A 55,883-nucleotide genomic window follows, 5' to 3' on the forward strand; every position below is an offset into this window, starting at 1 on the left:
TGGAAGGGCAGCCGTGGACGTCTGTAGTGCGTGGTCATGGGGGTGTTCCTTCGTTCAGTGGAAACACCCGGTCTGATAGTGCTGGTCAGACCGGGTGTTGCACTAGAACCTAGAAACCGCCACACCCAAATGGGCAATCTGCGCACACTTATCTTTTGGGGAAGCAGGTTCTGCTGTCCGATCGGTCTGAGGAAGCTGGGGTCGGCCGACCCGCTCGCCCGAGGAGGCCCCCGCCACTCAGCCCTGCTCAGATCTGAGGGTACGGCGCCAGGGCCTGAACGGTGACGAGAGCGGCGGTCATCGCCTCATGTCCCTTGTCCTCGACCGAGCCCTCGAGCCCGGCACGGTCGAGTCCCTGCTGTTCGGTGTCGCAGGTCAGGACGCCGAAGCCGACCGGCTTGCCGGAGTCGATGGCGACCCGGTTGAGGCCGTCGGTGGCGGCTTGGCAGACGTAGTCGAAGTGCGGGGTGCCGCCGCGGATGACGACTCCGAGAGCGACGACCGCGTCGAAGTGCGGTGCCAGGCGGGCCGCGGCGACGGGCAGTTCGAAGCTGCCGGGCACGCGGATGAGTGTGGCTTCGGCTCCGGCCTCGGCGGCGGCGCGCTGGGCCCCGTCGACGAGCCCGTCCATGATCTGGGTGTGCCAGGAGGCGGCGACGATGGCGACGCGCAGGTCAGCGGCGTCGACGGTGAGTTCTGGTGCTCCGGAATGAGCCATGATCGTGTCCTTTGTTCGAAGGCTAGGAAGAGCCTGGTTCGTGTCTCTGTGTGGGGCCGAGGTTCAGCTGGCGACGGCCCCGGCTGTGCCCGCGCTCGTACCGGATGTGCCCGTGACCTCCGGCAGCGAGAGCACATGGTGCATGCGTTCGCGCTTCGTGGCCAGGTAGTGCGTGTTCTCCGGCCGCGCCGCGACCTCGAGCGGAACCACAGCTTCGACCGTGATGCCCAGCTCTTCGAGAGCCGAGGTCTTCGCCGGGTTGTTCGTGAGCAGGCGGATGCGAGTCAACCCGAGCGAGCGCAGGATCGTCGCCGCGGCACGGTAGTCGCGGGCGTCGTCGGTGAACCCGAGGTCCCGGTTCGCATCCACGGTGTCCCGCCCCTGATCCTGCAGGGCGTACGCGCGCAGCTTGTTGCTCAGCCCGATTCCGCGACCCTCGTGCCCGGTCAGGTAGAGCACCGCCCCGCCGTGTTCGGCGATGAGGCCGAGCGCCAGGTCGAGCTGCTCACCGCAGTCACACCGGTGCGAACCGAAGACGTCCCCGGTCAGGCACTCCGAATGCAGCCGCACGAGAGGTGCCGGACCCGCTGAGTCGGAATCCGGGGACCCCGCAAACACGCCGAGGTGGTCATGCCCGTTGATCGTGAACGCGCGGGCCCGCAGGCTGCCGTGCTCCGACGGCAGAGCCACCTCCGCGGTCGCCTCAACCGATTCGTCCCCACCAGGGGCACCGGCGATGTTCACCGAGGCGGCCGCCTCAGTGCGGGAATCGTCCGAAGGCGAAGACACGGACGCCGCGGAGTCGTTGGACTCATCCGCGTCACGCAGCTCGAGGTAGGCGATGAGCTGTTCGATCGAGACCATGACGAGGTCGTGGGCGTCGGCGAAGTCGCGCACCGCGTCGAAGCGCATCATCGAACCGTCGTCGTGGACCACCTCGGCGATCATCGCCACCGGCTGAGCACCGGCCAGGCGCGCGAACTCGACTCCGGCCTCGGTGTGACCTGGACGTTCGCGGACCCCGCCGTCCTTGGCGATGAGCGGGAAGATGTGGCCGGGCCGCGAGATCGCAGTCGGATCCGGACCGGCGGCGGCGAGGACTCGACCGGTCTCGGCGCGTTCGGCGGCGCTGATGCCCGTGGTCACCCCGACCGCGTCGCAGCTGACCGTGTAGGCGGTGCCCTTCGGATCCTCGTTGTCGGTGACCATCGGCGGCAGACGCAAGGACGCGGCTCGGTCGGCGGTCATCGGTGCGCAGATGACGCCCGAGGTGTGCCGGACGAAGAAGCCCATCGTCGTGGGGTCGGCGAACTCGGCGGCCATGATGAGGTCGCCCTCGTTCTCCCGGTCCTCATCATCGACGACGAGGATGGGTCGGCCGGCGGCGACGGCTGCGATGGCCGCGTCTATGGGATCGAGGCGGCTGGCGTGGGCGATGGGATCAGTCATGATCGACTCCTTGCTGGGTGCTGTTCGAAGGTGATGAGCCCGCCGAGGCGGGGCTCGAGTGAGTGGGGACCGCGTCGGCGGCGCCGCCATCGGTGCGGAAGGACAGGAGGCGTGCGGTGTACTTCGCGAGCACGTCGACCTCGACGTTCACGGCCGCGCCTACCGGCAGCTCGCCGAACGTCGTGTGTGCCAGGGTGGCTGGAATGAGGCCGACCTCCACCCACGCCGAGGGTGCGCTCGGTTCGGACACGGCCGTCAGCGTCAGCGACACACCATTGAGCGCGATCGACCCCTTGATCGCGGTCAGCGGTGCGAGGTCGTTCGGGATCCCGATGCGCAGGGTCGACCAGTCGGGTCGGTCGATGCGGTTGAGGAGTTCGCCGCGTCCGTCGACGTGTCCTTGGACGACATGCCCGTCGAAGCGCCCCGAGGCGGGCGTGCAGCGTTCCAGGTTGACGCGGTCGCCCGTGACCAAGGAGCCGAGCCCGGTCAGGCGCAGGGTCTCGCCCATGACCTCGGCGGTGAATAGGCCGGGACGCTGCTCGGTGGGCTGCCTCGTCGAAGTCAGGCAGACTCCGTTGACGGACAGCGAGCCGCCGAGGTCGAGGTCGGCGACGAGGGGGCCGGCGTCGATGGTGATCGCTGCCGAATCGTTCGTGTGCTCGATGGACTCGACGGTGCCGAGTTCTTCGATGATTCCGGTGAACATGTGACTCCAGATTCTTCAGGCGGTGGTCGGTGGTGGTTGGGGGAGTGCGGCGGCTACGTACCTGGTTCGGGGGAGCCGGTTTCGGTAGGTTCCGGATCCGCAGTTGTGAAGTGCAGCAGGAAGTCCGGGCCGAGCCGTGACACCGCCTGTGTCTCCGTGTCGTCGGGGATCAGCTGCAGCGCCTCGGACAGGGTGCCGATGTCCAAGCCGTCGACGCTGCTGCGGCCGGGGCCGATGAGCAGCGGAGCCTGATAGCAGAAGACCTCGTCGACGACACCCGCGGAGAAGAACGCGCCGAGCACCGTCGGCCCGCCTTCGACGAGGAGGTGGCGCACTCCGGCGGCGTACAGTTCGTCCAAGGCCGCACGGACATCGTGGGTGCGCAGCTGCAGAGTGTTCGGATTGAGGGCGAGAAACGATGTGACCGGCAGTTCCGAGGTGCCGAGCACGACGGGCCGCGGCTGGTCGTCGAGTGAGATTCCGTCCGGGCCGCGGGCATTGAGACGCGGATCGTCGGCCACGGCGGTGCCGGTGCCGACGAGGATGGCGTCGACTCGGGCCCGGACCTCGTGAGCGTGTGCGCGAGACTCCGCGGAGGTGATCCACTGACTGGTTCCATCGGCGGCGGCGACGGCCCCGTCGAGGCTCTGTGCGATCTTCGCCGAGACGAACGGGCGGGCCTCGGCCGTCGACCGGACCCAGCGGGCATTGAGTGCGCGGGAGTCCTCTTCGTGCAGTCCCGAACGGACCGTCAACCCCGCCTCGGCGAGGGTCTTTCCGCCGCCCGCGGCCAGGGGATTCGAGTCGGGGGAGGCGAAGACGACGGAGGGGATCGCAGCGTTGATGATCGCCTCGGTGCAGGGGCCGGTCCGGCCGTGATGGGCGCAGGGCTCGAGCGTGACGAACAGTGTCGAGGTGGTCAGATCGATGTCGAGGTCGTGGGCGGTGGTGATCGCGTCCACCTCGGCGTGGGGAGTGCCCGCACCTCCGTGGTGACCGGTGACGATCTGGCCGTCGGCTGTCAGGATTGCCGCGCCCACCAGCGGATTCGCTCCGCGAACACCTTCGCGGGCCGCACCCAGGGCAGCGGTCATCGCCGCGGATTCGAGGTCCGTGAATTCCGCTGCGTCGCCTGGCTGCGCGCCCATGAAAAAAACCTCCCGAGCCTTCGCCGGGAGGGAGGATATTGCGGGTGCAACCATCAGGGCGTCTCAGTCGCGTGCGACGGTGCGGTCGATTGCACCAGACACAGCGGCCGAGGCCACCATGCTCCTCCCATCCAGACTCTGACTGTCGGTTTCGGAATTTCACCGAATCAACCGCCTGCACGAATGCGAGCGGCTCGCGGACTATGACCGCCGGTACGGAATTTCACCGTCCCCGGAACATGTGAGGCCAGAGTAGCATGACCATCACCGAGGCGGCCGCGAGGTCCGTCACATGGTGACATCTGGGCGGGGTGGGAGCGGTTTTGCGTGCGGATGGGGTGGAGTGTCTCCGTGGTCCGGGCGGGCCGGCGTTCGCGAGCGACGCGAAGGCGCTCGCGGTGACCATGATTTGCCGAAATGCATAACCTGGGTATATAAATAAGTTATGGATGATGTGGATTCGGCTGAACTCGTGTCGCGGCTCGTTGTCGTCTCGTCGCGCCTGACCAGAGCGTTTCGACGAGTGATCGGCAATGAGAACTCGCTGGCGGCGCTGCGTGCGCTCGCAGTCGTCGAGCAGTATCAGCCCGTACGGGTGGGCCATTTCGCGCAAGGATATCTGAGCTCTCAGCCCGCGGCGACGAAACTCCTCGCCAAACTCGAAGAAGCCGGACTCGTCGTGCGCGAACCCAGTCCCACGGACGGCCGGGCGTCGCAGTTCTCTCTCACCGAAGCCGGACGGGCGAGGCTGGCGGAGAACCGGTCGATCATGATCGAGCAGATGCAGCCCTACTTCGAGTCGCTGAGCGTCGAGGAGAGGCAGAGCGTCGATCGTGCGCTCGGACTGGTCTCGGACTTCCTCAAGGACCGCCACCCGGTCGACGGCGTCGACGAACCCGCCGACGAATCGGACTCCGACTCGGCCGCGGGCTAGCCGCAGCACACACCTCAGTTTTTCAACCACGCTTCCGAATCGGACTTCGCAAGCGGAACGCACCATAGGAAAGGAGACGCGACCAGCAGATGAGAGCGTCAGCAGACAACGAAACAACAGGGGACGAAACACCCGGCGATTCCGGGGCGGGAGCGTCGATCCTTCGCCAGCCGCGTGCCGTCTGGGCGGTCGCGTTCGCCGCGGTCATCGCCTTCATGGGCATCGGCCTGGTCGATCCGATCCTGCCGGCCATCTCGGCCGAGCTCGACGCCACCCCCGCCCAATCGATGCTGCTGTTCACCAGCTACCTGTTCATCACCGGCGGAATGATGTTCTTCACGAGCTTCCTGTCTTCGCGCATCGGTGCGAAGACCACGCTGCTCATCGGTCTCGTGCTCATCGTCGCGTTCGCGGCTCTGGCTGGATTCTCCGGTTCCGTCGACCAGATCATCGGTTTCCGTGCCGGTTGGGGGCTGGGCAACGCGCTGTTCATCTCCACCGCTCTGTCGACGATCGTCGGTGCCGCGTCCGGTGGTGCTGAGAAGGCTATCATCCTCTACGAGGCGGCTCTCGGCGTCGGCATCGCCACCGGCCCGCTGCTCGGCGGACTGCTCGGCGGCATCTCCTGGCGCGGACCGTTCTTCGGCACCGCAGTCCTCATGGCCATCGGCTTCATCGCCATCGTTGTGCTGCTGCCGGGAGGAACGAGCTCGAATGGGGCCTCGGCGGAGCCGATCAAGCTCAGCGCTACGTTCCGTGCGCTCGCCCGTCCGGGTGTCGCCATCCTCGGCGTCTCCGCTCTGCTCTACAACTTCGGCTTCTTCATCCTGCTGGCCTACAGCCCGTTCCCTGTCGAGGCTGCCGCCGCGAAGCTGGGCATGGAGGACTTCGGCGCCATGGGCCTCGGCTACGTCTTCTTCGGTTGGGGCATCTGCGTGGCGATCACCTCGGTGTTCGGTGCTCCCGTGCTGACCAAGCGGATCGGACGTCGTCGCAGCCTCATCGTCACCCTGGTCGCACTGGCCGTGCTACTGGGCGTGATGTCCTTTCTCGTCGAATCGCTGGCCGGGATCATCGTCTGCATCATCGTGGCGGGCATGCTTCTGGGCGTGCTCAACACGGTGTTCACGGAATCGGCGATGGAGGTCAGCGACCTGCCTCGTCCGGTCGCCTCGGGGACCTATTCGGGTGTGCGTTTCATCGGCGGTGCCGTTGCGCCGATCGTCGCCGGTGCGGTGTCGGAATCGATCAGTGCGGGTTCTCCGTACCTCTTCGGTGCGGGGGCCGTGCTGCTGTCGGTCGTCGTCATCTCGCTCGGCTGGAAGAAGCTGCGTCGCGTCGACGGGCATATCGATGAGTCGTCGGTCGACGAGGCTTATGCCCTCACCGGAGGCGACGCCTGAGGCGAACTCGCCTGCAGGCAGTGCTGATCGTCGACGAGGTCGAGCCTTTTCGAAGCGGCAGCGGCTCGCGGATCACGGCGTCCGAGGAATCATTCCTCGGGCGCCGTTTCCGTGTCCGGACCATGACAAATGAGTGAATCATGCGCTGTGTTGCAGATCTGAAACCGGTTCGACACATGATCGATGGAATGCCTGGTGCAGAATAGAGTGCGCGCTTCCTGAAGATCGGCTGAGCATTTTCGGCCCATCGACGTCGGAGCGCGATCGGAAACGTCACCTACAAATGAAGGTCATCATGTCCTACGACGCGAATGCAGCATACAACTCCGGCGCACCCGGTCAAGGAGCTCCCGGTGCCGCCGGCCAGGGCTATGGAGGGCAGGGCTTCGGTGGAGCGCCACGCGGTGCCGCCAGCCCCGATGACCTCTCACTGCCGCTCTACGGCGCTTCCTTCGGCCAGGCCGTCAAGCGCTTCTTCAAGAACTACGCGAAGTTCAGCGGGCGGGCCTCGCGCAGCGAGTTCTGGTGGGCGACGCTGTTCTGCGTTCTCGTTGCGCTGGTGCCCTACATTCTTGTCATCATCGGAGCGGTGATGATGGCGGCGTCTGCTTCTGCCGATCCCTACGGGGGCGGGGCGCCCTCGGGCGGTGGCATTGCACTGATGGGCATCGGAGGGGTCCTTCTCGGCGTGTTTGTCCTGGCCACGATCGTGCCGTCGATCGCTGTCTCCTGGCGCCGCCTCCACGATGCAGGCTTCTCCGGCCTCTTCTACCTGCTTACCCTGACCTCTATCGGCGGAATCGTTGTGCTCGTTATGGAGATCATGCCGCCCAAGCCCGAGGGTCAGCGCTTCGACGTCTGATTTCGAGGTCTGACTGCGGCGCCTGTGCTCGGGCGGAGCATCACGTCTAGTTGCTGACACGTAACACAGCTGCGCAACCATAACGCCCCGTCAGTGTCATCTCGCACCATTGCAATGGTGCGAGAAGCCACTGGCGGGGCGTTGTGCTGTTGGGAGGGCGCATTGCGAAGACCCCGCCGAGGAGGTCCGAGCGGTCAGCGACTGCGGAGGGTTCTGACGAATGACGTGACCATGGTGACGAAGACGATCGCCCAGACGGTCAGTGCGATCCAGTACCAGTGGAGCCCGATCCATTCGATCGCCGGCACATGATCCGACCGGCCCAGGTAGATGCTCGCCACGGCGTACATGCCGACTGGGAACACCATGCTCCACAGCCCGGCCGAATAGGTCATCGGCACCCGGTGGACGGCATGCCTCCAGGCTCCTGCGGCGACGAGCGCCGGGACGAGCCACGTGGCGATCGCCCACAGCAGCGCCGAGGAGGCGCCGACCAGTACACGTGTCGCTTCGAGCAGGGGAGCGTCGCCGAGATCGAGAATCCGGGAACCCGCAACGATCGTGATTGCCAGTGCCCCCATCGTCACCCAATACGGAGCATCGAGGTCCTTGGGCCCGAACCGATGCCGAAGCACGCGCACGCCGATCGCAATCACGCAGACGACGTAGAGCGCCAGTCCAACCGCCCACATGACCACCGCCGCGAGCGCGAGGAATGCGACCAGACCGGGCTCGAGATATGCGGTGTTCGGAAGCTCGATCCCCAGGCTCGCGGCGACCACCGCCACTGACTGAGCGGCCACCGCCCACACAAGCCACGTGCCGTTCACCCCTGCAGATACCGGCCGTGTGCTCGACCCGAGGATCGCGGTGAAGGGAATCCCGTACCCGAGCACCAGCCAGAGCAGACCGCCGAGAGCGAAGAAGGCGAGGGCCAGCGGGATCAAGCCGAAACCGACGAGCCCCGTCGCCAGGACATTCGTGCCTGCCACAGCGGTGAAGAACCCGAACGCCCGGGAGGGATCATGCAGGTCGGCGCGAACAGCTTCTGGATATCGGAGGATCCGCACCACGGTGAGTACGGTGAAGAACACATACAGAGCGACGGCGATCCAGAACAGACCCACTGACAGCGAGTGCAGCTCTTTGAGCTCGGCACCGATCGACACGATGCCGGTCGCCATCACCGAGGCGAAACATCCGGGAGCCAGCGTCGAAGGGCTCAGCCCCCACCGTCTGTGCAGTCCGGTGAGGTTGCGATCGGCCGTGCTCATCCGCTCCTCATTCTCGTCGTCGTGTGTCGAGGGACATCGACGTCTTCGATAGTACGACCCCACCCCTGAAACCGCGTTGCAGTCCCGCCCTCCTGAACCGTTCCGCGGTCCCCACCGAGAGGCCACCCGAGAGTCCGCCCGATGGCCTCTGTCCAGCGAATCGATGTGCAATTCGTGACATCTGGGTCTTCTCGAGTCACTCTCGCGTCATTTTCATGAGAGAATTCACTGGTGTTACCAATGGGTAACTTCGCGTGGAATCGCCCGCTCCACAACCTCACGTGCCGGTGGTGGCGTAGTCTGCAGTCACCTGCGCGCAGCAGAATTATCCGGCACTGACCGGATCGACGAGGGCACAGACGATTGGGAGCGATGGCTATGGAGAGCACAACGGACACTCTCGCCGAGGACACCGACATCGACGCGCCAGCGGTCGCGCTGCACGGTTGGTCGCTGTCCGGCAAACAGGGCGATGTGTTCACCGATATCGACCTCGAGGTGCCGACCGGTGCCATCGCTGTCGTCCGTGGTCCCGCCGGCAGCGGGAAGACCTCTCTCCTCCTGTCCTTGGCTGGAAGGATGCGGGTCTCCGCGGGGGAGGGCCGCCTCGGCGATACCGATATCCGCAAGCAGGCCCGCAACGTGCGCGGGCAGGTTGCGGTCGGACATATCGGCGGGCTGACGGACCTTGAGGACGATTTCACGGTTGCGCAGCACGTCGCCGAACGACAGATCATGCTCCAGCCCTGGTACAAGCCGTGGGCGTCGAAATCGACCCTGCGTGAGGTCATCGGTCTCATCCGGGACACCTTCACCACGGCTACGGAGATCATTGACGAACTCCCGCCGGGGACGTTCTCGAAGCAGGACGCCCAGCGCGCGGACTTCCTCATCGACGATGACGGAGAGGTATTCGTCTCCGAGCTGAGTGAGCTGCAGAAATTCTTCCTCGAATTCGGGCTGGCGAGCCTCAGCCGCCCACCCGTCGTCGTCATCGACAACATCGACTACCTGCGCGAATCCGCCGACCGAGCCCGTGCTTGGGCCGGGATCCTCATCTACCAGCAGCTGCGCAGATCACGGGATCCCGAGAACCCGCTCACGGTCATCGTCTCCTGCGAGGACTCGAGCGAACTCGACATCGCCACCAGATCGCTCGGCTTCCGCGCGGAGCCGTCGCTGGTCGAACTCGAACTGCCGCCCCACCCTCCCGCTCATCGCGGGTCCAAACACTGAACTGCCTGCCCCACGTATACGAATCCGAGGAGATTCCCGAATGTTCTCCCTGCCCTGGTTAGAACTCTCACGATTCAAACGCCACACGATCACGCGCTTGGCGATGATCGTCATCATCGTCATCCCGTCGATCTACGGCGGGCTGTACCTGGCCTCGAACTGGAACCCGACCGAGCACCTCGACAAGCTGCAGGCGGCAATCGTCAACGAGGATACCGGCGCGGAGAAGCCCGACTCGGACGGAGAGAAGCTCAACGCCGGTCAGGAGCTCGTCGACGAGATCACGCCGAAGGGCGAAGGCGGATTCGACTGGCAGGAGACCAGCCAAGAGGAAGCCGACGAGGGACTGGCCGAAGGGAAATACTTCGCGGTCCTCGAGATCCCCTCGGACTTCTCCGAGATGCTCGTGTCGACCGGAGGTGACGATCCGCAGCAGGCAGGGCTGCGGCTGCGCACCGACGACGCCCACAACTTCATCGTCGGACAGGTGGCCGGGACCATCCTCTCCGAGATCAAGGGCGGACTGAGCAAGACGACGACCGCCGAGTACGTCAACCAGGTCTATCTCGGATTCAACGACATCCATTCGGAGACGGAGAAAGCTGCAAACGGTGCGTCCGACCTGCACGACGGAGCAGGCCAACTCCACGACGGCACCGGAGAGCTCGTGGACGGGACGACGAAGCTCGACAAAGGAATCGGAACGCTGCAGACCGGGCTCATCGACCTCGATAAGGGTGCGGGCGAGCTGAAGAAGGGCAGCGGCGACCTCGCCGACGGGGCCGATACCCTGGCGAAATCCACCACCGAAGCGAAGAACGGCTCGAAGAAACTCGCCGACGGTGCCGGGCAGGTCGCCGACGGCACCTCAGAGCTGCGAGATACCGCCGATGAGGCGACGAAGAAAGCCGAGGACGTCAAACGCAAGGCCGATGACGTCGTCGACGGAGCGCGACCGAAGCTCGAGCGCGCCGAAGGGGACTTCGACGACGCCCGCACCACCGTGCGCGGGGACATGGACGACCGGATCAAGCAGCTGCAGGAGGACTATCCGGACGACCCGAACGTCAAGAAACTCGCCGAGGATGCCAACGGCCTCGGCGAGGACCTCGATTCCGCACACCAGCGCGCCTCCGATGCCAAAGATGAAGCCAAGAGCCTCGAGGACAAGCTGACCGACGCGGTCGACGGCGTGATGGACAAGATCCGCACGGCCGATAAGAAGATCGGTCAGCTCGACGACGGAGCGCAGAAGGTCGCGACCGGTGCCGATGACCTCCACTCCGGACTGATCAAGCTCGACGCCGGAGCGGGCAAGCTCGCCAAGGGTGCCGGTGACCTGCATGACGGGGCCGTCCAGCTCAAGGACGGCACGGCGAAGGCCAAGGACGGAGCCGGTGATCTCAAGGACGGATCGGAGCAGCTCGTCGACGGGTCAACCGAACTCGATAAGGGTGCGGGCAAGCTTGATGACGGCTCCGGAGAACTCGCCGACGGGTTGGAGAAAGGACTCGAACAGATCCCGACCTACGACAAGAAGGACCGGGAGAACCGTTCGGATGTCGTGGCGGTTCCCGTCGATGCAGACAAGGTCAAGGACAACGCCGTCGATGCCTATGGCGAAGGACTGTCTGCGTTCTTCGTCTCCCTGGCTCTGTGGATCGGCGGAATGATCACCTACATGGTGCTCAACGCCATCCCATACCGAGCACTGTTCTCATCGGCCACCTCGTCGCGCATCGCATGGGCCGGCTACGTTCCCGGGCTGCTGTTCGGCATCGCCCAAGTCGCGGTCCTCTATGCGATCCTCGCCTTCACCTTGGACTTCTCGGCCGGTTCGTGGTTGTGGACGCTGCTGTTCTCGATGCTCGTGGCGGCCTGTTTCCACTCCGTGCACCAATTGTGTGTCGCGGCCTTGGGTGGTGTCGGCAGGCTGATTGCCCTGGTTCTGCTGATGCTGCAGATCGCATCGGCAGGCGGAACCTATCCGGTGGAGACGGCGCCGAAGATCTTCCAGATCATCTCGCCGTTCCTGCCGATGACGCACGCGGTCAGCGGTCTGCGCACACTGGTTGCCGGTGGTGACATGTTCATCGCCGCGCAGGCGGCAGTGGTGCTGCTGCTGATGACTGCAATCTGTCTGGTCGCCACAACCGTGGTCTGCAGCCGCAAGCGTATGGTCACGCTCACTCAGCTCCACCCGAGTCTGCAGCTGTAGGCCGGGCCGGTTGCAGGGTCGTGCCTTGGGGTGCGGGCTGCAGAGTTGTTGCGGGACACGGGGCTGCTGCGGACTTACAGGCCTGATCGCAGCGCGGGCGTCGCAGCGCGGGCGTGGCCCGTTGCGGATGCCAGACGCTGTCGGCGCATTTGTTTGGTCGATCCACGGTGTTTTCGCTGGGCGAAACGCCGTGGATCGACCAAACAATCCAGCGAAATCCAGTCGGGAGGTGATCAAGCAACCATCGCCGAGGTGTTTGGGGGTCTCCAGGGTGCAAACGGCGCGTGTCAGCAGAGTAAGGAGTGGGTCGCCTCTGGCGTTGCGGGCGTAGGCGGCGCCTCAGTCTTCGAGGTAGCGCAGGTATCGCTGCGGGTCGTGGAGGAAACGGCGCCAGTGATCGACCATGTCGAGGTCCTCCCACGCGGATTCGCGCAGTCCCCAGTCGCCGACCTCGACGATCTTCGCGTTGTCGGCCCGGGCGAGGACGGGGGAGTGGGTGGCCATGACGGTCTGCAGGCCCTTCCGCTGGCGTTCGCGGATGAGCTGCAGAAGAGTCAGCGAGGCCGTGAACGACAGCGCGCTCTCCGGCTCGTCAAGGATCCACAGTCCTAGCTCCATGAAACGGCTTGTGAGCATGTCGACGAACATCTCGCCGTGCGATCGCCGGGCATAATGATGGCCGCGCATCGAGCCGACGCCCATGAGATAGGCCATGTTCTCGTGCATCGTTTCGGCGCGAAGGAAGAATCCGCTGCGATTCGTTGTCGCTCCGCGCACGATCTGCAGGTGTCCACTCAGCTCGGGAGGCGCCTCCACGTGATCGCGCACCTCCCAATCTGAGCCGCCGCCGTGCGGGAGGTCAAGAGCCGTGGCGATGGCCTCGATGATGGTCGACTTGCCCGAGCCGTTCTCGCCGACGAAGACGGTCGTCCGATCGAATTCGAAGCCGGACAGAACGTCGCGAACGGCCGGTAGATCACGCAGCCAGGGACTCAGCTTCGGAGGAGACAGGGCATGCTCGGCCACAGAACGCAGTGGCAGGTCGATGCGGGGATCCATGTCTGCGACGGTACCGATGGGCACTGACATCGGCGACGACGTCGGTCGCCTCGGCGCAACGTCCTATCCCAGCGCCAGCCGCGCGGCCAGCAGCACGAGCACGACGGCGATGATGACATCGAGGACCTGCCAGACTCGCGGCCGCCCCAAGTAACGGGAGAGCCCACGGGCGCCGTAGCCGATGACGAGGAACCAGCTGATCGAGCCGAGCATTGCCCCGAATGTGAACGGCCACACCCCGTCCGAACCCTGCTGATTCGCGAGATTGCCGAGCATGACGACGGTGTCGATGTAGACGCCGGGGTTGAGGAACGTCAGCGCCAGAGTGGTGACGATGATGGACTTGAGAGACCGTTGATGAGTGTCCGCCTTCAGCCCGGTGGCTTCTCGCGCCGATTTCAGGCTCGTCCACGCGAACCACAGCAGGTAGGCCACGCCCAGCCAGCGCAGGACTTCGAGCGCCCACGGCGCGAGCAGAACGATCGCCCCGATCCCCACCGTGCCCGCTGCGATGAGCAGCACGTCGGCGACGATGCAGATGGTGACGACGACGCCGAGGTGCTCGCGCCGGATCCCCTGCCGCAGCAGGAGTGCGTTCTGCGGGCCGACGGCGATGATGAGGGACCAGCCGGTGAGGAGTCCGGTGACGAGATGAGTGAACACGGACTCAACAGTAGAGACCGATAGTTCAGAAGAAAAACAACAGAATATGGATCTGATGCACAATTACTTCATGAACATCGATCACGTCAAGGCGCTCGCCGCCGCTGTCGACGAAGGCACCGTCGAAGGGGCGGCCTTCGTTCTCGGCATCACCGCCTCGGCGGCGAGCCAGCGCATCCGCACACTCGAGTCCCGCCTCGGGCAGGTGCTCATCCGACGAACGAACCCGATCACCGTCACCGAGGCGGGGCAGGCGATCCTCCGTTATGCTCGGCAGGTTGAGCTGCTCGAGTCCGAGGCGCTCGACCGGCTGCACGGCATCGATGCCGACTCCCTCGGGCTGGGCGGATCCGGTGACCGGGGTCGTGAGCCCACGGTGCTTCGGGTGGGGGTGAACGCCGATTCGATGGCGACATGGTTTCGCCCGATCTTCGCCGAGGCGGCCGGCTGGGACGATGCCGTCGTCCGCATCGAGATGGTCGATCAGGACAAGGCGCTGCCGCTCTTGGCCTCGGGAGAAGTGCTCGGCACGATCACCTCGACCGCGACCGGCGGGTACGGGACGTCGGTCGCCGAGCTCGGGACGATGCGCTACACCGCCGTGGCCGAACGCTTCCTGTTCGATCGGCATTCCACCGGCACCGAGGCGGATCTGACCAGACTGCCGATGGTGAATTTCGGACAGGACGACGATCTGCAGTTCGAGTTCCTCAGGCGCTGCGGAGTCGAGGGCCGGCCCCCGATGTCGGTCGTGCCGGGCTCAGCGGAGTTCGCGGCCGCCGTGGAGGCAGGCCTCGGGTGGGGGATGGTGCCGGTTATGCAGCTCGACGGTCTCGAAGCCGACCTCGTCGAGATCGGCGCGGAGCCGCATATCGACGTGCCGCTGTACTGGCACCACTGGACTCTGGCCTCGGACAAGCTCTCCCGACTGACCGACGCACTGCGTCGCGCGGCCGCCGTCATGCGGTGATTCGGGGGCGGAGCTGAACTGCCCTCTGTTGATCCGCTCAGGAGCTGAGGAGCTTGCTGATCGTCCACTTGACCTGCTCATGTGCGGCGTCGACGGTCATGGTCTCGGGAGAGATGATCGAGTGCAGGGCGATGCCGTCGACGGTGGTGAAGAGTGCTGTGGCGGTCGGCGCCACCTCAGTCGGGTCGAGATGCCCCTCCTCGGCGAGCAGATTCAGCCAGCGATGCAGGCTGTCATAGGTGACACGGTGACCGTGTTCGAGGAGGCGCCGGGACACTGCCCGCTTCTCCGCTCCAAGGGCATGCAAGTGCATGGAGAACCAGGTTTCGAGCTGCACATCTCGATGCTCATGAGTCGGCAGGAACTGGGCGCAGCACTCATAGAGCCGGTTGGCCGGGTCGCGGTTCGCATCAGCGATGGAGAAGTCCTTGACGACGGTGTCGATGGAGCGCCGAGCGACTGCTTCGTGGAGGTCTGCCTGGGTGGGGAAGTAGTGGCGCAGAGTCGATGGTCCGACCCCTGCTTCCTTGGCCACGGCGCGCACACTGAGGTTCGCATGCCCAGGCTGCGACCCCTCAGCCAGGCGAATGGCTGCGGCGACGATTTCATCTCGCTTCGACAACCGTGACTCCTCGCTTCATTGACAACGATGCTTTAACTCAGTGTATAGTACGTTGTACTAGTACGGTGTGCCAAGGCGCCGATGCGGCGCGGCAGGAACAGTGTGCTGACCCGACCAGAGGACCCCAACAGAAGAAGAGAGAGCCCTCATGATCGACAGTCTGCAGGAATTCGCCGGAAACATCCCCGACTGGCTGCAGTGGGCAGGCATTCTGCTCGTCTCGGCCATCCCTTTCGTCGAGTCGTATTTCGGCGCTGTCATCGGCGTCGCGATCGGACTCCACCCCGTGGTCGCCATCCTCATGGCCATCATCGGCAACGTCATCTCAATGCTCGCCTTCGTCTATGGGGCCGGTGCCATCCGCGACAAGGCGACGAAGAACAAAGAGGTCGAGGAGAAGCCGAAACGACAGCGGCTCAAGCGCATGTTCGACAAATTCGGCGTGCCGGGAGTCTCGCTGCTCGGCCAGACGCTCCTGCCCTCGCAGATCACCTCGTCAGCGATGGTCGGCTTCGGTGCGAACCGCAATGTCGTAGCCTTCTGGCAGGTCATCTCGATCATCCTCTGGGGCGTCCTCTTCGGAGTGCTCGCCACCCTGGGCATCGAGCTGGCGCTGCGCTGAGGAGCCGCAGCAAAGGCAAAGTGAAGGACATGCTTTGCCCAGGCCAACTGGGGGATGGGCCTGCCGTGTCACACCCTCCACCTAGACTGGCCCCATGACGGAATCCACCCCGACATCCCCACCGGTTGCAGGCTCACCCGGCGCCCCTGACGATTTCGCGATCGAGGCGCAGCGGATCCTGGCCGAGCTCACCGCGAACCCGAACGCGCAGTTCCGCGATGGCCAGCTCGAGTCCATCCGCGACCTCGTGCAGGCGAAGAAACGCGTCCTCGTCGTCCAGCGCACCGGGTGGGGCAAGTCAGCGGTGTACTTCGTGGCCACTCGGATGCTCCGGGCCTCGGGCACCGGGCCGAGTCTCATCATCTCCCCGCTGCTGGCGCTCATGCGCGACCAGATCGCCGCGGCCGAACGTGCCGGAGTCCGTGCCGCCAGTCTCAACTCCTCGAACGTCACCGAATGGGATTCCGTGCTCGAGGACCTCAAGGCCGGCAGTCTCGACGTCCTCCTCGTCTCCCCGGAACGGCTGAACAATCCGCAGTTCCGCGACGAAGTGCTGCCCCAACTGCTGGCCTTCCTCGGACTCATCGTCGTCGACGAAGCCCACTGCATCTCCGATTGGGGCCACGATTTCCGCCCCGACTACCGCCGCATCGGCCGGATTCTGTCCGAACTGCCACGTGACACCCCGGTACTCGCGACGACGGCGACAGCGAACTCCCGCGTCGTCACCGACGTCGCCGAACAGCTCGGCGACGACACCACAGTCGTCCGCGGTGAACTCGCCCGAGATTCCCTGCGCCTCGGCGTCCTCCCAGGGCTCGACGCCAGCTCCCGCATCGCCTGGCTGGCCTCCCATCTCAACGACTTCACCGGGTCCGGAATCGTCTACACGCTCACCGTCTCCGCTGCCGAGGACATCACCCGAATGCTGCGCGAACAAGGCCACGAGGTCCGCGCCTATACGGGCCGGACCGATGCCGAAGAACGCGCGGAACTCGAGCAGCAGCTCAAGGACAATCGGATCAAGGCGCTGGTGGCCACCTCGGCGCTGGGCATGGGATTCGACAAACCGGACCTCGGATTCGTCATCCACATCGGCGCGCCCTCCTCAGCCGTGGCTTACTACCAGCAGGTCGGCCGAGCCGGCCGCGCCACAGACTCCGCCGATGTCCTGCTGTTGCCCGGAGCGGAAGACGAACAGATCTGGGAGTACTTTGCGACTGCGTCGATGCCCAATCAGGACGATGCGAACGCCGTGCTCGCAGCCCTCGCCGAGGCGGACGGCCCCCTGTCCGTGGCCCGCTTGGAAACTTTGGTCGGAACCAAACGCTCCCGTCTCAACTTGCTGCTCAAGACCCTCGAAGTCGAAGACGCGGTGTCGAAGGTCAAAGGCGGGTACGTCTCGACCGGGTTGGGGTGGACGTATGACCGGGAACGCTATGAGAAGGTCGCGGCCGTCCGAGCCGAAGAGGCCCAGGCCATGCTCGATTATGAGGCGACCGGGCAGTGTCGGATGGAGTTCCTCATCCGTCAGCTCGACGATCCCGACCCGAAACTCTGCGGCCGCTGCGACAACTGTGCGGGAGTGTGGTTCTCTGCCGAGATCTCCGACGAACAGCGCCAAGCGGCGGCCGGGAACCTGCACAAGATCGGCCTGCCCATCGAACCGCGCAGTACCTGGCCTAGTGGATTGGCCAACATCGGGGTTCCGCTCAAGGGTCGGATCCCCGCCGAAGATCTCGCCGAGGAAGGACGCGCCATCGCCCGCCTCTCCGACCTCGGACAGGGGCAGAGCCTGCGATCGTTCCTCGCCCCCGATGCTCCCGACGCCGAGGTGCCCGGCCAGATCGGCAAATGGTGCCTCGAAGTGCTCGGGCAGTGGGACTGGAACACCCGCCCCGAGGTGGTCGTATCGATCCCGAGCAATCGCCGTCCAGTGACGGTGCGGTCTCTGGCCGCGAATCTCGCCGCGGCCGGCCGACTCGTGGACGGCGGGGAACTGCTCCAGGTAGGCGATCACGGCACCCCTGATGTCAACAGTGCTTTCCGCGTCAAAGACCTCTATGAGGCCTTCGTTGTTCCTCCGGAAGTCGAGGAGGCAGTGGCCGGGAAGTCAGTGTTGCTGGTCGACGACGAGGTCGTCTCGCGGTGGACGATGACGGTCTGTGCACGATTGCTGCGGCGGGCAGGAGCCACCTCGGTGCTGCCGTTCGCCCTTGCACTCCGGGCCTGAGGTCAGTTCGACGAGCCGTCCCGGAGCTGACCCCAGCCGAACTCGGTCTCCGATATTTCATCTCGAAGATCTTCGAAGAATCGATCTCGCGCCTCATCCATGTTTTCGTACATATAGGAATCTGAAACGATGACGCTGAGAGTCTCTCCGCATGCCTGAATAGACGCTACGAATCGATCGAGCCTAGACCCCTCAGATTCGATAGTAAGTTGTTCGAATTCGGCATCAGTAAGCAGCTTCTGAATCGCTGGAATTACTATGTATTCGATCCTGCCGTTCAGTTCCGTGCTGATGTCCAAATGGATCCGCTCTCTTTGACTTCCAGTCGTGCGACGCTCTCGGCCGTCGGCTTGTTGGTTTCGAGCTTAAACGTCGGCGAATGAAGATGCCATAAATACAGAGACTGTCGCGATGTTCATTCTGAGACTATTCAGCGACCGCATGATTTCAAAGCTCACCATCAAGCGTGCTGGATGACTTACAGCGGTAGCTCTAACTCCTCTGCAGGTCTCTGACCAGGCGCGGAGTTGACCGGCGGCCGACCTTCACTGTCCACTTCGACCACGGGTAGGAGAGTCGGACATGGAAATAGTTGATGTATTCGGCGGCAGCGAACTGCCAGATGACGATGATGAGAACCGCGCTGAGCGAAAAGCCGGGCCAAGCGACGACGATGCCGATGAGTGAGGTGAGAAGCACCAGCGGATTGATGACGCGCAGAAACCGATAGATTCGAGCGACCGGTCTTGGAATCGGGGCCGGCAGATGATGCCGGGCGATCAGCCAGTAGATTCCGGCCTGGACGAGGATGAAGAGCAGCGGGGACAGCGCTGCCTATAGCGCTGCTTCGGCTCGATCGGCCGTGACGAAAGCGAGCCGCGTCGGAACGACAGCGAAGACCGCCGCGGCGACGATCTCCCCGAGCCCCAGGCTGAGGAATCGTCGCCGCAGCGGTGCAAAACGATCGGTGTCAGTCACAGCCGGATCAGCGACTGCCGAAGGGCAGTCGACCAGAACAGTGCCGGGCCGCCTCGGCGAGGCTGACGGTCACAGATTCTGCTGGAGCTGGAACGTCGCGCCTTCCGGATCGGTGACCGTGACGATGCGTCCGTACGGGGAGTCTTCCGGACCGGCGAGCACCTTGCCGCCGAGCTCGGTCACCTTCGCTGCCGCAGCATCGGCGTCTTCGACGTTGAAGTAGGTGCGCCAATAGGAATTCTGTGCCCATTCGCTGGCGTCACAGATTCCGGCCACGGCATCGTCGCCGTCGCCGTGCGTCGAGTACGGGAAGCCCTCCATCGGAGTGATGTCGAATGAGAAGACCTTGGCATAGAAATCATTCGCTGCCTGGTAGTTCGTCGTCATGAGTTCGAACCACACGGGAGTTCCCGGTGAGAGCGGAGTATCGAAGCCGGAGAACTCGCCGGGCTGCCACATGCCGATGGGCGAACCCGTCGGATCGACGACGACGGCCATCTGGCCGAGCGGGCCGACGGGCATGGGTCCGACGACGTCCGCAGCACCGGCACCCAACGCTGCCTGGTGGACTCCGGCGATGTTCCCAGTGTGCAGGTAGGTCGACCAAGCCGTGGGCATCTCCGGACTCGGGGTGCCGTCCATGTTCATGGCTCGCATGGCGCCGCCGACGTTGCCTCCGTCCTTCGTGATCATGTTGTAGTGGCCGAAGTCCTCACCCATGTCGGTGAATTCCCAGCCGAAGAGCTGATTGTAGAAGTTCTGGGCGGCCTCGAAGTCCTGGCAGACATAGTCGATCCAGATCGGCTGGCCTTCGCGGGGGTTGGCAGGCATTGCGTCTCCTCTTGTGATGGGTGGAGGTGAGTTGCAGTGAATAGTGCCGACGGCAGGGGGATGACCCTACTGCCAAGCGCGCGTGAAATCCGCGAAGCAGTCGGTCAGCGCCGCCTGCAGAAGCGGACCGAAGGTCACGCGCCCGACCCCGAGCTCAGCGAGCTGTGAGAGGTCGAGTTCTTCGGGCACCGCGCCCTTGATCGGGTGCGCGGTGACATTGAGCGGCAGAGTGATCTGCGCGAGGATCGACTTGAGTGTGCCCACATCGGGCAGGCGGACGGGGTAGACGGAGTCCGCGCCGGCGTCGGTGCACAGACGCAGACGTCGAACCACCTCGGCGGTGGGATCCCCGAAGTCGCCGGGATATTTGAACACATCTGTCCGGGCGTTGATGACGACGTGGACCCTTTGAGCCTCGGCCGCTTGGCGCAGACTCCAGATGTATTCGGCATGCTCCTCGGGACTGCGCATGCTGCCGCGACTGTGCACCGTGTCCTCGATATTCACACCGACCGCTCCGGCCTCGAGGAGACCGGCGACGAGCTCGGGAGCGGGGGTGTCGTATCCGGATTCGAGATCCGCGGTGACGGGAACATCCACCGCGGAGGTGATCCGCGAGATACCCTCGAGCGCCTGCTCGAGCGTCATCTGCTCACCGTCGCCGTGGCCGAGCGAATCGGCGAGTGGGTGCGACCCGACGCTCAGAGCGTTGAAACCGACGTCGACCATCGCACGAGCCGACCAGGCATCCCAGACAGTCGGCAGCACGAGAGGTTCGTCCTGGTGATGTCCCTGCAGAAGGGTGAAAGCGCGTTCGGCGAGAACCGTGTAATCGACCATGGTCAATACTTTTCCACTGTTGTGCCTCGACACGCCAGGGGTCGGACTGGTTCACCAGAAGGTTTCAGGCAGGCGCAGTGATAGCGTGAACAACATCCGATGTCGCCGTACGGAGGAGCAGAGGTGGCCGGTTCGGGCACCATCCGCGTTTCGCCCAAACCCGAGCGGGTATGGGCACTCCTCGCCGTGCTTGCCAGCATGGCCACGATCCTCATCGAGATTCCCGCGGCACTGATGTCCGAAGGCGGCTATTCGTTCACTCAGCAGCCCATCAGCCATCTGGGGATGACCGGATGCGGGGACTGGGGAGACGTCGGAACCCCGATCGAGGTCTGCTCACCGGCCCATCCCTTCGTCAACGGTGTTTCCATCATCGCCGGATCGATGCTCGCGATCATCGCCTTCATCTGGCACGACTGGATCGCCCCGAGTCGCTGGGGCAGGTGCGGATCCTTCCTACTCGCCGCCGGCGGAATGCTGTTGGCCGGAACCGGGATGGTCCCCGCCGATATCGATCCGACTCTGCATGCTGTCTTCGGTTTCGGCGGATCCGGAATCCAGAATCTCGGTCTGCTCGCCGCAGGCATCGCCTTGACTCATTGGCCCGAGAAGCGCTGGATCGGTCCCGTCGAATTCGGCGGGCTCACGCTCGGACTGGGCGCGTTCGGTCTCGCCGGAGCACTGTTCTTGGCTGCTCCCGAGACCTGGAACCTGCCCGTCGGCATCGTCGAGAGAGCCGCGTCCTACCCGTTCCTCATCTGGTTCATCCTCGCCGGATGGATGCAGCTGCGTGACGCCTCCAGGCGAAAGCGCGAACTCACCTCCGGGCGCTGACGATCTACAGCCGCGGAGTCCGCGGCGGCACCTGGCGACGGTCGCCGGTCGCCTCGAACGCTGCGGCGATCTCGATGAGCGCAGAATCGTCCCAGCCTCGTCCGGCGATCGTCAGGCCCACGGGAATCCCGGTATCGGACATGGTGCCCATCGGCACCGTCACCGAGGGAATGCCCAGATGCCTGGGCACGAGGTTGCCGTTGGCCACCCACGTGCCGTTGCGCCATCCCAGGTCCGCGGAAGCTTCATTGACGTCCATGTCCGATGGTCCCACATCGGCCATCGCCGGGAAGATCACCGCATCGAGGCCCCGCTCGTCCATCCATTCCTCGAGGTCGACCCGGCGGGTCTCCTCGAGCCCGCGCACACCGGATTCGAGCTCCGGGATCTCCGTGACCGAGGCGTAGCGATTCGTGCGCACCTGCTCCGGGTAGGTTGCGATGTCATCGTCGAACCCGACGTAGCGATCCGGCAGCGCACCGGGTGGGTGGGGGAAGATCAAGGCTCCCTCCACCTCGGCGAGGGTGTTCAGTTTGGGGTCGCCGTTCGCGGCGAGGAAGTCATCCCATCCCCACGACGAGAGGTCGTTGATCTCCCGGTCGAGGTAGGCGGCGGTGACGAGCCCCCGCGTCGCGATCGTCGGCGCACCGGGCCGGTCGCCCTCGTATTTGCTCACGACCGGGAAGTCGGTCTCGACGACCTCGGCGCCTGCGGATTCGAGATCGGCTCGCGCCGCCTGCCAGGCCTCGATCACCGAGGCGCGCGTCTCGACTCGCTGTCCCGTGGGCCCGCCGATACCGCCGTCCGGGTTCGTCCCGGCCTCGTCATCGGCATTGATGTACATCCGCGGCACGCCGAGGCGTTTGCCGGCCAGCACTGCCTGTGCCGCCGCGACGGATTCCGGCAGCAGTGCGGCATAGGAGTCCGGGCGCACCGCGCTCGCCTTCGGGATATCCACCCACGGTTGGACGCGCCAGAAGTCCCCGCGAGTCTGTTCGTCATCAGCGACGATGACGTCGAGAACCTCCGCCAGATCGGCCATCGTGCGAGTGTGAGGGACGACGACGTCCATCGTGGGCACGAGCGGCCAGTTTCCGCGCACGCTGATGACCCCGCGCGAGGGTGTGTAGGCGATGAGCGCATTGTGCGACGCCGGTGCACGACCCGATGACCAGGTCTCCTCGCCGAGGCCGAATGCTGCGAAGCTCGCCGTCGTGGCCGTGCCCGATCCGTTCGAGGAACCGGAGGCGAAGGCGCTGGTCAGCCAGTCGGCGTTGTAGGGGCTTTCGGCCCGACCATAGAGTCCGCGCTGCATGCCGCCGTTGGCCATCGGCGGCATGTTCGTCAGGCCCAAGCAGATGGCGCCGCCGGCGCGCAGCCGTTCGATCGTGAACGCATCTTTCTGCGCCACGAGGTCGGCGAAGGCCGGAGACCCGGAGGCCACGGTGAGGCCCGCGACCATATAGCTGTCCTTCGCGGTGTACGGAATTCCGTCGAGGGGGCCGAGAGTCTCACCGGCTGCACGTCGTTCGTCGGAGGCGGCCGCCTCGGCGAGGGCTTGCGGGTTCTTCACGATCACGGAGTTGAGTTTCGTGTCGGTGTCGGGACCGTCGAACGCGGCGATCCGGTCCTGATAGGCCTCGACGAGCTCCACCGAGGTGGTGCGGCCGTCCTCGAGGGCGACTCGCAGATCGGCGATGGACGCTTCGACGACATCGAACTTCGACATGATCTTCCTCCGGGCACTCGACGGTGCGTGCGCGATGTGGGTGTGTTCCTGCCCAGAGTAGCGCCGATTCGCCGAGGATGGGCTGCGGATTTCGTTGTTTGCCGGGCACTGAGAGCGGTATTCGCGGTCTGTACGATCGAGGCATGACGGTCAACGCGATCATTCTCACCGGCGGTCGTTCGCGACGCTTCGACGGCGTTCACAAACCCGGCGTCGAGGTTGGCGGACGGTCGACGATCTCCCGGATCCTGCAGAGCATCCGCGGTGCGGCAGCTGACACCGAGGTGTGGGTGGCCGGACCCGCAGACGGACTCTCGGCGGCGGAGCAGAAAGGGGTCCGCTTCGTTCGGGAAGAACCCGAGTTCGCAGGCCCTTTGGCCGGGATCGCGGCCGCAGTCGCGGCGATGCCGCCTGAGGCGGACTTTCCGGCCGAGATGGCCGATGTCACCCTTGTCCTGGCCGGGGACATGCCGCTGATCACGGCGGGCCACCTCGGTGTGCTCATCTCTGCGTGTCGTGCCACCGGACGTCCGGCCACGGGCGCCGACGATCGGGGAAAGACGCAGTTCCTCTGCGCGGCCTGGCCGACTCGGCTGCTGCGTGCCCGTCTCACGGAGATCGGCGACCCGACGGATGGGGCGGTGAAGCTGCTCTTCGCGGGACTCGAGCCGGTCGCGGTCGCTGTGGACCCGGAGGTAGTGAGCGACTTCGACACTGCAGCCGAGCTCGAAGCGATTCGAACCCGGCTCAGCCCTGACGGGCCTTGAATCGAGGATTCTTCTTGTTGATGACGTAGACGCGGCCGCGGCGGCGGACCACCTGCGAACCGGGCAGTGACTTCAGTGAACGCAGCGAACGACGAACCTTCATGGATGCGACTCCTTAGTGAGAATGAGTATCATTAGAGATAATACTATGTTCTCCAGCGAAGGGAAGCGAATGCAGGGATCAGACGAACGCGGCCGGAGTCCCATCGTCGACGGAATCGAAGCGATCGCCGTCGTCGGACTCTGCGCGGCTGAGCGCAGGCGCTATGCGATGGGTCTGGCCAGGGATCGCGGTTTTGTCTTCGTCCCCGCGGAGCAGACGGAACAGGGCATCGAGGCGATCGACCGCCTCGTCGATCTGCTCGGAATGACATCCGGGGTGCACGGGTTCGTCCTCGAATACGGGGAGGACGCGGATTGTGCGGAGATCATCGGAGCTCTGAGTGCTCCCGACACGCGAGCCGTGCTCACCGACCTCGTCTGCGTGCTCGACCTTGCCTGCCTGCGCAGCGATCTCGATTCGGAAGCGCGCGCCGGAGCCCTGGTTGCGCAGATCGAATTCGCCTCGACACTTGCTCTGCTGGCGCCCGATGCTGCCGACTCGGCCGGGGCCGAGGCGGCCATCGGGCTGATCGCGCACCTGGCACCTGAGGCCGAGCGCTTTCTCCTGCGCGACGGCGCGGTGCATGAGCCGGTGTGCTGGCAGTTCGGGCACCGACCTCCCGCCGCGGGGTGGACGGCGATACTCAACTCGGAGTTTCGGCCCCCGGCTCGGTCGGGAGGTGTCCGCGCCTGCCGTTTCGAACAAGCGCGACCCTTCCACCCGCAGCGACTGCAGGCGGTGCTGAGTGCGGCTCTCGGCGAAGGCTGCTGGGGGCGAATCGTCCGTTCGGCCGGCTTCGCGAAGCTTGCCTCCCGACCCTATGTGACCGCGCATTGGGATCAGGCAGGCACGCTGCTGACGTTCTCACCGCTGACCGCTGATCCGCTGCCCGGTGCAGAGCTGTTGGCGCTCGGTCAGGATCTCGCCTTCATCGGCTTCGACCTCGACGAGGCGGGGCTGTGTGAAGCGCTCGACCGCGCCGTCCTCACCGATGCTGAGCTTCTGGCGGGTCCGATGGCCTGGCTGGAGTATCACGACGAGTTCCCCGCATGGGACTCCGCGCACCGCGGATGACGCCAGCGGTCTTAGTCTGACGCCGGGGCGGTGCTCCGGTTGCGCTCAGCCGGACGCCCGACATTCGGCGCACAGGCCGAAGATCTCGAAGACGTGGTGTGTGATCTCGAAGCCGTTCGATGCCGCAATCTGACGCATCCAGTCCTCACTCGGCGGGTCGATCTCAACGGCGGTGCCGCAGCGCTCGCAGACGAGATGGTGATGGTGCTCGGTCTGCGCGCAGGCGCGGAAGAGCTGGGTCTCGGCGATGGTGATCGTATCGGCGTCGCCGCCGCGTGCAAGCGCATTGAGCTGCCGGTAGACGGTGGCGAGGCCGACGCTGGCCCCTTCGTCTTCGAGGCGGCGGTGGAGCTGTTTGGCGGAGACGAAGCGGGTCTCGGTCTCAAGGGCAGAGCGGATGAGTGCCTTCTGTGCGGTGCTGCGCGTCTTCTTCTGCGGAGCTGCCATGGGAGTCCTCCCTTATCGTCACTGTCGAACTCATCGTCGACGTCACAGGGGCATATGCATGAACGCGCATATGCGAGAGAAATAATGAAACACGTTACCATTAACGGGCGGTTCACCCACACCTCTACGATTGACCCCGTACCGAGAACGGGGCCCGCGCGCACAGCGGAACCCGCGCTGTCGAGCCACCGAGCACGAAAAGCGAGCACGACCACCGAGGAGGCGCAATGAGCGGCCCCACCCGCAGACCGGCGATCCCGGTCATCCTGCTCACCGGCTACCTCGGTGCCGGAAAGACGAGCCTGCTCAACCACCTCCTGCGCCACCCTGACGCCCGCATCGGCGTCATCGTCAACGACTTCGGCGACCTCAACATCGACGCCGGACTCGTCGTCGGCCAGGTCGACGAACCGCTGTCGATCTCGGGCGGATGCGTGTGCTGCCTGACCGATGACTCCGAACTCGAAGACGCGCTCGTGGCGATGACGAACCCCAAGCTGCGCCTCGACGCAATCATCGTCGAGGCCAGCGGATTCGCCGAGCCCCTGACCCTGGCCCGCATGATCACGCGCATGGGCCACCACCGATTCCACCTCGGCGGGGTCATCGACGTCGTCGACGCCACCATGTACTTCGACACCATCGATACCTCGAGCCTGCCGCCCCTGCGCTTCGCCGCGACGACATTGGTGCTGGTCAACAAGCTCGACCAGGTGCCCGCCGTCGACCGTGAGAACACGGTCGAGGCCGTGCGCGCCCGCGTCCACGAACGCAATCCGCGCGTCATCGTCATCGGCACCCACCACGCTCGCCTCGACCCCACTCTCATCTTCGACCCGGGCGAAGGAGAGCAGGATCCTCGCCGAAGCGGCTCCGACGACGGTGACAACCCGATTCAACCTGAGCTGCCGATCCGGGAACTGCTGCGTCAGGCCTACGCCGAGGCGGCAGCCGACGAGCTCGGTGACGACGAGGCCGACGCGGAATCCCTGCCGCATCGACATGCCCAGTCGGTGACCGTCACCGGCAGCGGTCCTGTCGATCCGGATGCGGTGATGGATTTCGTCGAAGACCTCCCGCCCGGGGTGTACCGCGTGAAGGGCACCGTGCTCGCGGCTGTGGGATCTCGCAGGCGCAGCTTCGATGTGCAGGCTGTGGGTCCGAACGTCTACGTCGCCGAGGCGCCCCGACCTGTCCCGAAGACGCCGTCCTTAAGCGCGGGGAATGGTGATCGGCCGGATGCCGACAGCGTCCTCGTCGCCATCGGAGAGGACTTCGACACCGAGGCGGCCGAAGCCACTCTGACCGCCGCCCTCAACAGCGACGCCGCCGGAGGCCTGGATGTCGCGGCATCAGGCAGTGACCGTTCCGAACGCCTCCTCCACCACGTCCGCCTCCACACCTAATTGCTACCTGACGGCGGCCCAGCAACCTCGCGCCAGGTTGCTGAGCCGCCGTCAGGTAGCAATAGGGGAATGGTAATCCTCCGGTTTTCCTCCGTGTTTCCTGAGGGTGGTCTGGGGGACAACTCCCGTGCCGGGCACCCGTGACCGCTTCTAGGGTCGGAGCGTGCCCCACCGAACGGCCGTGATCGACCTGCCGGGAACAGCAGTGAGAATTCATCCTTTTGGGGGACACCGTTGCCTACTTTTGGGCGATCCGCTGAGGCGATCCGCTTGGAAGACTGACTGGAGCGCCCTGCTCACACCCCCGAACCCGGAGGACCCCTGTGCACCTGATCACCCGGATGAGTCTGAAGAACCGCCTCATCGTCGGATTGCTCACCCTCGTGATCGCCGTCTTCGGCATCGTCGCGACCACCTCACTCAACCAGGAGACGATGCCCTCGGTCGACCTGCCCGGCACTTCGGTGCAGGCCACCGTCCCCGGCGCTTCTCCGGAGGTCATCGAGGAGACTGTGACCAAGCCCCTCGAAACCGCGCTCGACGGGGTCGGAGAGCTCGAATCGGTGACCACCTCCACCTCGTCGGGGATGATGACCGCCGAGGTGACTTGGCCCTTCGGCAAGGACTCCGAAGAGATGACCGACGCCGTCCGCTCGGCCGTCGACGGAGTGAAGTCCGACCTGCCCGCCGATGCCGAAGCCGAGGTGCTGTCGTATCAGATGGATGAGGTCCCGGTGACGATGTTCGCCGTCTCCGGCGGAGACTCCGCCACCCTCGGTGACCGTCTCGAGACCGACCTCGTCCCCGAACTCCGCGCTCTCGACGGAGTCTCGAACGTCGAGGTCACCGGCCAGGACGAGCAGCGAGTCTCCATCACGTTCCGCCCCGAGGACGTGGCGGAGAAGAACGTCGTCGAATCCTCCGTGCCCGATGAGCTCGAAGCCGCCGGTACTGTCGTTCCCGCTGGCCAGAGTTCACAGGGCGACACGTCGATGGCCGTCGAGGTCGGCACCGAGGTCGACGCCGTCGAGCAGATCGAGAAGACGCCTCTGCGCACCGCGGACGGCACCGTACTGCTGGGTGAGGTCGCCGACGTCGACCTCGACTCGGTCGAGAAGACCTCCCTGTCCCGTGCCGACGGCAAGGACTCCGTGACTGTGTCGGTGACCAAAGACCAGGACGCCAATGTCGTCGACGTCTCCCACAAGGTCGCCGACACCCTCGACAAGGTCGGTCCGAAGCTCGGTGAGGACACGGAATTCTCGACGATCTTCGATCAGGCTCCGGAGATCGAGAAATCTATCCACGACCTCTCCGTCGAAGGCGGACTCGGCCTGATCTTCGCGATCTTCGTCATCCTCGCCTTCCTCGGCTCGTTCCGTTCGACCATCGTCGCCGCGATCTCGATCCCGATGTCGCTGCTCATCGCGATGATCGGCCTCATGGTCGGCGACTACACGCTCAACATCCTCACCTTGGGCGCCCTGACGATCGCCGTCGGCCGCGTCGTCGACGACTCCATCGTCGTCATCGAGAACATCCGGAGACGCCAGGGCACGAGCGACCTGACGGTCGAAGACATCGTCGCCAGCGTCAAACAGGTCGCCGGTGCCATCACTGCCTCGACCCTGACCACCGTCGCCGTGTTCCTGCCCATCGCGTTCGTCGACGGCATCGCCGGACAGCTGTTCCGGCCCTTCTCCGTCACCGTGTCCTTGGCACTGCTGGCCTCCCTCGTCGTGGCGCTGACGATCGTCCCCGTGTTCAGCTACTGGGTCCTGCGTCGCAGCCCCAAACCGCTCTCGCCCAAACGGCAAGCCGCCACCGACCGCAGCTATGAGCTGTGGGCCGCCAAGCAGCACCGCCGCTCGGTGGCCCGTGCCGAACGCCGCCAGAAGTCGATCGAGAAGAAGAACGCCAAACGCGCAGCCAAGGGCAAAGACCCGCTGCCGGACGCGACCGTCGAACCCGTCGTCGCCCCTGCCCCCGTAAACGGTGAGGCTTCCGGCCGAGTCGATCGTCTCCAGCAGCACAGCCTGCCGGCGATCATCTCCGCCCTGCACCACCCCTGGAGGACCATCGCCTTCTCCGTCGTCATCTTCATCGTCACGATGATGGGTGCGACCTTCCTCAAGACGGACCTGCTCGGATCGGCCGGGCAGAACTCCGTGTACATCACGCAGACCCTTCCCGCCGGCGCTTCGCTCGAAGCCGGTGACAAGGCCGCGAAGCGCGTGGAAGCCGTGCTCGGCGATGACCCAGACGTCGAAACCTACTCGACGACGGTCAACGGCCCGGAATCCGGAGCGGAGAACCAGTTCAACGTCACCCTGGCAGAAGACTCCGAGGCCGAGGTTGCGACGAACCGCATCCGCACCCAACTCGACGACCTAGGGAAGGACGCAGGCGAGATCGACGTCCAGGATGCCGGCGGATCCGTCAGCGAGGACGTCGAGGTCACCCTCTCGGGCACCGACCTGGGTGCGCTGCGAAAGGCCGCCGATGAGGTGACGAAGAAGATGGCGGACACCGACGGCGTCCAGTCCGCCCGCAACGACCTCGCCGCCGATCAGCCGGTCATCGAGGTCGACGTCGATCGGGAGAAAGCCGCCGACTACGGATTCAGCCAGGCCGAGGTCGGTCAGGCCATCGCCGCCGCACTCCACGGCGTCGAAGCCGGCACCATCACCCTCAACGGCCAGGAACGCGACATCACCCTCGCTTCGACTCATCCGGATGCGACCCCGGACGAGATCCGTGCTCTCGAACTGCCCGTCACCGAGGTGCAGACGCAGAACGCCCAGGAGGATGCGACGGATCGGGTCGAGGAGAAGACCGACGCCCGCGCCGAGGAAGCCAAGCGCAAGGCCGCTGACGAATCGGCCGAGCAGCTTGAGTCTGCCCGTGAAGCTCGTGACAACGCGGCCGACCAGCTCGAACAGGCCCGCAAGGCCCTGCGCGATGCCGAGAATCCGCCGCCGGCTCCGAGCCCGGGCGACATGGCTGCCGACCAGGTGGAACAGGCCCGCGAAGGCGTCGAACAAGCAGAGAAGGGACTGAAGGAAGCCAACGACGCCATCGACGACCTCGTCGACGGCCAGCGTGAACAGGAGCAGAGCCAGGAGGAGGAAGAAGCGCTTGCCGATGAGCAGGCCGCCATCCCCGACATCAAGGGCGAACCGATCACCGTCGACGAGATCGCGGAGGTGAAGAAGACCGAGACCCCGGCGACGATCGACCGTGCCGACGGAGACCGGAAGGTCACCGTGTTCGCAACTCCGTCCAGCGGTCATCTCGAAACGGTCACCGCTGCGGCCACCGATCTGACCGAGACCATGGATCTGCCCGACGGAGTCAGTTTCGACGTCGGCGGTGCCAGCCAGGAGCAGGCGGAATCCTTCGGTCAGCTTGGTATGGCGATGGCCGTGGCGATCGTGCTCGTGTTCCTCGTGATGATCGCGACGTTCCGCAGCTTCGTCCAGCCGCTCATCCTGCTGGTGTCGATTCCGTTCGCAGCGACCGGAGCCGTGCTGCTCCTGCTGGCGACCGGCACACCCTTGGGCATTCCCTCACTCATCGGTCTGCTCATGCTCATCGGCATCGTCGTGACGAACGCGATCGTGCTCATCGACCTCATCAACAAGCTGCGGGAGGACGGACTCGACCTCATGGACGCGATCGTCCACGGCACCCGACTGCGCCTGCGCCCGATCCTCATGACCGCGGCCGCGACGATCTTCGCCCTCGTGCCGATGTCGCTGGGGCTGACCGGTGGGGGAGTGTTCATCTCGCAGCCCCTGGCGATCGTCGTCATCGGCGGGCTCACCTCGTCGACGGTGCTCACGCTCATCCTCGTCCCCGCCCTCTACCTCCTCGTCGAACGGCGCAAAGAGGTCCGGGCGGCACATAAGGAGGAGAAGCGCGCCGAGAAACGGGCGGAGAACCAAGCGCGGATCGAAGCGGAAACCGCCGAGGTGGCCCAACGTTCCGACGACCACTGACCACTCCCTGCTACCTGACGGCGGCCCAGCAACCTTGCGCAAGGTTGCTGGGCCGCCGTCAGGTAGCAATTGGGGGTGGGTTAGGTGTCGGAGAGGCCGGGTAAGCGTGAGGCGGCGAAGCGGATGTGCTCTTCGGTCAGGGCCGCAGCCTCCTCGGCGCGACCGGCGGTGATGGCGTGCATGATTCCGTGGTGTTGGGCTTGCAACTTCGCCATCAGCGCCTGCTGGTCGTCGACGCGGCTGAACGAGGAGAAGATCGACTTCCGCAGAGAGGTGCGGATGGCCCCGGTGAGGTCTGAGAACAGCTGATTGCCCGCCGCCTGCGCGATGGCGACATGGAACGCGGTGTCCGCGTCGTTGAAGGTCTCCAGGCTGATCCCGGGAGTGTCCATCATCGCCAGCTGCGCATTCACCTCTGCCAGCGCGTCCTTATCGGCACGGGTCGCCGCGAGGATCGCGCTCGAGCGTTCGAGCTGGATGCGCGTCTCCGTCACGTCATCGATGCTGAAGTTCGTGAGCGCCACATGAAGGCGGAGGAACCGGGTGAGCGCGGCCGAGGGCATGGCGGCGATGAACGTGCCGGCACCGCGGCCGGACCCACCCGAGGACCGGACGACTCCGAGACTGTCGAGCACGCGCAGCGCCTCGCGCACACTGGCGCGACTGACGCCGAGCTTCGTCGCCAGGTCCCGTTCGGCAGGCAGAGGGTCTCCGACCCCCAGCGAACCGGCCATGATCTGCTCTTCTACGGCATCGATGACGAGCTCATAGGTGCTCGCACGGTTCACGGGTTTCCATTCGGGACCGGCGGCCGCCTCGGCGCCGCCTGCCTGATCCGGGCGGACCTCGTTCGTGTCATCATTCATGGTCGTCTCCACCGCGCCATCATGTCATGCCTCTCGTTGCTCGTCGTCCTGCTCGTGGGGATGCGACCGGAACCGCCGCCGGAAGAAAACAGTTGACGCAGATCACACCCTCGTCTTATGCTCAGATTAATGGTCTGACCTCATGAAGGCCATACTGAAAGTTTTGATCGTTCGAGTTCGGAGCGCGTTCACAGGGGAACGGACCCGATGTGGGCAGGCCCGGCCGATTTGGAGAAGCCATGTACACACCTGAAGTCGCACCGGTGGCCGACAGCCTGCTGTGGTCGTCCCTGTTGGCGATCCTGCCGCTGCTGACGATCTTCGTCACCCTCGGCGCACTCAAATGGAAGGCCCATTGGGCCGGACTGACCGCGGTCGGCGTCGCTCTGATCGTCGCGATCGCCGCCTACGGAATGCCGGTCGGACTCGCCGCGCTCTCGGCGACACAGGGGTTCGCCTTCGGACTGTTCCCGATCATGTGGATCGTCATCACCGCGATCTGGCTCTACGAACTCACCGTGCGCTCGGGCCACTTCGAGGACTTGCGGCTGGTCATCAACGTCATCTCCGATGACCCGCGCATCCAGGCCATCATCGTCGCCTTCTGCTTCGGCGGCCTCCTCGAAGCGCTCGCCGGATTCGGTGCCCCGGTGGCGATCACCGGTGTCATGCTCGTCGCCGTCGGCTTCACCGCTATGCGAGCGGCCGTCGTCGTCCTCGTTGCCAACACCGCGCCCGTGGCCTTCGGCGCCATCGCCATCCCGATCATCACCGCCGGCACTCTGACGGGAATCGACTACCAGGACATCGGCGCCATGGTCGGTCACCAGACCCCGTTCCTCGCCGCAGTCGTGCCGCTCTTCCTCGTCCTGCTCGTCGACGGGCGTCGCGGGCTGAAGCAGATCTGGCCGCTTGCCCTCGTTGTGGGCATCGCCTTCGGCCTCGCCCAGTACGTCTCCGCCACGTTCCTCTCCGTCGAACTCACCGACATCATCGCCTCACTCGTCGGCCTCGCAGCCGTCGTCATCATGCTGCGCTTCTGGAAACCGAAGGGCGGTCAGGACGCACTCGACCGCATGGCCGATGAGCGCGAATACGAAGGCGCCGATGCTCCCGATGCCGGCGGTGCCTCTGCTGCCGTTGCCACCGATGTGAAGAAGGAGACCGCGCCGCTGACCGGGTCCCGAGTCGTCCTCGCGCTCTTTCCCTATCTGCTCGTCATCGTCATCTTCTCCGTGGCCAAACTCGTGCCGGTACTCAACAACTGGCTGGCATCGACCGATGTGAAGATCCCCTGGCCCGGACTGGATGGGAACATCCTCAACGCCGCCGGCGAAGTCTCGACGAGCACGGTCTACAACTTCCAATGGCTGTCTTCCCCGGGCACCCTGCTGCTCATCTCCGGCATCGTCGTCGCGATCGTGTACAAGATGTCGGCGAAGGACGCCGTCGATGTCTTCATCGTCAACGTCGTGAAGATGAAGTTCTCGATCCTCACCGTCGGCTCCGTTCTCGCGCTGGCCTATGTCATGAACCTCTCGGGCCAGACGATCACCATCGGAACCTGGATCGCCGGCACCGGAGCCTTCTTCGCCTTCCTCTCGCCGATCCTCGGCTGGCTGGGCACTGCTGTGACCGGTTCGGACACCTCGGCGAACGCACTGTTCGCGACCTTGCAGCAGACCGCCGCACACGAGGCCGGGCTCAACCCGCTGCTGCTCGTCGGCGCCAACAGCTCAGGCGGTGTCCTCGGCAAGATGGTCAGCCCGCAGAACCTCACCATCGCGGCCACCGCCGTCGGTCTGCTCGGCAAGGAGGCTTCGATCCTCCGTCGCGTCATCGGCTGGTCCCTGGGCATGCTCGTCGCCATGTGTCTGCTCGTCGGACTCCAGTCGACGGTGCTGTCCTGGATGGTCCCCGGCTCCTGAATTCGCGCGGTGCCGTCACGTCGATCGGACCACCCACACCAGCCACCACCCACTTCTCAACCACCGCCTAATCAAAGGAGCGAAAAACATGGTCAAGAGGCAGATTCCTCAGCCGGCCGAGATCTTCGAGCTGATGAAGTTCAAGAAGTTCGAACTCGACCCGAAGAAGCGTCGCTTGGAGAATGCGCTGACGATCGAGGACCTGCGCAAGATCGCGAAGCGCCGAACCCCGGCCGCGGCGTTCGACTACACGGATGGGGCCGCCGAGGGTGAGATCTCGATGGAGCGCTCGGTCCAGTCCTTCCGCGATATCGAGTTCCACCCCTCGATCCTCAAGGACGTCACGAACGTCGACACCTCGACCCAGATCATGGGCGGCAGCTCGGCCATGCCCTTCGGCATCGCGCCGACCGGCTTTACCCGACTCATGCAGACCGAGGGTGAGACCGCCGGCGCCGGCGCCGCGGGGGCTGCGGGCATCCCGTTCACGCTCTCGACGCTGGGCACGACGTCGATCGAGGACGTCAAGAAGACCAACCCGCACGGGCGCAATTGGTTCCAGCTCTATGTGATGAAGCAGCGCGACATCTCCTACGGCCTCGTCGAGCGGGCGAAGAACGCCGGGTTCGACACTCTCTTCTTCACCGTCGACGCTCCCGTCGCCGGTGCCCGACTGCGCGATACGCGCAACGGCTTCTCCATTCCGCCGCAGCTGACCCCGCAGACGATCCTCAACGCCATCCCTCGTCCCTGGTGGTGGTGGGACTTCCTGACCACCCCGAAGCTCGAGTTCGCGTCCCTGTCGGAGACCGGCGGCACCGTCGGCGAGCTCCTCGATTCGGCGATGGACCCCTCCATCAACTTCGATGACCTCGCCGAGATCCGCGCCATGTGGCCCGGCAAATTCTCCGTCAAGGGCGTGCAGACGCTCGAGGATGCGAAAAAGCTCGCCGACCTCGGCGTCGATTCGATCGTCCTGTCCAACCACGGCGGGCGCCAGCTCGATCGCGCGCCCGTGCCCTTCGAACTCCTCCCCGAGGTGGCTCGCGAGATCGGCAAGGACGTGGAGATCATCATCGACACCGGAATCCGCAACGGCGCCGACATCGTCGCGTCGTTGGCGCTGGGCGCGGACTTCACGCTCATCGGCCGCGCCTACCTCTTCGGCCTCATGGCCGGCGGTCGAGCAGGAGTGGACCGGACGATCGAGATCCTCGGCGAGCAGGTCGAGCGCACCATGCGCCTGCTCCAGGTCGCCGATGTCTCCGAGCTCAACCCGTCCCATGTGACCCAGCTGCGTCAATTCAACCGCGACGAGCGCGCGGAGATCATCAGCTCCCGCCCGGCCAAGGGCTGATTCGCCGAGGCGGCCCCGCCGGGGACAATAAGATCACCGAGGCGGCCCCGCTGGGGTCGCCCAGACGGCTCCATAGGCAGAGAACGGACGGCCGGCAGCGAGAAGTATCGTCGTTGCCGGCCGTCCGTTTCGTGTTCAGGTGCTCACTTGCCGAATTCGTCCTCGATGCGGTCGAGGACGTTCGTGGCGGAGTAGTAGTCGAGGCGGAATGAGTCGAGGCCCATCGGGTAGACGGCATCGTTCTTCACCGCCGGTGTGCTCTCGACCAGCGAGTTCTTCGCATATGACGCGGCGGTCTTCTCGTTCGCGTTGAACAGGAACACGGATTCGCCGGTGACGGCCTTCGACAGGTTCTCACCGGTGACTTCGACGATATCGGCGCGTTTGCCCATTTCTCCTTGGCCGGCTGTGCCTTCGGGGACCTCGGCGAGTTCGAAGCCGACCTCTTGGAGGAGCTTGCCTTGAGCGGATTCCGGTGTCCAGATGTTCGCACTGGCGCCGGATCCTCCGCCCTTGGCCTTCTCGTTGAAGATCATGCCGGTGACCGGCTGCTTCGGGGCGTCGATGGCGGACTTGACCTCCTCGGCGCGGGAACCGAATTCGTCGTTGACCTTCTTCGCCTCATCCTCGTGGCCGGTGATCTCACCGAGCTTGGTGGTGACCTCCTGCCAGTCCTTGTCGCCGTAGTCGATGACGACGGTCGGGGCGATGTCGCTGAGCTGATCGTAGATGGCGTTCGCTGAGTCCTGGCCGGTCTTCGAGACCACGATGAGGTCGGGTTCCTCGGCGAGCACGGCCTCGACATCGGGGTCGCCCTGGTAGAGGGCTTTGACGTCCTTCTCCTTCGCGACGTCGCTCCACTGCGTGAAGAAGCCCTGGTCGTCGGCAGCGGGGGAGTTGGGCATGGTGGCCCCGGAGGCGGTGACCGGTGCGTCGACGGCGAGGAGGCTGCCGGTGAGAGTCACCGAGGTGGAGACGACCTATTCGGGAGCTTCGTCGATGGTCACTTCGTGGCCGGCGTCGTCCGTGATCGTCAGGGGCCATTGACCGTCGGCGGCGGCGTCGCCATTGCCGGAGTCGGAAGAGCCGGACCCGCCGCAGGCGCTGAGGCTGAGAGCGGTGGCGAGGGTGACTGCGGCAAATACGCGTGTGCTGCCGGGTTTGACGCGGGACATAGGGGACCTTTCGAGAATGTTCGCTTGCGAAGATGAGCCTAACCTAAGTAGGCCCGGGAGACTGCATTCGTGGTGCGATTCAGCGGAAGGTGCGGCGTGTCGAGCGAAGTATCCACTTAGGGTAGGCTCATCTTCGTGAAATCGACTCTGAAGAATCGGGCGGTTGCTGCGGCCGCCTCAGCTCTGACTATTGCTCTGCTCGCTGTCGGCTGTGCCGCCGAGGGTGACAAGGGCGCCGACGGGGACGCCGGAAACAAAGATGTTGCGACAGGAGGCGAGGCCTTCGGCACTGCTGATGAGGAGACTGCGAAGCTCGGCAGCGATGCCGAGGCCGGGGTCTTCCCGCGGATGGTCAAGCATGCCAATGGCACGACGGAGATCGAGAAGAAGCCCGAGCGCGTCGTCGTCCTCGACACGGGAGAGCTCGACGATGTCCTGTCGCTGGGCATCACACCCGTCGGCATGGTGACGACCGAAGGCGCCAGCCCGGTGCCGAGCTATCTCGAAGACCAGGTCAAGGGAGTCGAGACGGTCGGCACGATTCAGGAGCTTGATCTCGAGAAGATCGCCTCACTCGAACCTGACCTCATCCTCGGCAGCCAGCTGCGCGCCGACAAACTCTATGACGAACTCGACTCCATTGCTCCGACGGTGTTCTCGATCCGTCCCGGTTTCCCGTGGAAGGAGAACTTCCGCCTCGTGGGTGAGGCGATGGGCATGGAAGACGAGACGACGAAGGAGCTTGAGGAGTACGCTCGCGAGGCTGGAGAGCTCGAGGACTCCGTCGACGGCGACCCAACGATCTCGCTCGTGCGTTTCATGCCTGATCGCCTCCGTCTGTATGCGAACCAGTCGCTCATCGGAGTCATCCTCCACGATGCCGGGTTCAAGCGCCCGAAGAACCAGGACGTCGACGAGCTCGCCGTCGAGATCTCTCCGGAGAACCTCGACCAGGCGGCCGGCGATTATGTCTTCTACACCAGCTATGGCGATCCGGAGGCGACCGGGGAGAAGAAGGCACTCGAATCGAGCCAATGGAAGGGTCTCGACGCGGTCAAGGACAGCAAAGCCATCCGCGTCAATGACGATGTCTGGTTCCTCGGACTCGGCCCGACCGGGGCCGGTCAGATCCTCGATGATCTGGAGGACCACCTCGGCGAGTGAATCTCCGAGAGATTTCGCAGTGACGGCGAAGAAATCGCCTCTATGCTGACTCTCATCATCTGACTCGGAGAGGTCACCATGGGATCAGCAGCCGCTGCGAGAGGCGACGACGGGTTCGTTAAGGAACTCGACCGGAATTTCAAAGGGCGCGAAAGCGGCCCATCGGGCAGTGCTGCGGTCACTCCTCTCGTTGTCATCGGCGGGGTTCCCGGGGCAGGCAAGACCGAAGCACTCAGAGTATTACGGGGCCGATCGCCTCGGGTGCGGTCGGCGGACCCGGAGGGCGTGCGACGTCAGCTGCGTCAGTGGATGCCGTGGTTGCCATACGCGCTCGTTCGACCGATTCTTCACACGATCGCCCACCTCCGCGCGCTTGCGCTCATGCTCAACAAGGGCGGCGGACCGCTGGTCATCCATGATCCGGGCACCCGCCGATGGAGTCGCCGACTCATTGTGAGCCTCGCAGGGATTCTCGGATATCGACCGATGATCGTCTTCATCGATACGGATCGAAATTCCGCGCTTCGCGGTCAGGCGCAGCGGAAGAGGGTCGTCAGAGGCCGCGCCTTCGATCGCCATTGGAGGCGCTGGGGCGAACTGCGCGAGCGCATCCTTCGTGGTGACAGCCTCGGTGACGGTGAACCCTGGGATCGTGTCGTGCTGTCGCATCGGGACGCTGTTGTCGATGATGTTCTCGGCCTGCTCGATACCGCAGCGGCTGTAGGATCTCGTTACTCTTGTCAGAAGCTCACCGAGGTGACCTTGGACATGACAACTTGAGGAGACCACTTTCGTCTCACTAAGTTGTCATTTTCTTCCAGTACCTACCACAGAGTAGATGAAAGCCTAAAGATGAGCTATCGCGGTGCAACATTGCGTAAAGGAGTGAGCGCCCGCTTTGCGGTCAAGTCGCTCGGGTAAAGTCATATCACCTACGAGTGTTCGACGACGAGCAGGATCCGCCTACTGTCAAGGGAGCTTGGATTGACCAGGTCCACGCTCGTCAGCGATCTCAATGTCTGACCTCTGCCTGCCAACATCAGGGCTCACAGGCGGTGGAAGTGCATCCGATCTCATTTAACCTGTAATCATGCCATGAAAGTCATACGACGTTCGCACACTGAGGGCGAAAGCCATCTCCTCGCTGCGGACTGGCGTCACAGCGTTCAACGCACTGGAAAACAATGGAAGAGTGACCACAGTCTTGATCCATCTTAAGCACTGTTTCGAAATGCTCCTCGAAGCAGCGCTGCTCGCTACTGGAGACAAGAATGTCTTTGACAAAGGGAAACGAGTAGCCACAGATTGAACCGTCCTTAGTTTGATTGAGGGTGTGACAGATATCCGGAAGGACGGCCCTTTTACCGAACCCGAAGGATCCTACCGAGCTCCACGCGCGTACCACACGGTTGGCGGTGGAAGCTCGCCGAGACCCTGCGATGCGCAACGGGGCGATCGCTCGGATCGCTGAACAGACCGGTGTCCACAAGGAAGCTCTACAGACGTGGGTCAAGCGCGCTTAAGATGACGATCTGCCCACGACGCCGATCGACTCCACAGCTCGGATCCGGCAACTGGAGGCTGAGAATCGGGGGCTGAAGAAGGCGAACGAGATCCTCCGGTCAGCGACCGCGTACTTCGGCAAGGCGGAGTTCGACCGCCTACGGAAGTGATCGTCGCTTTCCTCGACGAGCACAAAGACCTATAGGGCACTGCGCTACACACGACCAATGACCCTGAAGCCGAAGCGGCCGGCATCCGTGAAGTCGACTTGGAGATAAAGTTCTACATGGGAAAATATGACCTGGCCGACAAATCAAACGTTAACCGCACCCGAGCCACAGCTCTGCGCAGGCACTTGGGACTAGACAATGACGACGACCATTTTTCGCACCTCTTTCGACTAGGTACCCAGAAAACGTTGCGACACTCGGACAACGCGCTACGAGCGATGCGAGATGCGCTACGCCAAGTTGATATAGAGAGGGTCTGGGCAGCGCACCGTCCTATCTCAGCAAAAGTAGCCGACAGTCTTCCTGCATGTGACCAACTAGGCAGCGCCCAGTAGGTAAAAGTAAGGAACTACGCTCTGATCGCCTCAGAAGGGGCCGGATGACCCGCATTGTTTGACTGTGGAGCTTCAGCCAGCATCGCGATCTACCATCAGGTCCGCGACGACCGGCGCGAGTGCGACACCCAGGGCGTGGTGCTGGTCGGCGTCGAGATGCACGCCGTCGTGCTTGCTGCTGGTGGTGATCGTGTTCGAGTCGAAAAAGACGCAGTCGGTGTCTTCGCTGACCTGTCGAATTGCCTGCGCGAGACCCTGTGCGGCGATATCCCCGCCCGCGAACTTCGGGCCGATCGGTCCTCGAGGGTTGTCAAGCTGCGGGGGCGCGATGACGAGAATCGGCGGGGTAGGCATCCCGGGCTCGATCGGCGCTGTCCTGATCGCGTTGATGAGCGCTGCGATGCCCATCGCGGAGTGCCAGGGTTTGTGCTGGTGCATGGATTGGAAGTCGTTCGTGCCGAGTAGGAGAATCACGAGGTCGAGCGGGGATTGCGCTTCTATGACCTGTTGGATGCCGCTGAGGGCGTTCCGCCCAGGTTTGTATGGGTCGTCGAAGGCGGTGCGACGCCCGTTGAGACAATCCTCCGTAAGCCGGATGCGACCGTCCCTTCCCGCGTTGAGCGCGGCGTGCAGGACTCCGGGCCAGCGCTCTTCGAAGGGAAGTCGCTGCCGAGTCGTCGGGACTATGCCCCAGGTCAGCGAGTCCGAGTACACAAGGATGTGCTTCGTCGTTGGCATCTTGTCTCCTTTGCGTTGCCGTCGTTCTCTTTACGCGTTCACGGGTCCGGAAGGAGGATCGTGGCGAGGTTGACGCGTTGCTGACCGTCCTCCCGTTCCGTCAGGTAAGGGGCCAGTAGCTCGGCGAGGCTGGACTGGATCGTGGCGAGATCCTCCCTGTTCACGTACAAGGGCGTTCGCGCGAAACCGACCAACTCACGGGCTTCGGGAGAACCCGCGCTGAGGAAACGATCGAAGTCACCCGTGACGTCTCCCAAGAAAGTCAGGAAGGCTGTGTTTAGCTGCGCGCTGCTCATCGCAGAAAGCTCGGCGTGGTCAATCGCTGCCATCCGGTCCCCTAGCGCCAAGGTTCGCTCGATCGCGCCACGAGATCTGCGCTCATTGACCACGGCGACAACCTCGGCATCGAGGAGGGCCGCTACATGTCGATAGAGCGTGGCCTGCGGGATATCCGGGAGCGCCTCGCGCAACTGTGCCGTCGTGCGGTTGCGACCACCCAGCTGCTGGATGATCCGTAATCGCACGGGGTGCAGCACGACCTCTGCCAGAGCAGTCTTGTCCGGCACCTTGACTCCTCACTGTTATCATTATGATAATGTTCTCGTTACGATTCTATTCTAGCGATCAGGAGAGAACGATGACGAACATCACGTACGACCAAACGGGAGTACACGTGCAGTTTCCCGGCTGGGAGGCGACGATGACGGGCTTGCCGAAGCTGTCAATTCCGAGGGCGGCGATCCGTGGTGTAACGAGCGAGCCGGGATGGACTTCCGAGATCCTCGGGATGAAATCCGGTCTCGTCATCTCTGGCTACCGCAAGCTGGGCACGTTCAGACACCCTTCGGGAGTGCGGCGCCTAGTCTCGATGAAGCGCGGTCACCCGCTGCTGCGGATCGCCGTCGACCGGGCCGCCGTCGGGTTCGACGAGGTCCTCCTGAGCACCGATGCTGCAGAGTCGATCGCGGCAGACCTCCGATCGGACGTGCACTCTTGAACGCTGCGATCGAGGTAGAGGCGCTCTCAAAACGGTTCGGGGCAGTCGTTGCGCTCGAAGATGTCACCTTGAAGGTCGAGAACGGGCGCGTCGTCGGGTTCCTCGGGCCCAATGGGGCAGGGAAATCGACGCTCATGCGCGCACTACTCGGCCTAGTTCGCTCCGACAGCGGTGAGGCTCACATTGCTGGCCTTCCGTATGCCCACCTGCCTGCGCCCGCAAAGACCGTGGGCGCGGTCCTGGACATTGCCTCAGCGCATCCACGCATGACGGCACGCGCTCACCTTCACACGTACGTGGCACTCGGAGGAATGGACCGGTCGCGGGTCGACACCGTGTTATCCCTCGTGGGGGCGCAGTCGTACGCCGATCGTCGGATCGGCACCTTCTCCACCGGGATGCGCCAGCGCCTCGCGCTGGCCACCGCGATGCTCGGCGACCCGGACATCCTCGTGCTCGATGAGCCGTCGAACGGTCTCGACCCAAGCGGAAGCGCCTGGCTTCGCACATTCCTGCGCGAGTTCGCCGATGCTGACGGCGCGCCGTACTGCTCTCCAGCCATGTGCTCAACGAGGTTGAGCACACGATCGACGACGTCATCCTCATCGACCGAGGCCGCACCGTCTGGGCTGGCGCACTCGAACGACTCGTAGCGCAAGATGCTCCCCTCGAAGAAGCCTTCCTGCGCCTCACGCAGAAAGGACTCCTCCTATGAATGCCGTCTATGGCGAAGTCGCGCGACTGAGCGGCACCGGAGTAGCACTGCGGTCGACACTGGTTGCGCTCGCGTGTGGTGGCGGATTGCCGCTTCTCCTTGCGCTCACCGGACCGCAGAACGCCCAGCCTCCCATGCCGGACATCGACACCCCCGAAGGCGTTGGATTCGTGCTCGGCATCGGAACCGTGCTTCTGTTCGTCCCCGCGCTGATCGGGACCATCGCGATCACAAACGAGTATCGACACCGCACGATCGGCACGACGTTCCTCGTCGTTCCTCGTCGGGGTCGAGTACTCACAGCCAAGCTCGCCGTGTACACAGCGCTGGGCATTGTCTACGGAATGGTCGCATCCCTGTCGGCCTTCCTCGCCCTGATCGTCGCAACATGGATGCGCGGTGTACCGCTGGGCGTCAATGTGGTGAATCTGGTACCGGCACTCATACAGCTCAGCCTCGCCGCTGCCGCCTACATGCTGCTTGGAGTAGGGATCGGCGCGTTGGCGCGTTCACCCTTCGTCGCGATCGGCGTCGTGCTCGGCTACTTCCTGTTCGTCGAGTACGTCCTGATGATGGTTCCCGGCGTCAATGCGATCTACCCGTTCCTGCCGGGCGGCGCGACGGCATCGCTGACGAGTTTCGACTTCCTCACCGGCGCGATCGCGAGCCAGACAGCGCTGACGCCTGCGACGATGGTCTCACCTGTGCTCGGCGCTGCGATCCTCGTGGCATACGCGGTCATCGCGGCGATTCTCGCCATCTTCGTTCCCCTTCGGCGAGACCTGAGGTGAACGGATCCAGGGTCTCGCCGAACGGGAGCCTCTATGGCTGCACATACGCGCTCGCGTAGTCCTCACTGGGAGCCACGGGCTGGATGATGTCGAGCAGCACACCATCGGGGGCAGCAATGATGAAGTGCCGCTGACCGAAGTCCTCGTCGCGAAGCGGTAACACCACGTTCACCTCTGTTCTGCCGGCCAGCTGCTTGTGGACGGCATCGACGTCGCTGACTTCGAGGTTGACGATCACTCCTCGGGGAAGTTCACGGTATCCGGCCGGCACCGTGGAGTGATCGTGAGCCAAGATCGCCAGCTCGAACTCGCCTAAGCGCAAGCTGACATACCAGTCGGATTCAAAGGTCGTCTCAAAACCGATGAAGTCGCGGTAGAAGGACGCCGCGGCGTCGACATCGCGAGACATGAGCACGGGATAGAGGCTGGTGACGGACATTGCACTCCTTTACGTACGATATGCATGTAACGAAGCCAGCATACATACACACTGTACGTAAAGGAAGAGGACCATGCCCCGCGCCTCCGCAGCCGACGCCGCCCAGACAGCCCAACGCATCCTCGATTCCGCGAAGGAACTCTTATCAGCGCGAGGCTTCAGCGAAGTCTCCGTCGATGATGTCGCCCGGGACGCCGGGGTCACACGGGGGGCGGTCTACCACCACTACCGGAACAAGGTCGCGCTGTTCGGCGAAGTCGCCGCCCGACTCCAAGCCGACGTCGCACGAGCTGTCGTCGCGGCGGCCGAGAATGCAGACCCGCAGCCTCACGAACAGCTCAAGGCCGGGTCGCACGCATTCCTCGATGCGATCACGAACGGAGCCGCCATGCGCATCCTGCTCATCGATTCACCAGCAGTGATCGGCTGGCAGGAATGGCGCCGACTTGACGCAGAGAATTCGGCGACGCATCTGCGAGAGGCACTACGTGAGGCAGGAGTTGCAGAAGACATCCTCGATGCGTCGACCGCGCAACTCTCCGGCGCGATGAACGAAGCAGCCCTGTGGACAGCCCAACAGAACGACATCGACCTGGCTCGTCGACAGTCTCATCGGGCCCTTGACAGACTGCTCACGGCCTACGTGTCATAGAGCCGACTCTGGAGCATGGGAGAGTTTTCCAGAGATTCGCACGATGTCGAGGAGGTCGCGCGCGTCGAGCCGATCGGCGAAGCGGCGGCACACGGATTCCAAGTGCACGGCAGTCGCTCCACGAAGGGCGTCGAGACCGAGGGGGGCGAGTACGAGCAGACAGCCGCGACCGTCTGCCGGGTCGGGATCACGGCGAATCAGCTCTCGCGCTTCCATCCTGCCGGCGTGACGCGAGAGCCTGCTCCGCGACCACCCCATCTTCTGCGCTTGGGCATGCAGTGTGCTCGTCATCTCCGGCGCTTCGACCAGGGTGCTGAGCACCTCGTAGTCGGGCTCCGAGAGACCCGACGCTGCAAGGTCGTGCACCACACCGGCCTGCACTGCGATCGTCATGCGACGAAACGCGCGCCAGGCGACTTCCTCATCCTCGTTCAACCACGGCGCCGCGGACCCCATCCTTTTCGTTGACATGTAATCATTCTACGATCTATGCTCGTTTACATGTCAATAAAATCTCCTAGAGTCGTGATCCTCACGTGCAGCACCAGGCCAGGAGCTATGGGCCCGGCGGTTGCAGACTGGCTCCTGCGAACCCTCACCCCCGACGCCGACGCACTCGGCGTCGAGCTTCAGCATGTGTCGTTGCGCGATCTCGACCTCCCGTTCTTCGACGAGGAGGAACATCCTGCTGTTGGCGCCTACCGAAACCCGCACACCAAAGCGTGGAGCAAGATCGTCGACGAGGCGGATGGCTTCATCGCGGTCACGCCGGAATACAACTACGGCATGCCCGCGACGCTCAAGAACGCCCTCGACTACCTGAGCCAAGAATGGGCATGGAAGCCCATGGGGTTCGTGAGCTACGGCAACACCTCGGCAGGCACCCGATCCGTGCAGCACGCGAAACAGGTGATAACGACACTTCGTCTCGTCCCACTCGGCTCGACCGTCGCCCTGCGCCTGAAAGACACGATCGATTCGACCGGGGTGCGCTCGGGCGCACAGCTGACCGCGTCAGCGAACAGCTTGCTGGAAGAGCTGATCAGACTAGCTCACGCACTCAAGCCCATGCGGGAGGCTGCACGGCCAGGTAACGGAGTTGGGCCGCTGCCCGGTAGCTATACACGCCCGTTGACTCCCAACGACGCACCTCATGTACTGGTTCTGCAGCGATGCTGCTGGGTCGACGAGGCGTTGAGCAACGAAACACTAGACCTCACTCCGTTCACCGAGACCCTCGACGACGTGCAGGCCTGGCTCACCGACTGGGAGACGATCGGACTCTGGCTCCACGGTCGTCTCATCGGAATGGTTCGCGCTCGACGCGCATCGCGAACAGGGTACATCGGCAGACTCGCCGTCGTTCCCGATCTCTACGGACGGGGAATCGGGCGCTGGCTCCTCCGGCACGCGACGGATGCTCTCGCCAGCTCCTGCGACCGGATAGAGCTCAGCACCGGATCGCGGAGCACGAAGAACATCCATCTGTACACGAGCGAAGGATTCGTCCAGCAAACCGAGAATCCCGAAGGAGCAGTCGATCTTGTCAAGCGTTTTTGAAGCGAGGTCCGGTGGACTGACATTCGGCTCCCTGCGAATGCACCTACGTGTCGTCGCCCGCTTGAGGCATCGGCAGGCTTTCGAGGAATGCTCTTGCTGCGGGGGTGGAGTTGAAGCTGCTCCACGCGAGGTACTCGATACGGGTGGGGCCAGCTGTCACCGGGATCGTTCGAAGGTCGTTGCTGCCGGCGGGGAGGACAGCTGGTGAGAGCAGGGCGATCACGAGGCCCTGCCTGACCAGGTCGACGATGAGGTCGGCGCTCATCGCTTCGAAGGCGACCTCGCGATGGACACCAGCGGCCTGGAATGCGAGGTCGGAGGGAACTAGGCCGGGTGTTCCCTCGGGAAAGTCCACGAACACTTCATCGGTCAAGTCTTCCAACCGTAGTCTGCGACGCCGAGCCAGTGAGTGTTCAGCGGCGACGACGACGATGAGCCGCTCCCTGGCAAGAACGCGCGCGTTCACGCCTTTCGGGGGTGCGCTGTCGGGCAGCCCGAGCACTGCGACGTCCATACGGCCCTCGCTGATCGCGGTGATGAACTCATCGCTACCGCCGCCTCGGAGCTTGATCCGCACCGCAGGGTGGGCGCGATGGAAAAGCTCCAGTACAGTAGGTATATCGATGGTGGTCACCGTCGGAATCACACCGATCGTGAGACTGCCTCGAATCTGCCCGTCCGCCTCCGCCGCCTCGGAGACCGCCCGTTCAGCCGCATCGAGACTCTCTCGTGCTCGTGCCAGGAATTGTTCTCATGGCCCTCGATTGACAGGATCGTGAGAAATTTTGACACGCGATGGCCAAGAAAGTGACACCTCGAACGAGAAGCTACATTTATTGTATGACCTGGCGGAACTTGTCAGTCGAGCACCGCGCTGACCTGCGATGTGACCCATGCATGAGACGTCATGTCTCACCAACTTGTCAAGCTCCATGCTCGTGCTTCCCAGTTCAAACATCCACGGTAGGACGCAGCTGCCCCGAAACAGACAGCGATAGTGTCATATTCAGCGGGTTGCCTGTTCGTCGACTCCAGGTTTGGTGCTGTCTGCGATTTTGAGCCAGACCACTCCAGCGATAATCACTGCCAGCCAGATAGCTGTGGTCCACGTAAGATGCTCGTCGAAGAACAGAGGACCGAAGACGGCTGCTCCGACGGCCCCGATGCCTGTCCAGACCGCGTACCCGATGCCGACGTCCACATGCTTGAGCGCGACACTGAGGAAGAACATCGTTAGAAGGAAGAACACCACCGCAAGAGAAGACCAAATCGGGTCGGTGAAACCTCCGCTGCCGTTGACCGAGAGAGCATAGCCGATCTCGAATCCGCCGGCGACCAGTAATGCGATCCATGCGCGGCCATTCTTTGCGGGCTCAACGGTGTCGGCGGCTGGAGCCGGGGCGTTCATGAGGCCTCCTTACTGAGCTGAGAAGAGTGGGGGGGTCAAGCGGTTCCCGAGAAGTTGAGGCCGATGACCCCGGCGATCACGACGGTGATCCCGAGTGCCTTCTTCCACGTGATCTTCTGAGAGAGAATGAGGGCACCGATAATGACGATTCCAACCTCGGCGAGTGAGGTCCAGAGTGAGTAACCGATGCCGACATCGAAGGTGAGCAGGGCGAGGCTGAGGAAGTAGGTTCCGATCGCGCCGCTGATGAGGGTGACGATGGTCCACCGGAGGTCGGTGAAACCGTTTGCTTTGCCGGCAGAAATCCCGACGGCGATCTCAAAGACGACGGCGATAGCAAGGTAGAACCAGCTCATGACGATATCCCTTTCACTGTGGCAAGTGCCCTACGCCGACCAAGCCAGGATCACTGCGCGGTGGGTAGCGAGCCGGGTCCTCAGGTATCTCACTCGGCACCTGCGGTCGTATCTGCCCCGAATGGATGAGACGAGACGTCGATGAGGACCTTGCCGATGGCATTGGCTTGAACAGCGTCGTGAGCGTCGGAAGTCCGGTCCAGCTCGAATCGTGTCAGAGGCAGTCCGGCTTCTTCGCCCACGGGCAATGCCCGGTCCTTGAGTGCGTTGACGATATCGTCGGCGGCGGCCCTCAGTGCTGTGTTGCCAACCGTGTACAAGAGGACGAACTGATACCGCGTGTTCGTCGCAAGATGTGGCCAGACATCGAGGTTCAACGGCTGGCCTTCGGTCGCATAGACTGCGACTGTTCCATGATTGGCCAGCACCTGAGAATCGAGTGCGGCGTTGGCACTCGGCGCAACCTCAACGATCTGGTCCACGCCGTTGGCTGCGATCTTCCGGATTTCAGCGGCGGCAGCGCCCTCTCGATAGTTGATGACGTGATCTGCTCCCGCGGCTGAGGCGAGTGCGGCCTTTCGCCGGGAACTGACAGTGGTGATCACTTCGGCTCCGGACCAACGCGCCAGTTGGATGGCAGCATGCCCGACGGCCCCTGCGCCGCCGGTCACCAGGATGGTTCGTCCTTGAAGAGTTCCCGGCCCGAGCCGTGCTGGTCCCGAGTCGGAAACGGTCAATGCCCTGTGGGCCGTCATGGCGGGCACGCCGAGAGCGGCGCCGACATCGAAGCTTGCGGTGTCTGGGAGGTGGACGACCCTTTCTTGTGGCAGGACAGTGTATTCCTGCGCGGTCCCTGTGGGGCGCTCGTGAGCGGCGAGGTGGACCCAGACGCGGTCGCCCACGGTAAGGCCCTCGACTCCGGGGCCGATGGAATCGACGATCCCGGAGCCATCCTGGTTGGGTACACGGGCTTCGCCGGGCGTCGACGTCGAGGAGGGCCCGCCTGCTCGTCCTTTCCAGTCCGTCGGATTGACTCCGGAGACGACGATCTTGACTCGGACTTCTCCGGCTCCTGGGGCGGGTACCTCGACGTCGACGTATTCGAGAACCGTTGAGTCGCCGTACCGCGTGTGGATGACTGCTTTCATATGGGCCTTCGCCTTCTGCGCATACGTGATCGCTGGTCGGATAGAGGGTGCGTGAGGTCTGATGACAAGTCCTGACTAAGCGTTTGCCTGGCACGGATCGCGCGGTGGCGCGACCACGTCCACCAGTTCTGGGAATTCTCGCAATCGACGTTCGTGCAGTCCTGCGATCGCGTCGCCGATCGTCGGGTCGGTGTCGTCGGTGATGTCGAACATTGTGAAGTCGTCGAGCAGGGGCCAGCCGAGTCTGTCCGTCTCCAAATGGGCCGGATGGGTGATGAACTGCCAGTAGGCGTCGAGGTCGTTGAGTATGAAATTCGCTCCCCAGGCGCGGTCCTCACCGTGGGCCCGTCCAACGTGCGCGGAGACCACAGCCGGCACCGCGACAGCCTGTCTTCTCAGGCTGTTGAGAAGGTTGTCGAGCTGTTCGTCTGAAACTCCCGACTTGATATTGAAACGGATGACGTGATGGATCACGGGAACTCCTAGTAAACGGAAGGCTGTCCAGTGCAACTGGGCCAGTGGCCGTGAGGGGAAGGCACGGTCTGCGTGGCTCAATTCTGGTACTGAGTACCAGTTGGTACTGGGTACATAATAAGACTAACCTGATCTCATGACAACACCGTCCTCTCTGCGTGCCCGCTCTCAGTCGCGGATACGGCAGGCCATCATTGACGCTGCGTATGACCTCTTCGCTGAATGCGATTTTGATGCCGTTAGCGTTTCCGAGATTGCTGAGCGTGCCGCGGTGGGGCGGACGACGTTCTTCCGGTATTTCGGCGATAAGCAGGAAGTGCTCTTCGCCGACGAAGGGCAAGTAGCAGAACTGCTCGTTGCGGAGGCGTCAAGGGTCGGTACATCACCGACATCGACTCCATTTCATCGGGCGCGTTGCGCCTTACGAGCGGTTTCTGTCCACCTGGTCGCTGGCGGGGAGCGGTTTGCACTGCGGTCTCGCCTCGTGGCTGAGAATCAGTCTCTCAGGGACCGCGAAGAGCGGAAACTGCTGTGGTTGAGCGGAGTTCTCGCTGAAGCCTTGAAAGAGTGTGGCGCCACGACGCAAGAGGCGAGGTTGTCGACGGAGATCGCCTTCGGAGTCTTTCGGGCCGCAAGATACCATGGTTCCATCGACAGTATTGATCTCGTCCGGCGCGTCGATGACTCGTTCGAGCAGACCATTCGCATGTTTGATCCATAGAGGGTGCTGTGGCTGGCAGGGTATGCCTGTCTGCGGGCTTGGCCGGTATCAGCGACTTCTTCTTGGCTTTGGTGGCGACTGCTCGCAACTAGCCTGGAAATTTCACGTGATCGCTCGGTTGGGCGGTGTATGGCAGTGCCTCTCTGACGGGAGATGCTTGGCTTGTTGAAGTCAAGTCGGCCGAGTCTGCTGAGTGCCCCACCACTTAGCCTTGATCCACCGATCTGCTTGCAGGCAAGGGGTGCGGCTGGATTCGAGCGCGAGCATGACGTGCGGGCAGGAGGTAGCGTCTCGGTCTCTCACCGGTCTCTTCCACAAATGTTTCCCAAGGTCTCCTCCAGACCCTGCGGCGTTGTGCTCGAGCAGGAGCGGATCGGTCAGGACAATACCGTCGTCGGTGGACTCAGAACCGCTTGCCAGAGTCGTGCGAAGTCCGTCGCCCACGGCCACTTCGTGGGCAGGTGCAGGATCAGCTTCCTGGCACGGTGAGCAATCCGGGCCGGGATGCTGATGATCCGTGTTCGCAGTGTCTGGGCGCGTACTTTGCTCATCCGTCCGCCGATGAGTCCGGCAGCGGCCCGCAGCAGGTTGTGAGTGATCGCTGTGATCGTCACCCAGGCGGCGTTGGCGTTGAACACCCCGGAGGGCATATGCGCCAGGGCACCGTTCTTCAGCTCCGCATTGATCTGCTCGATGATCGCGTGCTTGCGGTGCATGTGATCAGCAGCGACAGTGTCGAAACGATCCCGGTCGACGGTGGTGAAGAACGCGTGATAGCGGAACAAGTCGGATAACGGATTCTGCCCGGCAGCGCGTTTGGTCTCGTTGAGCTCCGGGATACGGCGGACGACCAAGCGGCCAGTGGTGTGCAGGGACTTCTTCTTCGAGGTGAACGCGGTGAACGGAACCTCGGCGACTTCAGCCTTACTGACCCAGGCTCCGGAGTCCTCGTCGTAGATCGCTTCGGGATACTCGATGCCAGTCCATGCGTCATCGCTGATTGTTCCGATCGCTGCTTTGACCCGCTTGTCCATGCGCACGGTGATCGACACATGAGCCCCGGCATCATGGGCGGCTTTGGTCACGGTCGATGAGTAGTACGCCGAGTCAGCGCGAACGAGCACCGCAGCACCAGGGTTGATGCGTTTGGTGGTGGCCAGAGCGTCGGAGACGAACTTATCAGCACCACGTGCTGAGAAGGTCGAGCCTTTGCGCAGGCGCTGGCCCACGATGAGCTGGTTGGAGCTGCTGGTTGACGCGGTAGCCAATAGCGTGTTGAGGCCGCGACTGCCCTGGTAGCCGAACCCAGCTCCCTGCTTCGACGCAGAGTGAATGTCGATGACGGTGTCGTCGACATCGACGAAGACTGTCGATGATTGCGCGTTCTCCTGACTGGCGGGCAGCAGAGGCGTGTGTTCATTGAGATTGGTCAGGAAGCGGGAGGAGATGGCGTCGAGTTGTTTCACGTGGCCGAAGGCGAACGAGCGGAGGAACGAGCCCAAAGTCGAAGGGGCATAGACGCGGTCGAAGGGGTGTTTCATGCCGCCGTGGCGGAGAATGTTCATGTCATCGATCGAGTCGGCCCCGGCAGCCATTCCCGCAACCAGTGTGGCCAGCTTCGCTGCCGGATTCGCGCCCTTATCGGCCCCGGTGGTGGTCACGGTCAGACGGTTTTCGGCGAGGTCTGGCAAGCCGGCGTTCTGGGCCAGGGCCATGATCGGGACGAGCCCGGTGGCAGCGGTGAGATTCGTGTCGTCGAAAGAGTGGGACACAGTCGTGGGGGAGTGATTGAATAGCACTTGAGAGGTGCCCCTTTCTGAGCGGGATATGGAGACTTAGAACATCATTATTTTCCCAGCTCAGGAGGGGTATTTCTATTTCACGCGGGGCCCGGTCTGGCTACTCGCATCGGTGGATCAAGGCTAAGACCTGGAGCGAACCCCAGGGCGCTTCACCGCTATCTGCGAGTGCTGGGGCGTCTCGTACACGCCCATAAGGTCGTCGAGTGGTCGTGGAAGAGAATCGCTAGGAATCGCCGAGCCTTGTTCTGGTCGATGACGCTCATTCGCGACGAGCGGGGCCTCGCCCCCGCCTCCACCGCCTAGCTGTACGAAACTGGGCTGCGGCTCCGTGCGCCGCCCTCGTTTGAACATATCAGGGCTAAGAAGACCACCAACGGAACGATTAAGCGCCCCCTCAACGTGTGGGAGAGCGGGCATTCCGCCTCAACGGTCAAGAGCTCCAGCGGGGCCGTGGTCCTGGGCCGTTCGGCCTAGGAAGGGCCGCGGGTAGTGCTCAGGGTTCGAGCAGGCGCTTGAGGTCTTTTGCGAATTCTGACGGCTCTGAGCTTGCGCCGAGGTGGTTACCTGGCATGTCGACTAGGGGCAGTCCTAGACGTTCAGCGAGCATTTGGGTTGCCCGCCGCGCGAGTTGATGATGGCTCAGTGAGCCTGCACACAGCGTAATCGCAACACGTCGGATGGCCTCAATATCGGGTACGTAAAAGACTGATGGACCGGCCATCTGCCCTAGAAAGTAGCGATTCTTTTCGAGTTCCTCGGCAGGTAGCTCGGGCATCGACATATGGGCGGGAGGTGTCTGATCTGGTCCCGTATGGTGGGCAGCGCCACTGAGATCAAAGAACTCCTGCACTGCCCGCTGGGGATCAGCCTCCGCGGCTTCAAACACCGCTGCAGCTCTGTCCGCTAGCTTCGAATCAGCCACGAGGGACACGAGCGGCGGCTCATGCAACACGGCCCGGCCAACCATTTCAGAATACTGCTTGGCCAGTTCCAACAGCGTCACGGCGCCGCCACTGGTTCCGACGAATAGGGCGGGCCCTCCGGTGAGCCGGTCAACAAGCGCAGCAAGATCCTCGGCAAGTACCTCGGGCGTGGGTGCAGCCATCCCCAGGACTGCACGACTGGCACCGACACCACGCGGGTCATGGGTGACGACGGTATAACGGTCGGAAAGCTCATGCGCTAGCGGTGCGAAACCAGCCCGCCCCGCCGGCGCACCGACCAGAAACAACAGAGGCCCCTCCCCCTGGACGTCGAACGCAATCGTGCAATCTGTTCGCTCGAGAAGGTTCACCGAACCGGTGATTCGATCGCTGAAATCCATGATCTTCCGCGTAATTACATCGAGCGCTCGGTCGAGCTCCTCACGCCTATCCTGGACGCGACGGCGATGGGCTGTCAGTAACTCCACTCGAAGTCCGGCCAGATCAGCCACCTTGTTGTCTGCGCCCGTGAACTGCGCGATATCAGCCAGAGGCATCCCCGTCTCACGGAGATGAACCAGCATGCGGATCAACTCGACGTCGGCCGTCGTGTACTGACGGTGTCCCGCACTGTCGCGTCGTGGAGACGGTATGACCCTCTGGCGCTCGAAGTATCGTATCGTGTCCGGTTCCAGACCGATCCGTGCCGAGACTTCGGCAATCCCAAACAGCTCATCTCGTTCACTCATGCCTCAAGCTTCACCCCTGAACCGAGGTTCAGGTCAAACGAAGGGAATGCTGAAGGTTTGTTTGACTCTGACCTGACCCATGGTTTGGTTTCCACTCGAAGTCCGCCAACCACAATCGATCGAGTTCTAACCGGCTTTCGAACGGTATATGGTCGTTTGTGGTCGCGGACCAAAACAAACCGGGGTAGTGACGTTGACGCGCGTATGATCTGGGCGACCGGACCGGTAGTCCCTTCGAAAGTCGGGTGCTGTCCACAGCGCCCACAGTGGTGGCTACCGATGTGCCCTCCTCGGTGAGGTACATCAGTTCCGTGTCCAGCAACGTCTTCGTTGTCATGTTTCCAGCATCCTCGCACCGACATGAAACTGGGAACACCGACACGCCTCCGACGCGAAATTGAGATTCCGACACGAAATCCGAGAACCTACAGCGGCTGTCTGAAAAGAAATCCTCTCCCGCCGGAATAAAACCATCCTCAGCAAAGTTGAGTCTGGTGTACGCAACTTTGATGAGGCCGACTTGACGGTCGGAACCTCGAAGAGAATACTTGAGTCCGGTTGGCTCAATGTGTGCGGTCGAGTGGTTCTGACTCAAGAACCGGAGCCGCCCGATCGCACACATTCGAGTCGCAGGAACTCACGATCTGTAAGGAGAGAAAACTATGGCACGTGCAGTCGGAATCGACCTCGGAACCACGAACTCCGTCGTCACCGTCCTCGAGGGCGGCGACCCGAAGGTCATCGCAAACGCGGAAGGCGGTCGCACGACCCCGTCCGTCGTCGCAGTCAACAAGAACGGCGACTCCCTCGTCGGTGAGATCGCCAAGCGCCAGGCCGTCACGAACATCAAGAACACCGTCGCATCGGTCAAGCGCCACATGGGCACCGACTGGTCCACCGAGATCGGCGGCAAGAAGATGACGGCCCCCGAAGTTTCGGCCCGCATCCTCCAGAAGCTCAAGCACGACGCCGAAGAGTACCTGCAGGAGAAGGTCACCGACGCGGTGATCACCGTTCCCGCATACTTCAACGATGCTGAGCGCCAGGCAACCAAGGATGCCGGTGAGATCGCCGGCCTCAACGTCTCGCGCATCATCAACGAACCCACTGCTGCCGCTCTTGCCTACGGCCTCGAGCGCGGCAAGGAAGACGAGCTCATCCTCGTCTTCGACCTCGGTGGCGGTACCTTCGACGTCTCCCTGCTGGAAGTCGGCAAGGACGAAGACGACTTCTCCACCATTCAGGTCCGTGCGACCTCCGGTGACAACCGCCTCGGCGGTGACGACTGGGATCAGCGCATCGTCGACTGGCTGGTCGAGCAGGTCAAGAACAACTACGGCGTGGACCTGACCAAGGATGCCACCGCTCTGCAGCGCCTCAAGGAAGCCGCAGAGCAGGCCAAGAAGGAACTGTCCTCGGCCACCAGCACGAACATCTCGCTGCAGTACCTGTCGATGAGCGAGAACGGACCCATCCACCTGGATGAGACCCTCACCCGTGCGAAGTTCGAGGACCTGACCAAGGACCTCCTCGAGCGCACCAAGGCTCCGTTCCACGCAGTCATGAAGGACGCCGGTGTCTCCGTCAGCGACATCGACCACGTCGTCCTCGTGGGCGGTTCGACCCGTATGCCCGGCGTCTCCGCCGTCGTCACCGAACTCACCGGAGGCAAGGAGCCCAACAAGGGCGTCAACCCCGATGAGGTCGTCGCCATCGGCGCCGCCGTTCAGGCCGGTGTCCTCGTGGGTGAGCGCAAGGACGTCCTGCTCATCGACGTCACCCCGCTCTCGCTCGGACTCGAGACCAAGGGCGGCGTGATGACCAAGCTCATCGAGCGCAACACCCCGATCCCGACCAAGCGCTCGGAGACCTTCACCACCGCTGAGGACAACCAGCCCTCCGTGTCGATCCAGGTCTTCCAGGGTGAGCGTGAGTTCACTCGCGACAACAAGAACCTCGGCACCTTCGAGCTGACCGGTATCGCTCCGGCTCCGCGCGGTGTGCCGCAGATCGAGGTCGCCTTCGACATCGACGCCAACGGCATCGTCCACGTGTCGGCCACCGACAAGGGCACCGGCACCGAGCAGTCGATGACGATCACCGGCGGTTCCGCACTGCCGAAGGAAGACATCGACCGCATGGTCCGCGAGGCCGAGGAGCACGCAGAAGAGGACAAGAAGCGCCGTGAGGCTGCCGACGTCCGCAACAATGCGGAGAACCTCGCCTACCAGACCGAGAAGCTGCTGACCGACAATGCCGACAAGCTGCCGGAAGAGCTCAAGACCGAGATGCAGGGCGATGTCGACGCCGTCAAGGAAGCCCTCAAGGGTGAAGACGACGACGCCGTGAAGAGCGCCTACGACAAGCTCGTGGAGAACCAGCAGAAGATCGGCGAAGCCATCTACAGCCAGCAGGGCGGTGCCGAAGGCGCCGAAGCTGCCGGTGAAGGCGCAGCCGATGCGAGCGCAGACGACGATGTCGTCGACGCCGAAGTTGTCGACGATGAGGATGAGGAGAAGAAGTAATGACTGCCGAGGGCAACGACAAGTCGTCCGAGGAGCCAGGCTTCACCTTCAGTGACAAGCGCCGGGTCGATCCGAACACCGGTGAGGTCCGTCCCGAGGCCGACGCCCAGTCGGCCTCGGCCGGGGCCGGCGAGGAGCCGACCGCGGACCCGAATGCCGAACAGGCTGCCGCGGCCGATGCCAGCGACCTCGGTGTG

General features: G+C 63.7%; 55 protein-coding genes, 2 pseudogenes and 1 riboswitch (1 of these 58 running past the window's edge). Of the genes and pseudogenes, 27 read left to right on the forward strand and 30 right to left on the reverse strand.

Annotated features, from left to right (window positions below):
• Window positions 1-247: 247 nt before the first annotated feature.
• The 4 genes from ribH to ribD all read right to left on the reverse strand — a co-directional run bounded on the left by ribH (window position 248) and on the right by ribD (window position 4,024).
• Window positions 248-718, reverse strand: a complete 471-nt coding sequence (gene ribH, locus HK108_RS15790) for a 6,7-dimethyl-8-ribityllumazine synthase (protein WP_181272216.1) — start codon at window positions 716-718, stop codon at window positions 248-250.
• A 63-nt stretch (window positions 719-781) separates the two neighbouring features.
• Window positions 782-2,167, reverse strand: a complete 1,386-nt coding sequence (ribA, locus tag HK108_RS15795; protein ID WP_181272217.1) for a GTP cyclohydrolase II — start codon at window positions 2,165-2,167, stop codon at window positions 782-784.
• A complete protein-coding gene (locus HK108_RS15800; protein ID WP_139467897.1) occupies window positions 2,160-2,876 on the reverse strand; it encodes a riboflavin synthase in 717 nt (238 codons plus the stop codon). The genes ribA and HK108_RS15800 overlap by 8 nt, the downstream gene beginning before the upstream one ends.
• A 53-nt stretch (window positions 2,877-2,929) precedes the next feature.
• Window positions 2,930-4,024, reverse strand: coding sequence for a bifunctional diaminohydroxyphosphoribosylaminopyrimidine deaminase/5-amino-6-(5-phosphoribosylamino)uracil reductase RibD (gene ribD / locus HK108_RS15805; protein WP_229664154.1), 1,095 nt, complete (start codon window positions 4,022-4,024; stop codon window positions 2,930-2,932).
• A gap of 115 nt (window positions 4,025-4,139) precedes the next feature.
• A riboswitch (FMN riboswitch) is annotated at window positions 4,140-4,268 on the reverse strand.
• A gap of 201 nt (window positions 4,269-4,469) precedes the next feature.
• Between ribD and HK108_RS15810 the strand changes: the two genes are divergently transcribed.
• The 3 genes from HK108_RS15810 (at window position 4,470) to HK108_RS15820 (ending at window position 7,223) form a co-directional block, all read left to right on the forward strand.
• On the forward strand, window positions 4,470-4,958 hold the full coding sequence (locus HK108_RS15810) for a MarR family winged helix-turn-helix transcriptional regulator (protein WP_139467898.1): 489 nt from the start codon (window positions 4,470-4,472) through the stop codon (window positions 4,956-4,958).
• Window positions 4,959-5,047: 89 nt separating this feature from the next.
• Window positions 5,048-6,361: an MFS transporter gene (locus tag HK108_RS15815; protein ID WP_139467899.1), complete on the forward strand. Its 1,314-nt coding sequence runs from the start codon at window positions 5,048-5,050 to the stop codon at window positions 6,359-6,361.
• A gap of 295 nt (window positions 6,362-6,656) precedes the next feature.
• Entirely contained in the window at window positions 6,657-7,223 is a 567-nt protein-coding gene (locus HK108_RS15820; RefSeq protein ID WP_172171800.1) for a DUF805 domain-containing protein, read from the forward strand.
• Window positions 7,224-7,417: 194 nt separating this feature from the next.
• Here HK108_RS15820 and HK108_RS15825 read toward each other — a convergent pair whose 3' ends face one another.
• Entirely contained in the window at window positions 7,418-8,497 is a 1,080-nt protein-coding gene (locus HK108_RS15825; RefSeq protein WP_139467901.1) for a tellurite resistance/C4-dicarboxylate transporter family protein, read from the reverse strand.
• Between the two features lie 378 nt (window positions 8,498-8,875).
• On the opposite strand from HK108_RS15825, the gene HK108_RS15830 reads away from it, so the two are divergent.
• Window positions 8,876-9,733, forward strand: a complete 858-nt coding sequence (locus HK108_RS15830) for an ATP-binding cassette domain-containing protein (RefSeq protein WP_181272218.1) — start codon at window positions 8,876-8,878, stop codon at window positions 9,731-9,733.
• 40 nt (window positions 9,734-9,773) lie between these two features.
• Window positions 9,774-11,951, forward strand: a complete 2,178-nt coding sequence (locus tag HK108_RS15835) for a YhgE/Pip domain-containing protein (RefSeq protein WP_139467903.1) — start codon at window positions 9,774-9,776, stop codon at window positions 11,949-11,951.
• Window positions 11,952-12,290: 339 nt separating this feature from the next.
• Here the strand turns inward: HK108_RS15835 and HK108_RS15840 are convergent, their stop codons facing one another.
• Both HK108_RS15840 and HK108_RS15845 read right to left on the reverse strand, forming a co-directional pair.
• Window positions 12,291-13,010 carry an AAA family ATPase gene (locus HK108_RS15840; RefSeq protein ID WP_139467904.1) on the reverse strand — a complete coding sequence of 240 codons (720 nt, stop codon included), beginning with the start codon at window positions 13,008-13,010 and terminating at the stop codon, window positions 12,291-12,293.
• A 63-nt stretch (window positions 13,011-13,073) separates the two neighbouring features.
• Window positions 13,074-13,673, reverse strand: a complete 600-nt coding sequence (locus HK108_RS15845) for a LysE/ArgO family amino acid transporter (RefSeq protein WP_181272219.1) — start codon at window positions 13,671-13,673, stop codon at window positions 13,074-13,076.
• Window positions 13,674-13,743: 70 nt separating this feature from the next.
• Here HK108_RS15845 and HK108_RS15850 point away from each other — a divergent pair, with 70 nt between their 5' ends.
• On the forward strand, window positions 13,744-14,643 hold the full coding sequence (locus tag HK108_RS15850; RefSeq protein WP_139467906.1) for an ArgP/LysG family DNA-binding transcriptional regulator: 900 nt from the start codon (window positions 13,744-13,746) through the stop codon (window positions 14,641-14,643).
• Between the two features lie 37 nt (window positions 14,644-14,680).
• Here the strand turns inward: HK108_RS15850 and HK108_RS15855 are convergent, their stop codons facing one another.
• Entirely contained in the window at window positions 14,681-15,265 is a 585-nt protein-coding gene (locus tag HK108_RS15855; RefSeq protein ID WP_139467907.1) for a TetR/AcrR family transcriptional regulator, read from the reverse strand.
• 148 nt (window positions 15,266-15,413) lie between these two features.
• On the opposite strand from HK108_RS15855, the gene HK108_RS15860 reads away from it, so the two are divergent.
• The gene (locus HK108_RS15860; protein ID WP_139467908.1) at window positions 15,414-15,887 is read left to right on the forward strand and encodes a hypothetical protein; all 474 of its coding nucleotides are present in this window, start codon (window positions 15,414-15,416) and stop codon (window positions 15,885-15,887) included.
• Between the two features lie 94 nt (window positions 15,888-15,981).
• Entirely contained in the window at window positions 15,982-18,120 is a 2,139-nt protein-coding gene (locus HK108_RS15865) for a RecQ family ATP-dependent DNA helicase (RefSeq protein WP_181272220.1), read from the forward strand.
• A 2-nt stretch (window positions 18,121-18,122) separates the two neighbouring features.
• Here HK108_RS15865 and HK108_RS15870 read toward each other — a convergent pair whose 3' ends face one another.
• From HK108_RS15870 to HK108_RS15885, 5 genes are all read right to left on the reverse strand, one after another.
• Window positions 18,123-18,419: a hypothetical protein gene (locus HK108_RS15870; RefSeq protein ID WP_181272221.1), complete on the reverse strand. Its 297-nt coding sequence runs from the start codon at window positions 18,417-18,419 to the stop codon at window positions 18,123-18,125.
• A 193-nt stretch (window positions 18,420-18,612) separates the two neighbouring features.
• Window positions 18,613-18,819, reverse strand: coding sequence for a hypothetical protein (locus HK108_RS18690; RefSeq protein ID WP_219922496.1), 207 nt, complete (start codon window positions 18,817-18,819; stop codon window positions 18,613-18,615).
• 135 nt (window positions 18,820-18,954) lie between these two features.
• Window positions 18,955-19,098 (reverse strand): hypothetical protein, encoded by a 144-nt coding sequence (locus tag HK108_RS18695; protein WP_219922497.1) that lies wholly within the window; start codon window positions 19,096-19,098, stop codon window positions 18,955-18,957.
• A 69-nt stretch (window positions 19,099-19,167) separates the two neighbouring features.
• Window positions 19,168-19,929 (reverse strand): VOC family protein, encoded by a 762-nt coding sequence (locus tag HK108_RS15880; RefSeq protein WP_181272222.1) that lies wholly within the window; start codon window positions 19,927-19,929, stop codon window positions 19,168-19,170.
• 66 nt (window positions 19,930-19,995) lie between these two features.
• Window positions 19,996-20,769: an isocitrate lyase/PEP mutase family protein gene (locus HK108_RS15885; protein ID WP_181272223.1), complete on the reverse strand. Its 774-nt coding sequence runs from the start codon at window positions 20,767-20,769 to the stop codon at window positions 19,996-19,998.
• A gap of 99 nt (window positions 20,770-20,868) precedes the next feature.
• On the opposite strand from HK108_RS15885, the gene HK108_RS15890 reads away from it, so the two are divergent.
• Complete coding sequence (locus HK108_RS15890; RefSeq protein WP_181272224.1) at window positions 20,869-21,603, forward strand: DUF998 domain-containing protein; 735 nt, start codon at window positions 20,869-20,871, stop codon at window positions 21,601-21,603.
• A 4-nt stretch (window positions 21,604-21,607) separates the two neighbouring features.
• Here HK108_RS15890 and HK108_RS15895 read toward each other — a convergent pair whose 3' ends face one another.
• Window positions 21,608-23,332: an amidase gene (locus HK108_RS15895; RefSeq protein ID WP_181272225.1), complete on the reverse strand. Its 1,725-nt coding sequence runs from the start codon at window positions 23,330-23,332 to the stop codon at window positions 21,608-21,610.
• 143 nt (window positions 23,333-23,475) lie between these two features.
• Here HK108_RS15895 and mobA point away from each other — a divergent pair, with 143 nt between their 5' ends.
• The gene (gene mobA, locus HK108_RS15900; RefSeq protein ID WP_181272226.1) at window positions 23,476-24,099 is read left to right on the forward strand and encodes a molybdenum cofactor guanylyltransferase; all 624 of its coding nucleotides are present in this window, start codon (window positions 23,476-23,478) and stop codon (window positions 24,097-24,099) included.
• Here mobA and ykgO read toward each other — a convergent pair.
• Window positions 24,080-24,202, reverse strand: coding sequence for a type B 50S ribosomal protein L36 (gene ykgO / locus HK108_RS15905; RefSeq protein ID WP_139467916.1), 123 nt, complete (start codon window positions 24,200-24,202; stop codon window positions 24,080-24,082). The two genes, mobA and ykgO, sit on opposite strands and share 20 nt — an antisense overlap.
• Window positions 24,203-24,271: 69 nt before the next feature.
• Between ykgO and HK108_RS15910 the strand changes: the two genes are divergently transcribed.
• Window positions 24,272-25,276, forward strand: a complete 1,005-nt coding sequence (locus HK108_RS15910; RefSeq protein WP_181272227.1) for a GTP-binding protein — start codon at window positions 24,272-24,274, stop codon at window positions 25,274-25,276.
• A gap of 45 nt (window positions 25,277-25,321) precedes the next feature.
• On the opposite strand, the gene HK108_RS15915 is transcribed toward HK108_RS15910, so the two are convergent.
• Complete coding sequence (locus tag HK108_RS15915; RefSeq protein WP_139467918.1) at window positions 25,322-25,723, reverse strand: Fur family transcriptional regulator; 402 nt, start codon at window positions 25,721-25,723, stop codon at window positions 25,322-25,324.
• Between the two features lie 227 nt (window positions 25,724-25,950).
• Between HK108_RS15915 and HK108_RS15920 the strand changes: the two genes are divergently transcribed.
• On the forward strand, window positions 25,951-27,129 hold the full coding sequence (locus HK108_RS15920) for a CobW family GTP-binding protein (RefSeq protein WP_181272228.1): 1,179 nt from the start codon (window positions 25,951-25,953) through the stop codon (window positions 27,127-27,129).
• 341 nt (window positions 27,130-27,470) lie between these two features.
• The gene (locus HK108_RS15925) at window positions 27,471-31,130 is read left to right on the forward strand and encodes an efflux RND transporter permease subunit (RefSeq protein ID WP_181272246.1); all 3,660 of its coding nucleotides are present in this window, start codon (window positions 27,471-27,473) and stop codon (window positions 31,128-31,130) included.
• 80 nt (window positions 31,131-31,210) lie between these two features.
• Here HK108_RS15925 and HK108_RS15930 read toward each other — a convergent pair whose 3' ends face one another.
• On the reverse strand, window positions 31,211-31,996 hold the full coding sequence (locus HK108_RS15930) for a FadR/GntR family transcriptional regulator (protein ID WP_181272229.1): 786 nt from the start codon (window positions 31,994-31,996) through the stop codon (window positions 31,211-31,213).
• A gap of 239 nt (window positions 31,997-32,235) precedes the next feature.
• Between HK108_RS15930 and HK108_RS15935 the strand changes: the two genes are divergently transcribed.
• Together HK108_RS15935 and HK108_RS15940 are read left to right on the forward strand one after the other, a co-directional pair.
• Window positions 32,236-33,924: an L-lactate permease gene (locus tag HK108_RS15935; RefSeq protein WP_181272230.1), complete on the forward strand. Its 1,689-nt coding sequence runs from the start codon at window positions 32,236-32,238 to the stop codon at window positions 33,922-33,924.
• A gap of 88 nt (window positions 33,925-34,012) precedes the next feature.
• On the forward strand, window positions 34,013-35,281 hold the full coding sequence (locus HK108_RS15940) for an alpha-hydroxy acid oxidase (RefSeq protein WP_062241048.1): 1,269 nt from the start codon (window positions 34,013-34,015) through the stop codon (window positions 35,279-35,281).
• Between the two features lie 143 nt (window positions 35,282-35,424).
• Here HK108_RS15940 and fepB read toward each other — a convergent pair.
• Both fepB and HK108_RS15950 read right to left on the reverse strand, forming a co-directional pair.
• Window positions 35,425-36,249: pseudogene (gene fepB, locus HK108_RS15945) on the reverse strand (Fe2+-enterobactin ABC transporter substrate-binding protein); the annotation flags it as partial.
• 12 nt (window positions 36,250-36,261) lie between these two features.
• Complete coding sequence (locus HK108_RS15950; RefSeq protein WP_181272232.1) at window positions 36,262-36,456, reverse strand: hypothetical protein; 195 nt, start codon at window positions 36,454-36,456, stop codon at window positions 36,262-36,264.
• 135 nt (window positions 36,457-36,591) lie between these two features.
• Here HK108_RS15950 and HK108_RS15955 point away from each other — a divergent pair, with 135 nt between their 5' ends.
• From HK108_RS15955 to HK108_RS19255, 4 genes and pseudogenes are all read left to right on the forward strand, one after another.
• Window positions 36,592-37,620 (forward strand): ABC transporter substrate-binding protein, encoded by a 1,029-nt coding sequence (locus HK108_RS15955; protein WP_229664156.1) that lies wholly within the window; start codon window positions 36,592-36,594, stop codon window positions 37,618-37,620.
• 78 nt (window positions 37,621-37,698) lie between these two features.
• Window positions 37,699-38,400 carry an AAA family ATPase gene (locus HK108_RS15960; RefSeq protein ID WP_181272233.1) on the forward strand — a complete coding sequence of 234 codons (702 nt, stop codon included), beginning with the start codon at window positions 37,699-37,701 and terminating at the stop codon, window positions 38,398-38,400.
• Between the two features lie 770 nt (window positions 38,401-39,170).
• Window positions 39,171-39,328: pseudogene (locus HK108_RS18990) on the forward strand (IS3 family transposase); the annotation flags it as partial.
• Between the two features lie 81 nt (window positions 39,329-39,409).
• Complete coding sequence (locus tag HK108_RS19255) at window positions 39,410-39,688, forward strand: DUF8610 domain-containing protein (RefSeq protein ID WP_506256329.1); 279 nt, start codon at window positions 39,410-39,412, stop codon at window positions 39,686-39,688.
• Window positions 39,689-39,760: 72 nt separating this feature from the next.
• On the opposite strand, the gene HK108_RS15965 is transcribed toward HK108_RS19255, so the two are convergent.
• A complete protein-coding gene (locus HK108_RS15965; RefSeq protein ID WP_139467925.1) occupies window positions 39,761-40,426 on the reverse strand; it encodes an SGNH/GDSL hydrolase family protein in 666 nt (221 codons plus the stop codon).
• A gap of 38 nt (window positions 40,427-40,464) precedes the next feature.
• Entirely contained in the window at window positions 40,465-40,992 is a 528-nt protein-coding gene (locus tag HK108_RS15970; protein ID WP_139467926.1) for a helix-turn-helix domain-containing protein, read from the reverse strand.
• A 71-nt stretch (window positions 40,993-41,063) separates the two neighbouring features.
• On the opposite strand from HK108_RS15970, the gene HK108_RS15975 reads away from it, so the two are divergent.
• The 3 genes from HK108_RS15975 (at window position 41,064) to HK108_RS15985 (ending at window position 42,929) form a co-directional block, all read left to right on the forward strand.
• Complete coding sequence (locus HK108_RS15975) at window positions 41,064-41,423, forward strand: hypothetical protein (protein WP_139467927.1); 360 nt, start codon at window positions 41,064-41,066, stop codon at window positions 41,421-41,423.
• A gap of 68 nt (window positions 41,424-41,491) precedes the next feature.
• Window positions 41,492-42,076 carry an ABC transporter ATP-binding protein gene (locus tag HK108_RS15980; RefSeq protein WP_229664157.1) on the forward strand — a complete coding sequence of 195 codons (585 nt, stop codon included), beginning with the start codon at window positions 41,492-41,494 and terminating at the stop codon, window positions 42,074-42,076.
• A gap of 58 nt (window positions 42,077-42,134) precedes the next feature.
• Window positions 42,135-42,929, forward strand: coding sequence for an ABC-2 transporter permease (locus HK108_RS15985; RefSeq protein ID WP_139467928.1), 795 nt, complete (start codon window positions 42,135-42,137; stop codon window positions 42,927-42,929).
• 31 nt (window positions 42,930-42,960) lie between these two features.
• Here HK108_RS15985 and HK108_RS15990 read toward each other — a convergent pair whose 3' ends face one another.
• A complete protein-coding gene (locus HK108_RS15990; protein WP_139467929.1) occupies window positions 42,961-43,368 on the reverse strand; it encodes a VOC family protein in 408 nt (135 codons plus the stop codon).
• Window positions 43,369-43,441: 73 nt separating this feature from the next.
• Here HK108_RS15990 and HK108_RS15995 point away from each other — a divergent pair, with 73 nt between their 5' ends.
• Entirely contained in the window at window positions 43,442-44,020 is a 579-nt protein-coding gene (locus tag HK108_RS15995) for a TetR/AcrR family transcriptional regulator (RefSeq protein ID WP_181272234.1), read from the forward strand.
• Here the strand turns inward: HK108_RS15995 and HK108_RS16000 are convergent.
• Window positions 44,015-44,491, reverse strand: coding sequence for a MarR family winged helix-turn-helix transcriptional regulator (locus HK108_RS16000; RefSeq protein WP_139467931.1), 477 nt, complete (start codon window positions 44,489-44,491; stop codon window positions 44,015-44,017). The two genes, HK108_RS15995 and HK108_RS16000, sit on opposite strands and share 6 nt — an antisense overlap.
• 30 nt (window positions 44,492-44,521) lie before the next feature.
• Here HK108_RS16000 and HK108_RS16005 point away from each other — a divergent pair, with 30 nt between their 5' ends.
• Complete coding sequence (locus HK108_RS16005; RefSeq protein WP_181272235.1) at window positions 44,522-45,580, forward strand: bifunctional NAD(P)H-dependent oxidoreductase/GNAT family N-acetyltransferase; 1,059 nt, start codon at window positions 44,522-44,524, stop codon at window positions 45,578-45,580.
• A 43-nt stretch (window positions 45,581-45,623) separates the two neighbouring features.
• Here the strand turns inward: HK108_RS16005 and HK108_RS16010 are convergent, their stop codons facing one another.
• The 5 genes from HK108_RS16010 to HK108_RS16030 form a co-directional block, all read right to left on the reverse strand.
• Window positions 45,624-46,322 (reverse strand): LysR substrate-binding domain-containing protein, encoded by a 699-nt coding sequence (locus HK108_RS16010; protein ID WP_181272248.1) that lies wholly within the window; start codon window positions 46,320-46,322, stop codon window positions 45,624-45,626.
• Window positions 46,323-46,586: 264 nt separating this feature from the next.
• Window positions 46,587-46,988, reverse strand: coding sequence for a DMT family transporter (locus HK108_RS16015; protein WP_181272236.1), 402 nt, complete (start codon window positions 46,986-46,988; stop codon window positions 46,587-46,589).
• Window positions 46,989-47,023: 35 nt separating this feature from the next.
• On the reverse strand, window positions 47,024-47,344 hold the full coding sequence (locus HK108_RS16020) for a DMT family transporter (RefSeq protein WP_181272237.1): 321 nt from the start codon (window positions 47,342-47,344) through the stop codon (window positions 47,024-47,026).
• Window positions 47,345-47,433: 89 nt separating this feature from the next.
• Window positions 47,434-48,492, reverse strand: coding sequence for an NADPH:quinone reductase (locus HK108_RS16025; RefSeq protein WP_181272238.1), 1,059 nt, complete (start codon window positions 48,490-48,492; stop codon window positions 47,434-47,436).
• 75 nt (window positions 48,493-48,567) lie between these two features.
• Window positions 48,568-49,047 (reverse strand): Dabb family protein, encoded by a 480-nt coding sequence (locus tag HK108_RS16030; protein ID WP_219922499.1) that lies wholly within the window; start codon window positions 49,045-49,047, stop codon window positions 48,568-48,570.
• A gap of 55 nt (window positions 49,048-49,102) precedes the next feature.
• Here HK108_RS16030 and HK108_RS16035 point away from each other — a divergent pair, with 55 nt between their 5' ends.
• Window positions 49,103-49,687 carry a TetR/AcrR family transcriptional regulator gene (locus HK108_RS16035; protein WP_181272239.1) on the forward strand — a complete coding sequence of 195 codons (585 nt, stop codon included), beginning with the start codon at window positions 49,103-49,105 and terminating at the stop codon, window positions 49,685-49,687.
• A 377-nt stretch (window positions 49,688-50,064) separates the two neighbouring features.
• Here HK108_RS16035 and HK108_RS16040 read toward each other — a convergent pair whose 3' ends face one another.
• Together HK108_RS16040 and HK108_RS16045 are read right to left on the reverse strand one after the other, a co-directional pair.
• Complete coding sequence (locus HK108_RS16040) at window positions 50,065-51,459, reverse strand: IS1380 family transposase (RefSeq protein ID WP_181272250.1); 1,395 nt, start codon at window positions 51,457-51,459, stop codon at window positions 50,065-50,067.
• A gap of 523 nt (window positions 51,460-51,982) precedes the next feature.
• Window positions 51,983-53,161, reverse strand: coding sequence for an alpha/beta fold hydrolase (locus HK108_RS16045; protein WP_181272240.1), 1,179 nt, complete (start codon window positions 53,159-53,161; stop codon window positions 51,983-51,985).
• Between the two features lie 662 nt (window positions 53,162-53,823).
• On the opposite strand from HK108_RS16045, the gene dnaK reads away from it, so the two are divergent.
• On the forward strand, window positions 53,824-55,686 hold the full coding sequence (gene dnaK, locus HK108_RS16050) for a molecular chaperone DnaK (RefSeq protein WP_139467936.1): 1,863 nt from the start codon (window positions 53,824-53,826) through the stop codon (window positions 55,684-55,686).
• Window positions 55,686-55,883: the start of a nucleotide exchange factor GrpE gene (locus HK108_RS16055; protein WP_139467937.1), read on the forward strand. Its footprint extends 477 nt past the window's final position; only the first 198 of its 675 coding nucleotides appear in the window; its start codon is at window positions 55,686-55,688; the stop codon falls past the right edge of the window. Before dnaK ends, HK108_RS16055 begins: the two co-directional genes overlap by 1 nt.

Origin of the sequence: Brevibacterium sediminis (assembly GCF_013623905.1) — a bacterium.
GTDB lineage: Bacteria > Actinomycetota > Actinomycetes > Actinomycetales > Brevibacteriaceae > Brevibacterium > Brevibacterium sediminis.

Bases quoted from the DNA above. Each gene is read 5' to 3' on its own strand.
- ribH (WP_181272216.1), bottom strand. From the start codon at position 718: ATGGCTCATTCCGGAGCACCAGAACTCACCGTCGACGCCGCTGACCTG.
- ribA (WP_181272217.1), bottom strand. From the start codon at position 2,167: ATGACTGATCCCATCGCCCACGCCAGCCGCCTCGATCCCATAGACGCG.
- HK108_RS15800 (WP_139467897.1), bottom strand. From the start codon at position 2,876: ATGTTCACCGGAATCATCGAAGAACTCGGCACCGTCGAGTCCATCGAG.
- ribD (WP_229664154.1), bottom strand. From the start codon at position 4,024: ATGGGCGCGCAGCCAGGCGACGCAGCGGAATTCACGGACCTCGAATCC.
- HK108_RS15810 (WP_139467898.1), top strand. From the start codon at position 4,470: ATGGATGATGTGGATTCGGCTGAACTCGTGTCGCGGCTCGTTGTCGTC.
- HK108_RS15815 (WP_139467899.1), top strand. From the start codon at position 5,048: ATGAGAGCGTCAGCAGACAACGAAACAACAGGGGACGAAACACCCGGC.
- HK108_RS15820 (WP_172171800.1), top strand. From the start codon at position 6,657: ATGTCCTACGACGCGAATGCAGCATACAACTCCGGCGCACCCGGTCAA.
- HK108_RS15825 (WP_139467901.1), bottom strand. From the start codon at position 8,497: ATGAGCACGGCCGATCGCAACCTCACCGGACTGCACAGACGGTGGGGG.
- HK108_RS15830 (WP_181272218.1), top strand. From the start codon at position 8,876: ATGGAGAGCACAACGGACACTCTCGCCGAGGACACCGACATCGACGCG.
- HK108_RS15835 (WP_139467903.1), top strand. From the start codon at position 9,774: ATGTTCTCCCTGCCCTGGTTAGAACTCTCACGATTCAAACGCCACACG.
- HK108_RS15840 (WP_139467904.1), bottom strand. From the start codon at position 13,010: ATGGATCCCCGCATCGACCTGCCACTGCGTTCTGTGGCCGAGCATGCC.
- HK108_RS15850 (WP_139467906.1), top strand. From the start codon at position 13,744: ATGAACATCGATCACGTCAAGGCGCTCGCCGCCGCTGTCGACGAAGGC.
- HK108_RS15860 (WP_139467908.1), top strand. From the start codon at position 15,414: ATGATCGACAGTCTGCAGGAATTCGCCGGAAACATCCCCGACTGGCTG.
- HK108_RS15865 (WP_181272220.1), top strand. From the start codon at position 15,982: ATGACGGAATCCACCCCGACATCCCCACCGGTTGCAGGCTCACCCGGC.
- HK108_RS15880 (WP_181272222.1), bottom strand. From the start codon at position 19,929: ATGCCTGCCAACCCCCGCGAAGGCCAGCCGATCTGGATCGACTATGTC.
- HK108_RS15885 (WP_181272223.1), bottom strand. From the start codon at position 20,769: ATGGTCGATTACACGGTTCTCGCCGAACGCGCTTTCACCCTTCTGCAG.
- HK108_RS15890 (WP_181272224.1), top strand. From the start codon at position 20,869: ATGTCGCCGTACGGAGGAGCAGAGGTGGCCGGTTCGGGCACCATCCGC.
- HK108_RS15895 (WP_181272225.1), bottom strand. From the start codon at position 23,332: ATGTCGAAGTTCGATGTCGTCGAAGCGTCCATCGCCGATCTGCGAGTC.
- mobA (WP_181272226.1), top strand. From the start codon at position 23,476: ATGACGGTCAACGCGATCATTCTCACCGGCGGTCGTTCGCGACGCTTC.
- ykgO (WP_139467916.1), bottom strand. From the start codon at position 24,202: ATGAAGGTTCGTCGTTCGCTGCGTTCACTGAAGTCACTGCCCGGTTCG.
- HK108_RS15910 (WP_181272227.1), top strand. From the start codon at position 24,272: ATGCAGGGATCAGACGAACGCGGCCGGAGTCCCATCGTCGACGGAATC.
- HK108_RS15915 (WP_139467918.1), bottom strand. From the start codon at position 25,723: ATGGCAGCTCCGCAGAAGAAGACGCGCAGCACCGCACAGAAGGCACTC.
- HK108_RS15920 (WP_181272228.1), top strand. From the start codon at position 25,951: ATGAGCGGCCCCACCCGCAGACCGGCGATCCCGGTCATCCTGCTCACC.
- HK108_RS15925 (WP_181272246.1), top strand. From the start codon at position 27,471: ATGAGTCTGAAGAACCGCCTCATCGTCGGATTGCTCACCCTCGTGATC.
- HK108_RS15930 (WP_181272229.1), bottom strand. From the start codon at position 31,996: ATGAATGATGACACGAACGAGGTCCGCCCGGATCAGGCAGGCGGCGCC.
- HK108_RS15935 (WP_181272230.1), top strand. From the start codon at position 32,236: ATGTACACACCTGAAGTCGCACCGGTGGCCGACAGCCTGCTGTGGTCG.
- HK108_RS15940 (WP_062241048.1), top strand. From the start codon at position 34,013: ATGGTCAAGAGGCAGATTCCTCAGCCGGCCGAGATCTTCGAGCTGATG.
- HK108_RS15950 (WP_181272232.1), bottom strand. From the start codon at position 36,456: ATGTCCCGCGTCAAACCCGGCAGCACACGCGTATTTGCCGCAGTCACC.
- HK108_RS15960 (WP_181272233.1), top strand. From the start codon at position 37,699: ATGGGATCAGCAGCCGCTGCGAGAGGCGACGACGGGTTCGTTAAGGAA.
- HK108_RS19255 (WP_506256329.1), top strand. From the start codon at position 39,410: ATGGGAAAATATGACCTGGCCGACAAATCAAACGTTAACCGCACCCGA.
- HK108_RS15965 (WP_139467925.1), bottom strand. From the start codon at position 40,426: ATGCCAACGACGAAGCACATCCTTGTGTACTCGGACTCGCTGACCTGG.
- HK108_RS15975 (WP_139467927.1), top strand. From the start codon at position 41,064: ATGACGAACATCACGTACGACCAAACGGGAGTACACGTGCAGTTTCCC.
- HK108_RS15985 (WP_139467928.1), top strand. From the start codon at position 42,135: ATGAATGCCGTCTATGGCGAAGTCGCGCGACTGAGCGGCACCGGAGTA.
- HK108_RS15990 (WP_139467929.1), bottom strand. From the start codon at position 43,368: ATGTCCGTCACCAGCCTCTATCCCGTGCTCATGTCTCGCGATGTCGAC.
- HK108_RS15995 (WP_181272234.1), top strand. From the start codon at position 43,442: ATGCCCCGCGCCTCCGCAGCCGACGCCGCCCAGACAGCCCAACGCATC.
- HK108_RS16000 (WP_139467931.1), bottom strand. From the start codon at position 44,491: ATGTCAACGAAAAGGATGGGGTCCGCGGCGCCGTGGTTGAACGAGGAT.
- HK108_RS16005 (WP_181272235.1), top strand. From the start codon at position 44,522: ATGTCAATAAAATCTCCTAGAGTCGTGATCCTCACGTGCAGCACCAGG.
- HK108_RS16015 (WP_181272236.1), bottom strand. From the start codon at position 46,988: ATGAACGCCCCGGCTCCAGCCGCCGACACCGTTGAGCCCGCAAAGAAT.
- HK108_RS16020 (WP_181272237.1), bottom strand. From the start codon at position 47,344: ATGAGCTGGTTCTACCTTGCTATCGCCGTCGTCTTTGAGATCGCCGTC.
- HK108_RS16025 (WP_181272238.1), bottom strand. From the start codon at position 48,492: ATGAAAGCAGTCATCCACACGCGGTACGGCGACTCAACGGTTCTCGAA.
- HK108_RS16035 (WP_181272239.1), top strand. From the start codon at position 49,103: ATGACAACACCGTCCTCTCTGCGTGCCCGCTCTCAGTCGCGGATACGG.
- HK108_RS16045 (WP_181272240.1), bottom strand. From the start codon at position 53,161: ATGAGTGAACGAGATGAGCTGTTTGGGATTGCCGAAGTCTCGGCACGG.
- dnaK (WP_139467936.1), top strand. From the start codon at position 53,824: ATGGCACGTGCAGTCGGAATCGACCTCGGAACCACGAACTCCGTCGTC.